General features: G+C 64.7%; 59 protein-coding genes (1 of these 59 running past the window's edge). 42 read left to right on the forward strand and 17 right to left on the reverse strand.

All coding sequences use genetic code 11. The features are described from left to right. Nucleotides 1-116 precede the first annotated feature (116 nt). Nucleotides 117-284: a hypothetical protein gene (locus ABID26_RS31380; RefSeq protein WP_126097128.1), complete on the reverse strand. Its 168-nt coding sequence runs from the start codon at nt 282-284 to the stop codon at nt 117-119. A 269-nt stretch (nt 285-553) separates the two neighbouring features. On the opposite strand from ABID26_RS31380, the gene ABID26_RS31385 reads away from it, so the two are divergent. Then, nucleotides 554-1,471 (forward strand): SMP-30/gluconolactonase/LRE family protein, encoded by a 918-nt coding sequence (locus ABID26_RS31385; protein WP_126097129.1) that lies wholly within the window; start codon nt 554-556, stop codon nt 1,469-1,471. Nucleotides 1,472-1,725: 254 nt separating this feature from the next. On the opposite strand, the gene ABID26_RS31390 is transcribed toward ABID26_RS31385, so the two are convergent. The 8 genes from ABID26_RS31390 to ABID26_RS31425 all read right to left on the reverse strand — a co-directional run bounded on the left by ABID26_RS31390 (nt 1,726) and on the right by ABID26_RS31425 (nt 9,175). Further along, nucleotides 1,726-2,262: an NADPH-dependent FMN reductase gene (locus ABID26_RS31390; protein WP_126097130.1), complete on the reverse strand. Its 537-nt coding sequence runs from the start codon at nt 2,260-2,262 to the stop codon at nt 1,726-1,728. A gap of 35 nt (nt 2,263-2,297) precedes the next feature. Next, nucleotides 2,298-2,918: a pyridoxamine 5'-phosphate oxidase family protein gene (locus ABID26_RS31395; protein ID WP_126097131.1), complete on the reverse strand. Its 621-nt coding sequence runs from the start codon at nt 2,916-2,918 to the stop codon at nt 2,298-2,300. A gap of 86 nt (nt 2,919-3,004) precedes the next feature. Continuing rightward, nucleotides 3,005-3,664, reverse strand: coding sequence for a septation protein A (locus ABID26_RS31400; protein ID WP_126097132.1), 660 nt, complete (start codon nt 3,662-3,664; stop codon nt 3,005-3,007). Between the two features lie 52 nt (nt 3,665-3,716). Continuing rightward, nucleotides 3,717-5,585, reverse strand: coding sequence for a signal recognition particle-docking protein FtsY (gene ftsY, locus ABID26_RS31405; RefSeq protein WP_126097133.1), 1,869 nt, complete (start codon nt 5,583-5,585; stop codon nt 3,717-3,719). Between the two features lie 13 nt (nt 5,586-5,598). Then, nucleotides 5,599-6,927 carry a tRNA (N(6)-L-threonylcarbamoyladenosine(37)-C(2))-methylthiotransferase MtaB gene (gene mtaB / locus ABID26_RS31410; protein ID WP_126097134.1) on the reverse strand — a complete coding sequence of 443 codons (1,329 nt, stop codon included), beginning with the start codon at nt 6,925-6,927 and terminating at the stop codon, nt 5,599-5,601. Next, a complete protein-coding gene (gene dapF, locus ABID26_RS31415; protein ID WP_126102487.1) occupies nt 6,927-7,811 on the reverse strand; it encodes a diaminopimelate epimerase in 885 nt (294 codons plus the stop codon). Before dapF ends, mtaB begins: the two co-directional genes overlap by 1 nt. Before the next feature lie 117 nt (nt 7,812-7,928). Further along, nucleotides 7,929-8,090 carry a DUF1328 domain-containing protein gene (locus tag ABID26_RS31420; RefSeq protein WP_126097135.1) on the reverse strand — a complete coding sequence of 54 codons (162 nt, stop codon included), beginning with the start codon at nt 8,088-8,090 and terminating at the stop codon, nt 7,929-7,931. A gap of 74 nt (nt 8,091-8,164) precedes the next feature. Further along, a complete protein-coding gene (locus ABID26_RS31425; RefSeq protein WP_126097136.1) occupies nt 8,165-9,175 on the reverse strand; it encodes an MBL fold metallo-hydrolase in 1,011 nt (336 codons plus the stop codon). A gap of 233 nt (nt 9,176-9,408) precedes the next feature. Between ABID26_RS31425 and ABID26_RS31430 the strand changes: the two genes are divergently transcribed. From ABID26_RS31430 to zapE, 3 genes are all read left to right on the forward strand, one after another. Further along, on the forward strand, nt 9,409-9,852 hold the full coding sequence (locus ABID26_RS31430) for a VOC family protein (RefSeq protein ID WP_126097137.1): 444 nt from the start codon (nt 9,409-9,411) through the stop codon (nt 9,850-9,852). A gap of 189 nt (nt 9,853-10,041) precedes the next feature. Next, a complete protein-coding gene (locus ABID26_RS31435) occupies nt 10,042-10,581 on the forward strand; it encodes a protease inhibitor Inh/omp19 family protein (protein WP_126097138.1) in 540 nt (179 codons plus the stop codon). Nucleotides 10,582-10,679: 98 nt separating this feature from the next. Further along, nucleotides 10,680-11,882 (forward strand): cell division protein ZapE, encoded by a 1,203-nt coding sequence (gene zapE / locus ABID26_RS31440; protein ID WP_126097139.1) that lies wholly within the window; start codon nt 10,680-10,682, stop codon nt 11,880-11,882. A 164-nt stretch (nt 11,883-12,046) separates the two neighbouring features. On the opposite strand, the gene ABID26_RS31445 is transcribed toward zapE, so the two are convergent. Further along, nucleotides 12,047-12,562 (reverse strand): GNAT family N-acetyltransferase, encoded by a 516-nt coding sequence (locus ABID26_RS31445; protein ID WP_126097140.1) that lies wholly within the window; start codon nt 12,560-12,562, stop codon nt 12,047-12,049. A 231-nt stretch (nt 12,563-12,793) separates the two neighbouring features. Here ABID26_RS31445 and mdh point away from each other — a divergent pair, with 231 nt between their 5' ends. The 12 genes from mdh to lpdA all read left to right on the forward strand — a co-directional run bounded on the left by mdh (nt 12,794) and on the right by lpdA (nt 24,704). After that, nucleotides 12,794-13,762, forward strand: coding sequence for a malate dehydrogenase (gene mdh, locus ABID26_RS31450; RefSeq protein ID WP_126097141.1), 969 nt, complete (start codon nt 12,794-12,796; stop codon nt 13,760-13,762). Between the two features lie 18 nt (nt 13,763-13,780). Continuing rightward, on the forward strand, nt 13,781-14,974 hold the full coding sequence (gene sucC / locus ABID26_RS31455; protein ID WP_126097142.1) for an ADP-forming succinate--CoA ligase subunit beta: 1,194 nt from the start codon (nt 13,781-13,783) through the stop codon (nt 14,972-14,974). Between the two features lie 3 nt (nt 14,975-14,977). Continuing rightward, a complete protein-coding gene (locus ABID26_RS31460) occupies nt 14,978-15,349 on the forward strand; it encodes a cupin domain-containing protein (RefSeq protein ID WP_126097143.1) in 372 nt (123 codons plus the stop codon). Between the two features lie 3 nt (nt 15,350-15,352). Beyond that, complete coding sequence (locus tag ABID26_RS31465; RefSeq protein ID WP_126097144.1) at nt 15,353-15,844, forward strand: DUF1579 family protein; 492 nt, start codon at nt 15,353-15,355, stop codon at nt 15,842-15,844. Nucleotides 15,845-15,928: 84 nt separating this feature from the next. Further along, the gene (locus ABID26_RS31470; protein ID WP_126097145.1) at nt 15,929-16,234 is read left to right on the forward strand and encodes a hypothetical protein; all 306 of its coding nucleotides are present in this window, start codon (nt 15,929-15,931) and stop codon (nt 16,232-16,234) included. Continuing rightward, nucleotides 16,161-16,577: a PIN domain-containing protein gene (locus ABID26_RS31475; protein ID WP_126097146.1), complete on the forward strand. Its 417-nt coding sequence runs from the start codon at nt 16,161-16,163 to the stop codon at nt 16,575-16,577. Before ABID26_RS31470 ends, ABID26_RS31475 begins: the two co-directional genes overlap by 74 nt. A gap of 27 nt (nt 16,578-16,604) precedes the next feature. Continuing rightward, the gene (gene sucD / locus ABID26_RS31480) at nt 16,605-17,507 is read left to right on the forward strand and encodes a succinate--CoA ligase subunit alpha (RefSeq protein ID WP_126097147.1); all 903 of its coding nucleotides are present in this window, start codon (nt 16,605-16,607) and stop codon (nt 17,505-17,507) included. Nucleotides 17,508-17,625: 118 nt separating this feature from the next. Next, complete coding sequence (locus ABID26_RS31485) at nt 17,626-20,613, forward strand: 2-oxoglutarate dehydrogenase E1 component (RefSeq protein WP_354417560.1); 2,988 nt, start codon at nt 17,626-17,628, stop codon at nt 20,611-20,613. 66 nt (nt 20,614-20,679) lie between these two features. Next, entirely contained in the window at nt 20,680-21,966 is a 1,287-nt protein-coding gene (gene odhB / locus ABID26_RS31490; RefSeq protein WP_126097148.1) for a 2-oxoglutarate dehydrogenase complex dihydrolipoyllysine-residue succinyltransferase, read from the forward strand. A gap of 34 nt (nt 21,967-22,000) precedes the next feature. Then, nucleotides 22,001-22,513, forward strand: coding sequence for a hypothetical protein (locus ABID26_RS31495; protein ID WP_126097149.1), 513 nt, complete (start codon nt 22,001-22,003; stop codon nt 22,511-22,513). Further along, nucleotides 22,510-23,265: an SDR family oxidoreductase gene (locus ABID26_RS31500; protein WP_126097150.1), complete on the forward strand. Its 756-nt coding sequence runs from the start codon at nt 22,510-22,512 to the stop codon at nt 23,263-23,265. Before ABID26_RS31495 ends, ABID26_RS31500 begins: the two co-directional genes overlap by 4 nt. A gap of 32 nt (nt 23,266-23,297) precedes the next feature. Next, nucleotides 23,298-24,704, forward strand: coding sequence for a dihydrolipoyl dehydrogenase (gene lpdA / locus ABID26_RS31505; RefSeq protein WP_126097151.1), 1,407 nt, complete (start codon nt 23,298-23,300; stop codon nt 24,702-24,704). Between the two features lie 665 nt (nt 24,705-25,369). On the opposite strand, the gene ABID26_RS31510 is transcribed toward lpdA, so the two are convergent. Together ABID26_RS31510 and ABID26_RS31515 are read right to left on the reverse strand one after the other, a co-directional pair. Then, on the reverse strand, nt 25,370-26,434 hold the full coding sequence (locus ABID26_RS31510; RefSeq protein ID WP_126097152.1) for a TraB/GumN family protein: 1,065 nt from the start codon (nt 26,432-26,434) through the stop codon (nt 25,370-25,372). Between the two features lie 225 nt (nt 26,435-26,659). Then, on the reverse strand, nt 26,660-27,607 hold the full coding sequence (locus tag ABID26_RS31515) for a tyrosine recombinase XerC (protein ID WP_435528626.1): 948 nt from the start codon (nt 27,605-27,607) through the stop codon (nt 26,660-26,662). Nucleotides 27,608-27,697: 90 nt separating this feature from the next. On the opposite strand from ABID26_RS31515, the gene rimM reads away from it, so the two are divergent. Beyond that, entirely contained in the window at nt 27,698-28,294 is a 597-nt protein-coding gene (gene rimM / locus ABID26_RS31520; protein ID WP_126097154.1) for a ribosome maturation factor RimM, read from the forward strand. Then, entirely contained in the window at nt 28,291-28,992 is a 702-nt protein-coding gene (trmD, locus tag ABID26_RS31525; protein WP_126097155.1) for a tRNA (guanosine(37)-N1)-methyltransferase TrmD, read from the forward strand. The genes rimM and trmD overlap by 4 nt, the downstream gene beginning before the upstream one ends. On the opposite strand, the gene ABID26_RS31530 is transcribed toward trmD, so the two are convergent. After that, entirely contained in the window at nt 28,974-29,726 is a 753-nt protein-coding gene (locus ABID26_RS31530; protein ID WP_126097156.1) for a sulfite exporter TauE/SafE family protein, read from the reverse strand. The genes trmD and ABID26_RS31530 overlap by 19 nt on opposite strands. A gap of 312 nt (nt 29,727-30,038) precedes the next feature. On the opposite strand from ABID26_RS31530, the gene rplS reads away from it, so the two are divergent. The 7 genes from rplS (at nt 30,039) to leuC (ending at nt 36,519) form a co-directional block, all read left to right on the forward strand. Beyond that, complete coding sequence (gene rplS / locus ABID26_RS31535; RefSeq protein ID WP_126097157.1) at nt 30,039-30,572, forward strand: 50S ribosomal protein L19; 534 nt, start codon at nt 30,039-30,041, stop codon at nt 30,570-30,572. Between the two features lie 445 nt (nt 30,573-31,017). Then, on the forward strand, nt 31,018-31,452 hold the full coding sequence (locus tag ABID26_RS31540; protein WP_126097158.1) for an organic hydroperoxide resistance protein: 435 nt from the start codon (nt 31,018-31,020) through the stop codon (nt 31,450-31,452). Further along, entirely contained in the window at nt 31,449-31,952 is a 504-nt protein-coding gene (locus tag ABID26_RS31545; protein WP_126097159.1) for a MarR family winged helix-turn-helix transcriptional regulator, read from the forward strand. The genes ABID26_RS31540 and ABID26_RS31545 overlap by 4 nt, the downstream gene beginning before the upstream one ends. A 169-nt stretch (nt 31,953-32,121) precedes the next feature. Next, entirely contained in the window at nt 32,122-32,919 is a 798-nt protein-coding gene (locus ABID26_RS31550) for a basic amino acid ABC transporter substrate-binding protein (RefSeq protein WP_126097160.1), read from the forward strand. Nucleotides 32,920-33,177: 258 nt separating this feature from the next. Beyond that, nucleotides 33,178-33,993: an amino acid ABC transporter permease gene (locus ABID26_RS31555; RefSeq protein WP_292300709.1), complete on the forward strand. Its 816-nt coding sequence runs from the start codon at nt 33,178-33,180 to the stop codon at nt 33,991-33,993. 62 nt (nt 33,994-34,055) lie between these two features. Beyond that, on the forward strand, nt 34,056-34,706 hold the full coding sequence (locus ABID26_RS31560; RefSeq protein ID WP_292300712.1) for a class I SAM-dependent DNA methyltransferase: 651 nt from the start codon (nt 34,056-34,058) through the stop codon (nt 34,704-34,706). Between the two features lie 403 nt (nt 34,707-35,109). After that, on the forward strand, nt 35,110-36,519 hold the full coding sequence (gene leuC, locus ABID26_RS31565) for a 3-isopropylmalate dehydratase large subunit (RefSeq protein WP_354417565.1): 1,410 nt from the start codon (nt 35,110-35,112) through the stop codon (nt 36,517-36,519). Between the two features lie 65 nt (nt 36,520-36,584). Here leuC and ABID26_RS31570 read toward each other — a convergent pair whose 3' ends face one another. Further along, entirely contained in the window at nt 36,585-36,899 is a 315-nt protein-coding gene (locus tag ABID26_RS31570) for a hypothetical protein (protein WP_126097163.1), read from the reverse strand. A gap of 126 nt (nt 36,900-37,025) precedes the next feature. Here ABID26_RS31570 and ABID26_RS31575 point away from each other — a divergent pair, with 126 nt between their 5' ends. Both ABID26_RS31575 and ABID26_RS31580 read left to right on the forward strand, forming a co-directional pair. Then, nucleotides 37,026-38,222, forward strand: coding sequence for a GGDEF domain-containing protein (locus tag ABID26_RS31575; RefSeq protein WP_292304593.1), 1,197 nt, complete (start codon nt 37,026-37,028; stop codon nt 38,220-38,222). Nucleotides 38,223-38,510: 288 nt separating this feature from the next. Further along, on the forward strand, nt 38,511-39,710 hold the full coding sequence (locus tag ABID26_RS31580; protein WP_126097165.1) for a GGDEF domain-containing protein: 1,200 nt from the start codon (nt 38,511-38,513) through the stop codon (nt 39,708-39,710). Here the strand turns inward: ABID26_RS31580 and ABID26_RS31585 are convergent. Continuing rightward, nucleotides 39,694-40,047 (reverse strand): hypothetical protein, encoded by a 354-nt coding sequence (locus tag ABID26_RS31585; protein ID WP_126097166.1) that lies wholly within the window; start codon nt 40,045-40,047, stop codon nt 39,694-39,696. The genes ABID26_RS31580 and ABID26_RS31585 overlap by 17 nt on opposite strands. A gap of 501 nt (nt 40,048-40,548) precedes the next feature. Between ABID26_RS31585 and ABID26_RS31590 the strand changes: the two genes are divergently transcribed. The 7 genes from ABID26_RS31590 (at nt 40,549) to ABID26_RS31620 (ending at nt 45,794) form a co-directional block, all read left to right on the forward strand. Continuing rightward, the gene (locus ABID26_RS31590) at nt 40,549-40,779 is read left to right on the forward strand and encodes a hypothetical protein (protein ID WP_320229448.1); all 231 of its coding nucleotides are present in this window, start codon (nt 40,549-40,551) and stop codon (nt 40,777-40,779) included. A gap of 273 nt (nt 40,780-41,052) precedes the next feature. Continuing rightward, nucleotides 41,053-41,475, forward strand: coding sequence for a succinate dehydrogenase, cytochrome b556 subunit (sdhC, locus tag ABID26_RS31595; RefSeq protein ID WP_126097168.1), 423 nt, complete (start codon nt 41,053-41,055; stop codon nt 41,473-41,475). Then, on the forward strand, nt 41,475-41,870 hold the full coding sequence (gene sdhD, locus ABID26_RS31600) for a succinate dehydrogenase, hydrophobic membrane anchor protein (RefSeq protein WP_126097169.1): 396 nt from the start codon (nt 41,475-41,477) through the stop codon (nt 41,868-41,870). Before sdhC ends, sdhD begins: the two co-directional genes overlap by 1 nt. 4 nt (nt 41,871-41,874) lie before the next feature. Beyond that, complete coding sequence (sdhA, locus tag ABID26_RS31605; protein ID WP_126097170.1) at nt 41,875-43,713, forward strand: succinate dehydrogenase flavoprotein subunit; 1,839 nt, start codon at nt 41,875-41,877, stop codon at nt 43,711-43,713. Between the two features lie 2 nt (nt 43,714-43,715). Further along, nucleotides 43,716-44,150 carry a DUF3052 family protein gene (locus tag ABID26_RS31610; protein ID WP_126097171.1) on the forward strand — a complete coding sequence of 145 codons (435 nt, stop codon included), beginning with the start codon at nt 43,716-43,718 and terminating at the stop codon, nt 44,148-44,150. Continuing rightward, nucleotides 44,150-44,929 carry a succinate dehydrogenase iron-sulfur subunit gene (locus ABID26_RS31615; protein WP_126097172.1) on the forward strand — a complete coding sequence of 260 codons (780 nt, stop codon included), beginning with the start codon at nt 44,150-44,152 and terminating at the stop codon, nt 44,927-44,929. The genes ABID26_RS31610 and ABID26_RS31615 overlap by 1 nt, the downstream gene beginning before the upstream one ends. 235 nt (nt 44,930-45,164) lie before the next feature. Beyond that, nucleotides 45,165-45,794: a YceH family protein gene (locus tag ABID26_RS31620; RefSeq protein WP_126097173.1), complete on the forward strand. Its 630-nt coding sequence runs from the start codon at nt 45,165-45,167 to the stop codon at nt 45,792-45,794. A 251-nt stretch (nt 45,795-46,045) separates the two neighbouring features. Here the strand turns inward: ABID26_RS31620 and ABID26_RS31625 are convergent, their stop codons facing one another. Next, nucleotides 46,046-46,471 carry an OsmC family protein gene (locus ABID26_RS31625; protein WP_126097174.1) on the reverse strand — a complete coding sequence of 142 codons (426 nt, stop codon included), beginning with the start codon at nt 46,469-46,471 and terminating at the stop codon, nt 46,046-46,048. Between the two features lie 226 nt (nt 46,472-46,697). On the opposite strand from ABID26_RS31625, the gene ABID26_RS31630 reads away from it, so the two are divergent. The 3 genes from ABID26_RS31630 to ABID26_RS31640 all read left to right on the forward strand — a co-directional run bounded on the left by ABID26_RS31630 (nt 46,698) and on the right by ABID26_RS31640 (nt 47,978). Beyond that, nucleotides 46,698-46,925, forward strand: coding sequence for a hypothetical protein (locus ABID26_RS31630; RefSeq protein ID WP_126097175.1), 228 nt, complete (start codon nt 46,698-46,700; stop codon nt 46,923-46,925). Then, complete coding sequence (locus tag ABID26_RS31635; protein WP_126097176.1) at nt 46,922-47,278, forward strand: YciI family protein; 357 nt, start codon at nt 46,922-46,924, stop codon at nt 47,276-47,278. Before ABID26_RS31630 ends, ABID26_RS31635 begins: the two co-directional genes overlap by 4 nt. A gap of 169 nt (nt 47,279-47,447) precedes the next feature. Further along, complete coding sequence (locus ABID26_RS31640; protein ID WP_126097177.1) at nt 47,448-47,978, forward strand: hypothetical protein; 531 nt, start codon at nt 47,448-47,450, stop codon at nt 47,976-47,978. Between the two features lie 270 nt (nt 47,979-48,248). On the opposite strand, the gene ABID26_RS31645 is transcribed toward ABID26_RS31640, so the two are convergent. Next, nucleotides 48,249-49,511, reverse strand: coding sequence for a ubiquinone biosynthesis hydroxylase (locus ABID26_RS31645; protein WP_354417571.1), 1,263 nt, complete (start codon nt 49,509-49,511; stop codon nt 48,249-48,251). Between the two features lie 101 nt (nt 49,512-49,612). On the opposite strand from ABID26_RS31645, the gene tesB reads away from it, so the two are divergent. The 5 genes from tesB to ABID26_RS31670 all read left to right on the forward strand — a co-directional run. Beyond that, nucleotides 49,613-50,476, forward strand: coding sequence for an acyl-CoA thioesterase II (gene tesB, locus ABID26_RS31650; protein ID WP_059189448.1), 864 nt, complete (start codon nt 49,613-49,615; stop codon nt 50,474-50,476). A gap of 250 nt (nt 50,477-50,726) precedes the next feature. After that, entirely contained in the window at nt 50,727-51,065 is a 339-nt protein-coding gene (locus tag ABID26_RS31655; protein ID WP_126097179.1) for a P-II family nitrogen regulator, read from the forward strand. Nucleotides 51,066-51,097: 32 nt separating this feature from the next. Next, nucleotides 51,098-52,447, forward strand: coding sequence for an ammonium transporter (locus ABID26_RS31660; protein ID WP_126097180.1), 1,350 nt, complete (start codon nt 51,098-51,100; stop codon nt 52,445-52,447). Between the two features lie 319 nt (nt 52,448-52,766). Next, a complete protein-coding gene (locus tag ABID26_RS31665; RefSeq protein WP_126097181.1) occupies nt 52,767-53,042 on the forward strand; it encodes a hypothetical protein in 276 nt (91 codons plus the stop codon). A 211-nt stretch (nt 53,043-53,253) separates the two neighbouring features. Continuing rightward, nucleotides 53,254-54,098: the beginning of a DNA translocase FtsK gene (locus tag ABID26_RS31670; protein ID WP_126097182.1), read on the forward strand. Its footprint extends 1,807 nt past the window's final position; only the first 845 of its 2,652 coding nucleotides appear in the window; it begins with the start codon at nt 53,254-53,256; its stop codon lies off the right edge, out of view.

A 54,098-nucleotide genomic window follows, 5' to 3' on the forward strand; every position in this document is an offset into this window, starting at 1 on the left:
TATGGTGGCCATCGCCGCCGTCATGCGAAAGATCGTCGTCACCCTAAATGCCAGGCTCCGGGACGCCATGATTCCTCAGAGTTGATGACGAAGTGGCCGGCCGAGCGGCCTGTCGCTCAGCCGTAGATCTGCTTGTGGACCTGGTAGAGCATCTCGGAGCGGTCGGCGCGCAGATCGGCGAGATCGCGGCTCGACAGGTTCTCGATTTCGGCGACGAGACGATTGTACTGGCGGCGCTTGGCGATGTTGGTGCGGGCGCGGGTGACGAGGTTGTCGAAGATCATGACGAGGTTCCTTTGCTGCCGCATTCACGCGGCGGGTTTGTTCCTCCCTGATCGATTGTGAGCATGACATAGGAATGGTGCATTGCAAAAGAAAGATGTTGCAATGCACCATTGCAGCCAGCGCATAGCCGGTTAACCGGCGGTTACCCAGCATGTAGGCCGGCAGGTTCTGCGGCCAGACACAAGATACGGTGAAGCAATCATCCTCGATCTTGCCAGATCGCCCGTCGGCTGGCTTGATCGCGGCGGACTGACGCTGGAGGAAAAGCATGACGGCCGCCGACTATGAAGTTCTCGATCCGCGTTTTGCGCGGCTGGTCAACGCCAATGAGCGAGTGGAGACGCTGTTCACCGGGTGCCGGTGGGCGGAAGGCCCGGCCTGGTTCGCCGCCGGCCGTTACCTCGTCTGGTCCGACATCCCCAACAACCGCATGCTGCGCTACGACGAGACCGACGGCAGCGTCAGCGTGTTCCGTCAGCCGTCCGGCAATTCCAACGGCAATACGGTCGACCGGCAGGGCCGGCTTGTCACCTGCGAGCATTCGGGCCGCCGCGTCAGCCGCACCGAGCATGACGGTTCTGTCACCACCATCGCCGACAAATGGCGCGGCAAGCGGCTCAATTCGCCCAACGATGTCGTGGTCCGCTCCGACGGTTCGATCTGGTTCACCGATCCCGCCTACGGCATCGACAGCGATTATGAAGGCGATCATGCCGAGAGCGAGATCGGCGCCTGCAATGTCTACCGGGTCGATCCCGGCACCGGCGAGATCGACGCCGTCATCACCGACATGGTCAGGCCCAACGGGCTCGCCTTCTCGCTTGACGAAAGCCTGCTCTATGTCGCCGATACGGGCCGCACCCATGGCGCCAAGAACCCGGCCCATATCCGCGTCTTCAATGTCGGCAAGGCCGGCAAGAAGATCTCGGGCGGCAAGGTCTTCGCCGATTGCACGGCCGGCCTGTTCGACGGGTTCAGGCTGGACGAGGCCGGTCGCATCTGGACGAGTGCCGCCGATGGCATCCACTGCTACGACCCGGACGGCACGCTGATCGGCAAGGTCAAGGTGCCGGAAGTCGTCGCCAACTGCGTCTTCGGCGGTCCCAAGCGCAACCGCCTCTACATCTGCGGCACCACCTCGCTCTACGTGGTCTGGCTGATGGTGAACGGGGCGAAGACGTATTGAGTTGTAGCCGGCGCCGGAGGGCGAAGCCTCTCCACTTCGTCATCCTAGGGCGAAGCAGTCGCGAAGCGACGTCGCGGAGACCCTGGGATCCATGCCGTTACGTCTGCCGAAGATTGATGCGGTGCAGAACAAGGTCTCCGATGTCGGTGTTCGGTGCCAAGGTCTGCACCGTAGCATAGCTCGACCGTCACGGCATGGATTCTAGGGTCTGCGCCGCGTCGCTACGCTCCTTGCTCCGCCCTAGAATGACGAAGCTAGGTTTGCCTGCGGATGAAGCCTGCGAAAGCCTTCACCGCCTCGCGCATCGCCTGCTGGTTGGCCGGCTCCGCCAGGATCGCCCCGATCTCCGGCGGCTTCTTGCCGAGCAGCGCGACCTCGAGCGCGGTCTCTTCATAAAGCGCGAAGGACATGGTGCGCATGATCTCGGCGAGCGCTGCACGGGCATAGAGCGAGCGTGGCGAGGCATGCACCAGCATCGCCGGCTTGCCGACCGCGGCATCGCGCGACACCAGCCAGTCGAGCGCGTTCTTCATGCCGCCGGGCACGCCATGGGCATATTCCGGACAGGAGACGATGACGCCGTCGGCGCGGGTGACGGCGTCGATCAGGTCACTTGCATCGCGCGGCGTTCGCTCGCCCTCGTCGTCCGGGTTGAAGATCGGCAGCCGGCCGAGCCCGTCATAGATGGTGACGCGGCAATCCGCGGGCGCGTTGGCGGCGAGTGCTGCGACAAGGGCCGAATTGGTCGAGGCGGCACGCAGGCTGCCGGAGATGGCGAGAAGGTTCAGCAAGGGTGGAAGCTCGGGCGAATCGTGCCCGAGGAAGTCTACCACATGGTCTGCCTGTAAGCGTCGTCGAGCTCGCGGTCGATTTCGCCGGCGCTCTCGGCCAGAGCCAGCTGGTCGCGGATGATCTGGCCGAGCGTCGGCAGGCTCGCGCGGTCGTACCAGGTTTCCGGCTTCCACAAATCCGAACGCATGAAAGCCTTGGCGCAGTGCATATAGGCGGCCTTGACCGTCACCACGATGACGCTTTGCGGCTCCTTGCCGTCGACAGCCAGGCGCTCGCGCAGGCCGGCATCGACGGTGATGCGGGCATCGCCATTGACGTGCAGCGTCTCATTCATGCCGGGAATTAGGAACAGCAGCCCGACCGACGGATTGCGGATGATGTTTTCCAGCGTGTCCAGCCGGTTGTTGCCTGGCCGGTCGGGGATGGCGATGGTGCTGCTGTCGAGGATGGCGGTGAAGCCGGGCTTGTCGCCTTTCGGCGTCACATCGGCATTGCCGGCGCCGTCGGAAGAGCCGATCAGCACGAAGGGGCTCTTGCCGATGAAGGAGCGGCAGTGGCCGTCGAGCGCCTTCAATTCCTTGCGGATCGAGCCGTCGGTCGGCCGGGGCGTCTTATAGATATTCCTCAGCTCGTCGCGCGTGGTGAGGAATATCATGACCTTCTCCCTTTGACGCAATTCCGGACGGAAGGCTACGGCGAAGTCGCCGAGCCCAACCGCTACACACTTTTCCTGGAATTGCTCTACTTGCCGGCCTTCTCTTCCCCGCCCGTCTTGTCCTCCAGCGAGTGGCGCATGATCAGCGGCATCTGGCTGAAGGTGAAGAGCAAGGTGATGGGAATCGTGCCCCAGACCTTGAAATAAAGCCAGGTCGCCTCCGAGAAATTGCGCCAGACAACCTCGTTGAGCACGGCCAGGAACAGGAAGAAAAGTCCCCACCGAAAGGTCAGCTTGCGCCAGCCTTCGGCATCGAGCTGGAAGGCTGAATCGAAGACGTAGCCCAGCAGCGACCTGCCGAACGCCAGCCCTCCGAGCAGCGCGACGCCGAACAGCGAATTGATGATGGTCGGCTTCATGAAGGCGAAAGTCTTGTCCTGCAGGTACAAGGCGAGCGCGCCGAACACGAAGACGACGATCGCCGAGACCAGCGGCATCAGTGGCAGGCTGCGCGTCAGCGCCCAGGACGCGCTGAGCGACAAGGCCGTCGCGACCATGAAGAATGCGGTGGCGATCAGGATCGGCTCGCCGAGATGGGTGAGGACCGGGAATTTTTGGGCCAGCCACTCACCGCGGATGGTGGTGAAGAAGAATACCAGGCCGGGTCCCAGCTCGAGCAGGAACTTCAGGCCGGGATTGAGCGGCTTGCGGCGCGGATCGGACGGGTCGCGTTCGAGGATGTTCATAAAAGTCCTTCTTGCGCATGATCTGGCCGAAAAGCGGGCAGATCACGCTTGTTCAAGCCACGCCGGCGATCGCCCTGGCGAATTCGCTGGCGGAAAACGGTTCGAGGTCGTCGACCTGCTCGCCGACGCCGATGAAATAGACCGGCAATCTGTGCTTGGCGGCGATCGCCACCAGAATACCGCCGCGGGCCGTGCCGTCCAGCTTGGTCATCACCAGGCCGTTGACGCCGGCGACGTTGCGGAAGATCTCGACCTGGCTCAGCGCATTCTGGCCGGTGGTGGCGTCGACCGTCTGCAGCACGGTATGCGGCGCTTCCGGATCGAGCTTGCCCAGCACGCGCACGATCTTTTCCAGCTCCGCCATCAGCTCGGCCTTGTTCTGCAGGCGGCCGGCGGTGTCGATAATCAGCACGTCGGAGCCGGCCTCCTTCGCCTTCTCGAAGGCGTCATAGGCGAGGCCGGCGGCATCGGCGCCGAGCTTGCTGGCGATCACCGGCGACTTCGTGCGCTCGCCCCAGATCTTCAACTGCTCGATCGCTGCCGCGCGGAACGTGTCGCCGGCCGCCAGCATCACCGAAAGCCCGCCTTCGGTCAGCTTGGCCGCCAGCTTGCCGATGGTCGTGGTCTTGCCGGTGCCGTTGACGCCGACGACCAGGATGACATGCGGCTTGTGGCTGAGGTCGAGCTCCAACGGCCTGGCGACCGGGGTCAGGACTTTTTCCACTTCCGCAGCCATCACCGCGCGGACTTCCGAATCGGAAACATCCTTGCCGTAGCGGCTGGAGGCGAGCGAATCGGTGACGCGCAGCGCCGTCTCGACGCCGAGATCGGCGCGGATCAGCACGTCCTCCAGGTCCTGCAGCGTGTCTTCGTCCAGCTTTCGCTTGGTGAAGACGCCGGCGATGTTGCCGCTGAGCTCACGCGAGGACCGGGCAAGCCCGTCGCGCATGCGCTGGAACCAGGAGCGCCGGGGCGCGGGCTCCGGTGCCTTCTGCGGCTCGGCCCTCTGCTCGACTTTTTTGGCGACCGTGACCTTGCCGGCGGAGGGAGTGGGCGTTGGGGGCGCGGGGACGGCTTCAGGTTCCGGCGCGATCTCGGCGCGCACAGGCTGCGTTGCTATCGGCGCCGGCTGGCGAATGGGCGGCGGAATTTCCGTCGATGTTTCGGGAGGCGGTGCCGAATCCTCTACAGGTTGGCGCTGCCCCTCACCCTTACCCTCTCCCCGTGAAGGACGGGGAGAGGGGGGCGTCGGCGCCGGAGCTCTTTCCTTCTCCCCGTCACCATACGGGGAGAAGGTGCCGGCAGGCGGATGAGGGGCGGCGCTGACCTCGGAAGTTGGTTGTGCCGGGGATGGAGTCGATGGCGGGATTTCAGGAGGCGTCGGCGTCTGGGCCGGGACCTCGCTCGGTGGTGTCGGCACTTCGACCGGTGCCGGCTCGGGCTGCGGTTCTGGACGCGACGGGACGATGTCCGGCTCGCTCGGCGCGGGTGGCGGCACTTCCTGCGGCTTCGGCTCGGGTGCCGGCCCTGGTGTGGGCTCGGGCTCTGCCGGCGGCACCGGCACTTCTTCGGGCGCCGGCGGTTCGGGTGTCCCCGGGGCCGGTTGCGGTTCTTCTTCCGGCTTAGGACCCGGCAGCGGTTCCGGTTCTGACGGAATGACAGGCTCCGGCGCCGGCGGGATGGCCGGAGCAGGCTCGGGTTTCGGCTTTTCGGGCGCCGGCTCAGGCGTGGGTGCCGCCTCGACCGCGGGCGGAGGAACAGGGGTGACGGGCGGCGACTCCGGCTCAGCCTGCTCGGCTTCCGGCTTCAGCGCCTCCAGCGCGTCCCATTTGATGGGCGGCAGGGGCGCGGTCTCGTCGACGCGTTCCTCGACGACCTCTTTCCTGCCGAACGAAAATATCTTCTTGAAGAAACCAGCCATGCGTCTTGCAGTCTCAGGCGGCTTGGGCGGCAAGCGGGGCCGCGATCAGACGGGCGCCGTCATGGCCGGTGACGACAGCTTCGACGATCTCGCCCGGCGCGCCATTGTTTATCGCGGCAAGGGTAAAACCTTCGGTGCGGCCAAGCCCGTCGCGCTCGACCAGGATCGATTGCCGCGTGCCGGCAAGGGACGCCAGATGGCGGCGATAGGCGGCTTCGCCGGCGGCGCGCAGCCGCGCGGCGCGCTGCTTGATCACCTCGCGGCGCAGCTGCGGCATGCGCGCGGCGGGCGTGCCTTCGCGCGGGCTGAACGGGAAGACGTGGAGATGCGTCAGGCCGCATTCCTCGACTATTCTTTCCGAATTCTCGAACATCGTCTCGGTCTCGGTCGGGAAACCGGCGATGATATCGGCGCCGAAGACTATGCCGGGGCGGAGCTTGCGGACGTCCTCGCAGAAGCGGATCGACTGGTCGCGCAAATGCCGGCGCTTCATGCGCTTCAGGATCATGTCGTCGCCCGACTGCAGCGACAGATGCAGATGCGGCATCAGCCTGGGCTCGGTGGCAATCGCATCGAGCAGGTCGTCGTCAGCCTCGATCGAATCGATCGAGGACAGCCTCAGCCGTTTCACGTCGGGCACCTGGCGCAGGATCGTCTTCACCAGCTTGCCGAGCTTCGGGCTGCCGGGCAGGTCGGCGCCAAAGCTGGTCATGTCGACGCCGGTCAGCACGATCTCGGCATAACCGTTGCCGGCGAGACGCTTGACCTGCTCGACCACGGCGCCCATCGGCACCGAGCGCGAATTGCCGCGGCCGTAAGGGATGATGCAGAAGGTGCAGCGGTGGTCGCAGCCGTTCTGCACCTGCACGAAGGCGCGCGCCCGGCCCTCGATGGCGTCGACCATATGGCTTGCCGTCTCGCGCACCGAGAAGATGTCGTTGACGCGCGCCTTCTCGGTGTCGTTGACGCCGAAATCGGGCAGCGCGCGGTAGGAGTGCGCCTTGAGCTTCTCCTCGTTGCCGAGGACGAGATCGACCTCGTCCATGGCGGCGAAATTCTGCGGCTCGGTCTGCGCGGCGCAGCCGGTGACGATGATGCGCGCCTCGGGGTTCTCGCGACGGGCCTTGCGGATCGCCTGCTTGGCCTGTCGCACGGCTTCGGCTGTGACGGCGCAAGTGTTGAAGATGACGGCGCCGCCTTCCAGCGCGCCGAGGCCGGCGTTTTCGGCCTCGCGGCGCATCACTTCCGATTCATAGGTGTTGAGGCGACAGCCGAACGTGACGACGTCAATGCCTGTCGCGATGGGCCCTTCGGGCGCCGGACCTTTTTGAAGGGCGGGCATCACGCGGCGCTTTCGGTGTCGCGGGCCCAGGCGCCGGTCGAGGGATCGAAGCTGCCGGAAAACTCCCATTCGGTGGCGCCGGTCAGGATGACATGGTCGTCGTCGCGCCACTCGACATGCAATTCGCCGCCGCCGGGCGTGAGCAGCGACACGCTGCGACCGGTGCGCTTGGTGCGAGCCGCAGCAACGACAGAGGCGCAAGCGGCCGTGCCGCAGGCCCTGGTGAGACCCGCGCCGCGCTCCCAGGTACGGATGACCATGGTTTGCGGCGAGGTGACCTGGGCGATGGTGATGTTGGCGCGCTCGGGAAAGATCGGATGGTTCTCGAGCAGCGGGCCGAAGCGGTCGAGCTCGTAGGACCAGACGTCGCGGTCGACCCAGAAGATGGCGTGCGGATTGCCCATCGAGACGACAGAGGGCGAGTGCAGCACCGGCGCGTCGATCGGGCCGATCTGCAGTTCGATCATGCGGGTGTCGCGGAATTCCTCGGCGAGCGGGATTTCCTGCCAGCCGAAGCGCGGCTTGCCCATGTCGACCGAAATCGAGCCGTCGGCATGCTCCTGAGCATTGAGGATGCCGGCGCGGGTTTCGAAAGTGAACGTCTTCAGGCCGGTTTCGGCGGCCAAGGCCTGCACGACGCAGCGCGTGCCGTTGCCGCAGGCTTGCGCGCTCGTGCCGTCGGAATTCAGGATGTCGATGTAATAAGCGGTACCCGGCGTCCGCGCGTCGTGGATCGCCATGATCTGGTCGAACTTCGTCGCGGCATCGGCATTGAGCGCGATCGCCGCGGACGCCGTCACGTGATCGGCACGGCCGCGCATATCGGCAACGATGATCTCGTTGCCGATGCCGTTCATCTTGGCGAAGGGGGCAGTGCCTGCCATCGATCCGGTCATTTCCGTGTCCGTTTGGCGCTATATGGCGGAAACGGGCAGGAATTACCAGTGCGGCGCGCCCGGCGACGACCAAGAGGTCGCGCTGCGACGACCAAGAGGTCGCGCTTAGGTCACCGCGAAAACGCCGAGCAACATCAGCAGGAAGATGATCAGCACGATGCCGATCAGGATGCGAGCGCCCAGAGCGGCGGCACCGGCCAGCGCCGGCATGCCGAGCAGGCTCGCCGCGGCGGCGACAATCAGAAGGATGATAATCCACCTGAGCATGGAAGGGCTCCAAACGACATTTACCTCATGGAACCAACGCCATTCGCCGGCTTGGGTTCCGCCCACTCGAGGTTTCAGGCCCGGGGTACATCCCAAACCTCGCCCGGGCGCATGGCTCGGAAACGCTGCCGCGAAACGCCTTCGGCCGCCAGTGCTTCGTTGAGCTTTTGCGCCGGCTCTTCGATCGGCTCGTCGGTGAGCTGAAAAGTGCCCCAGTGGCAGCCGGCGGCATGGGCGGCATTGCACAACCTCATGCCGTGGACGGCTTCCTCCGGATTCTGGTGCTGCGGCGCCATGAACCAGCGCGGCTCGTAGGCGCCGATCGGCAGGATGGCGAGGCGAAAGCCGCCATGTTTTTCCGCCATCAGCCGGTAGTTGGCGCCGTCATGGAAGCCGGTGTCGCCGGCGAAATAGACCTTGCCGCCGGGCGTCTCGATGACGAAACCCGCCCACAGGGCCATGCGGCGATCGCGCCCGCCGCGCGCCGACCAATGATGCACCGGCTCGACATGGATGGCGGCATCGTTGCCGAATTCGATCCTGTCGCCCCAATCATGCGCCAACAGCCGCATGCCGGGCACGGCGCCGCCGATGATTGCGTCGTTGCCGAGCGGCGTGACCAGCAGCGGATCGTGGCTCTGCTTCAACCGCCTCAGCGTGGCGAGATCGAGATGGTCGTAGTGGTTGTGGCTGAGGAGCACCAGGTCGATCGGCGGCAGGTCGGCAAAGGCGATCCCCGGCGCGTTGACCCGCTTCGGCCCGACGAAGGCGAAGGGCGAGGCGCGCTCCGACCAGACCGGGTCGGTCAGGATATTCGATCCAGCGGTCTGGATCAGCAGCGAGGCATGGCCGACCATGGTGAGCCGAAGCGCTGTGCCGTCGATCCGTTTGTCCGGCTTTGCCTGCGGAAAAGGACTTGGAAAGACCGCGGGCCATTTCGATCGCCCGCCGCTCAATTGCCATTTGAGAAGATCGGCGAAGCGACCGGGCGGCCTGCCGTCGGGATTGAAAAAGAGGGTGCCGTCGAAATGGTCGCTGGGCGGGCCGCCGTAGTAGCGGTTGGCGGTCCTCTTTCCCGCAGCCATTTTTTACCGCCCGTTCCGTTTCGTTTTCCTGAAATAGGAACGCGGCCGTCTGGCGCAAGCATTTTTGCCCGCGAATGCCAAGGTTCGAAGGGTGGCTTCGTCTAGAGTGAGATGGCAATTCCTTGAATCACGGTCTCATTCTAGGGTTTGTTTTTGAAGCACGATCTTCTCCGAAAAAGTCTGCAACTTTTTCGGGATCATGCTCTGGATCGACGCAGCGGAGGGACATCGCGATGGCGATGAAACGAAGCAAGACACCGTGGATGAAGGCCGAGGATTTCGGTCGTTCGCTGCCGCACGGGCTGGGCGTCAACCTGCTGGTCACCGATATGGCGGCGATGGAGGCTTTCTGTCGCGACGTGCTCGGCGCCCGGATCATCTATGCCGACGAGGATTTCGCGGCGTTCGAGCTGCTGGGATCGATCTTCATGCTGCATGCCGACCACTCCTATCTCGACAATTCGATGACCGGCGTGACTGCCGGTGCCGAAACGCGCGGCGCAGGCATCGAGCTGCGCCTTTACGGCGCCGATCCGGATGCGGTCGAGAAAAGGGCGGCAGCGTTCGGCCACATCGTGCCGGCAGGCTCGATCGACAAGCCGCATGGCCTGCGCGAATGCTACATCGTCGGCCCGGATGGTTATGTCTTCGTGCCCAGCGCGCAGCTGCAAGCCTGAAATTTCAAGCAGTTACGGCCCGGATTCCCGGCGTGGCCTGGGCGAATGACGTCTTGCGATAAATTTGCAACACCGGCTCCGAAAACCCTATTTTAACCATATCGGGTTGAAATTCTGCCACCTTCGCCATCTTGGTGAAGCATGTATTTACGCGGACGGCGCCCCCCACCGGATCCGACGGAGGTTGGAATGACTTTTTCGAAGACTGGCCTTTTGGCCGTATCGCTGGCCGCGCTCGTTGCGAGCGGCTGCTCGACCTCGCGCTTCTCGTCGATGGACGACCAGCAGCCGGCACCGCTCACGCCGGCGCCTTCCGGCACGGTGACGCAGAACCAGCTGCCGCCGCCGGCCGCTCCGGGCACCACCGACCCGTCGCAGTTCCCGACGGCGCCGGCGAACAGCCAGGTCGCCTCGCTGCCGCCGAATGGCGCGGCGCCCGCGGGCGCCGCGGACCTGACCGCGGCCAGCGTCGCCGGCGTCTGGAACGTCAATGTTTCCGGCCAGAGCTGCAAGGTGGCGACGCCGCAGACCAAGTTCGGCGCCGGCTATCGCGCCGGCCCACTCCACTGCCCGGCTCCGGTCGACGGCATCAAGTCGTGGAACGTCGCCGGCAAGCAGCTGACGCTCTATGACGAAAACGGCGGCGCGCTGGCCCGGCTCTATTCCTCCGGCGGCGAAAAGTTCGACGGCCAGACTTCCAACGGGCAGCCTATCTCGCTTACAAGGTAAGGGTACGCTGATATTCAGGTGATGCCGGCCTGACCTGAATCTCGGCACAGCCTTGGCGCCTTCCTTAGAGCATTTGCTCGATATAAATGACGTGAGCCATGCATCTGCGTGACGGCCTCCAGACCCATGTGACCGTCAGGCAGCGCTACGACCACCTGGTCGAGACCGGCGCGGCCGAGCGCGACCCGGCGCAGGAGCACGTCGTTGCCGCGCTCGACCGGCTGACCGACGAGATCTCCGCAAAAAGGCTGGCGCAGAAATCCAGCTCACTGGGCTGGCTGTTCGCGCGCAAGAAGCAGCCGCGCGAGGCGGTCAGAGGCCTCTACATCCATGGCGGCGTCGGGCGCGGCAAGACCATGCTGATGGACGTGTTCTTCGAGCTCCTGCCGGTCAGGCGCAAGCGCCGCGTCCATTTCAACGACTTCATGGCCGACGTGCAGGATCGCATCCAGAAGCACCGAGCGGCGCGCAAGAACGGCGACGTTAAGGAAGACGATCCGATCCCGCCGGTGGCGCGGGCGCTGGCCGAGCAAGCCTGGGTGCTGTGCTTCGACGAGTTCTCGGTCACCGACATCGCCGATGCGATGATCCTGTCACGCCTGTTCTCGGCACTGTTTGCCAACGGCGTGGTGCTGGTCGCCACCTCCAATGTCGCCCCGCAAGACCTTTATCGCGACGGGTTGAACCGGCAGCTCTTCCTGCCTTTCATCGGCCTGCTCGAACGCAATGCCGAGGTGCTGACGCTGGATGCCGAAAGAGACTACCGGCAGGAAAAACTCAACCGCCTGCCGGTCTATATCACGCCGGTCGACGAGGCGGCCGACCGCGCGCTCGACGAAACCTGGAGGGCGATGACATATGGCAGGCCGACGGAGGCGGTGACGCTGACGCTGAAAGGGCGTCAAATCATCGTGCCGCGCGCCGCCGGCGATGCCGCGCGATTTTCCTTCGCCGATCTCTGCGAAAAGCCGCTCGGCGCGCGCGACTATCTGGCGATCGCCGGGCGCTTCTCGACCATCTTCATCGACCATGTGCCGGTGCTCGGCGAAGGCAAGCGCAACGAGGCCAAGCGCTTCATCCTCTTGATCGACACACTCTACGACCACCGCATGCGGCTGGTCATGAGCGCCGAGGCGCCGCCCGAAGGGCTCTACACCGCCCGGCGCGGCAACGAGGTTTTCGAGTTCGAGCGCACCGCCTCGCGGCTGGTCGAGATGCAAAGCCGCGACTGGCTGGAAGGCTGGGCGGAACGGCGGAGGGGTGAGGCGCCGGCGGCTGAAGCGCGGCAGGCGCAGGGGTAGCCATCGCGCTTCGTCATCCTAGGGCGGAGCGACGCGAAGCGGAGCGCAGACCCTAGGATCCATGCCGCGACCTGAGAGCGTCACGGCGTTTCAGAATTTGGCTCTTCAAATGGAGTCGATGGCAGGACAGGGGATAGTTCTGGATCGCCGCGCTTTCTTCATCGTCATGGCATGGATCCTAGGGTCTTCGCGCGTCGCTTCGCTCCTTGCTCCGCCCTAGGATGACGAAGACGTGGCGCTTCGTCCAATCTCGAAAGCCGATAGACATACATCACGAACTCCTCCGCCTTCCCGCGCGGCTCCTTCCGCGATTCATAAAGCGCCCGCGCCGGCCCGTTGTCCGGCTCGGTGCCCACCCAAGCCTCCTCGCAGCCGTACTCGCGGCCGATCTCGAACATCGCGTCGAGCATCTTTCGCGCGATGCCCTGCCGCTGGAAGGCCGGCGTAACGCCGACCTCGTCGATGTAGAGCTCGCTCACCTTGTCGGGGTGGCGGTGGATGACGGCGGCGCATTGAGCGACCACGATTTCGTCAGCAATCGCCACGATCATGAAATGGCCTGGCGAGGCGAGATAGGCGGCGAGGCGGTCGGGCCGGACCGGCTCGTCGAACACTTCGTCGGCGACGTGCATCACAAGGGCGTCATCGCCGGGATGGAGCCTTCTGATTTCGACGTTCATTGTGTAAATTCTCCTCAGTCGGCTCAGAGATTTTGACGTTTACGTAATTCCCAAACCATCTAACCGATTGAAAATGCTAGGCTCAAAATAATCGTTTGAATTTCTCCCACGCCGGAGCTATTGGGTGCGGCGAAATCTCGCGGGTCCTCGCAGCATTCCAGCCTCCTCGACGCCGTCATCAAGTCTGCAAAGATTTGAGGCACGGTCACACACAAAGGAAAACATCCTGACATGGCACGCAACAAGATAGCGCTCATCGGCTCGGGCATGATCGGCGGCACGCTTGCCCATATGATCGGCCTCAAGGATCTCGGCGACGTGGTGCTGTTCGATATCGCCGAGGGCATCCCGCAGGGCAAGGGTCTCGACATCGCGCAGTCCTCGCCGGTCGACGGGTTCGATGCCAGGCTGACCGGCGTCAACGACTATGCCGGCATCGAGGGCGCGGATGTGTGCATCGTCACCGCCGGCGTGCCGCGCAAGCCCGGCATGAGCCGCGACGATCTTCTCGGCATCAATCTCAAGGTCATGGAACAGGTCGGCGCGGGCCTGAAGAAATACGCGCCGAAGGCTTTCGTCATCTGCATCACCAATCCGCTCGACGCGATGGTGTGGGCGCTGCAGAAGTTCTCCGGCCTGCCGACCAGCCATGTCGTCGGCATGGCCGGGGTGCTCGACAGCGCCCGCTTCCGCTATTTCCTGGCCGAAGAGTTCAAGGTCTCGGTCGAGGACGTCACCGCCTTCGTGCTCGGCGGCCACGGCGATAGCATGGTGCCGATGATCCGCTATTCGACCGTGTCGGGCATCCCGCTGCCGGACCTCGTCAAGATGGGCTGGACCTCGAAGGAGAAGCTCGACCAGATCGTGCAGCGCACCCGCGACGGCGGCGCCGAGATCGTCGGCCTCTTGAAGACCGGCTCGGCCTACTATGCGCCGGCGGCGTCCGCGATCGCCATGGCCGAATCCTACCTGAAGGACAAGAAGCGGGTGCTGCCCTGCGCTGCGCATCTCTCGGGCCAGTATGGCGTCAAGGGAACCTATGTCGGCGTCCCAGTGGTGATCGGCGCCGGCGGCGTCGAGCGCGTCATCGAGATCGAACTCGCCAAGGCCGAACAGAAGATGTTCGACAATTCGGTGGCGGCCGTGCAGGGCCTGACCGAGGCCTGCACCAAGATCGCCCCGCAACTCGCCGGCAAGTAAATCGCGGAGACCAAGCGCATGAACATCCATGAATATCAGGCCAAGGCGTTGCTGAAGTCGTTCGGCGCGCCGGTAGCAAGCGGCGTTCCGGTGTTCAAGGCGAGCGAGGCGGAAGCCGCCGCCAAGGCGCTGCCCGGCCCGCTCTATGTCGTGAAGAGCCAGATCCATGCCGGCGGCCGCGGCAAGGGCAAGTTCAAGGAACTGCCCGCCGACGCCAAGGGCGGCGTGCGGCTGGCGAAGTCGGCGGCCGAAGTGGTCGCCAACGCCAACGAGATGCTCGGCCACACGCTGGTCACCAAGCAGACCGGGCCTGCCGGCAAGCAGGTCAACCGCCTCTATATCGAGGACGGCGCCGACATCGAGCGCGAGCTCTATCTGTCGATCCTGGTCGACCGCTCCGTCGGCCGCATCGCCTTCGTCGTCTCGACCGAGGGCGGCATGGACATCGAGGCGGTCGCGCATGACACGCCGGAAAAGATCCTCACCGTCGCCATCGATCCGGAAAAGGGCGTGACGGCGGACGACGTCAAGAAGCTCAACGCCGCGCTGAAGCTCGACGGCGATGCGGCCAAGGACGGCGAGACGCTGTTCCCGATCCTCTACAAGGCCTTTGTCGAGAAGGACATGAGCCTGCTCGAGGTCAACCCGCTGATCGTTATGAGGAATGGCCGGCTGCGCGTGCTCGACGCAAAGGTGTCGTTCGACAACAACGCGCTCTTCCGCCACCCGGACGTGATGGAGCTGCGCGACACCACCGAAGAGGACGAAAAGGAGATCGAGGCGTCGAAATACGACCTCGCCTATGTCGCGCTCGACGGCAATATCGGTTGCATGGTCAACGGCGCGGGCCTTGCCATGGCGACGATGGACATCATCAAGCTCTACGGTGCTGAGCCGGCTAACTTCCTCGACGTCGGCGGCGGCGCGTCGAAGGAGAAGGTGACGGCAGCGTTCAAGATCATCACCAAGGACCCGGCGGTCGAAGGCATCCTGATCAACATCTTCGGCGGTATCATGAAGTGCGACGTCATCGCCGAGGGCGTGATCGCCGCGGTCAAGGAAGTCGGACTGAAGGTGCCGCTGGTGGTGCGGCTCGAAGGCACCAATGCCGAGCTCGGCAAGAAGATCATCAACGACAGCGGCCTCAACGTCGTGTCGGCCGACGACCTCGACGACGCGGCCAAGAAGATCGTCAAGGCGGTGAAGGGCTGAAACATGCCTCCGCGCAAGATAAACCTGGTCGAGGCGGCGGACGCGAAGATCGACAAGGTCTTCGATCCGCATATCGCCGGCGACGTCAACGATGCCCAAGCGAAGGTCGCCAAGTTCGGCGAGACCTTCGACTGGCACGCGCATGACAATGAGGACGAAGCCTTCCTGGTGCTGCGCGGCCGCATCGCCATCGATTTCCGCGACGGCCCGGTCGAGCTCGGCGAGGGCGACTTCATCGTCGTGCCGCGCGGCGTCGAGCACCGGCCGCGCTCGCTCACTGAAGAGCCGGTGGTGCTGATGTTCGAGCCGGCAACGACGCTCAACACCGGCAACGCCAAGAGCGACCTCACCGTCACCGATCTGAAGCGGCTCTGAGCCATGAACGCGGCGCCTTTCTCCTCACTCTCGACCGGTCACCAGAGCCTGCAGGCGCTGGTCGGCGCGTGGCGCGGCGAGGAAGAGGTCGCTGCGACGCAATGGACCGATGCCGGCACAGCGACCTCGGAAGTGCTGGCGGAGGCGCAATTCGGCGGATTGTTCGTGGTGCAGCGTTATCGCCAGCGCCGCGACGGCACGATCTCGTTCGGCGCGCACAATGTGTTCGGCTTCGACCAACCGAACGGCACTGTCACCATGCATCAGTTCGACTCGATGGGCTTCGTGCCGGCGGCGCCGGCTACCGGCACATGGAGTGGCAACGAGCTAATGCTGGAAAGGTCGTCACCGCGCGGCTCGGCTCGCGTGACTTATAGCTTTGATGGCGCTGATACCTACCGCATGCGATTGCAGTTCAAGCCCGCCGGCAGCGATGCCTGGCAAGACATGGTGAGCGGCCTCTACCGGCGCGTCTCGCCTTCGGAGGAAGGCTGAACCGATGGAGATCGCAGGCAAGACGGTTGAAGGGTTACACATAATCGCACATATTATTCCTGTGTGTTTATGTGGAGATGGACGATGAAGAACGTCACCCTGGCTATGGATGAAGCTCTGCTCGAAAGGGCGCGCGGCCTCGCCGGGCGTCGCAAGACGACGCTCAACGCCCTTGTCCGCTCGCTGCTTGAACATGAGGTCGAGCAGGAAGACAGGATTGCCTGGGCCAAGGCGGGGATGAAGCGGCTCATGGACGAGGCAGCCAAACGCAGCGACAGCGCCGACACTCCCTACAAGTGGGATCGAAGGGACGCCTATGCCGACCGGGAAGATCGATTGCTTTCTCGACACGAACGTCCTGATCTACGCGGCCTCGGAGAAGAATCGTGATCCGCGCCGCGCAGCAATCGCCGAAGAGCTCATTTCGCGAACCGTCTTTGGCGTGTCGGGGCAGACCTTGGCTGAATTCGTCGCCGTGGCGCGAGGGAAATCCCTTGTCGGCGACGATTTGCTCGATCAATGGCTGGTGTTCCTCGGAACCTGCCCGTTGGCGCCCGTCGACGAAGGCTATGTCCGCGCGGGATTGGACCTCGCGCGACGCTACGGAATTCACTATTACGACGCCGCGCTTCTCGCGGCGGCATCGTATCTCGGCGCGCCGATTTTCTACACCGAGGATCTCAACCACAACCAGGTCTATGGCTCGGTCCGAGCCGTCAATCCTTTCTTGTAATCGCTGAATTCAGAGGCGTTCCCACCCATGTCCATTCTCGTCGACAAGAACACCAAGGTGCTGGTCCAAGGTCTGACCGGCAAGACCGGCACGTTCCACACCGAGCAGGCGCTGGCCTATCACGGCACCAAGATGGTGGGCGGCATCCATCCGAAGAAGGGCGGCGAGACCTGGACCGGTTCCAAGGGCGAGACCCTGCCGATCTTCGCCACCGTCGCCGAGGGCAAGGAGAGGACCGGCGCCAACGCTTCCGTCATCTATGTGCCGCCGGCGGGTGCCGGCGAAGCGATCATCGAGGCGATCGAGGCCGAGATACCGCTCATCGTCTGCATCACCGAAGGCATCCCGGTGATGGACATGGTCAAGGTCAAGGCGCGGCTCGACCGTTCTTCCTCGCGGCTGATCGGCCCGAACTGCCCCGGTGTGCTGACGCCCGACGAATGCAAGATCGGCATCATGCCCGGCAACATCTTCCGCAAGGGCTCGGTCGGCGTTGTTTCCCGCTCGGGAACACTTACCTATGAGGCGGTCTTCCAGACCTCCAATGTCGGCCTCGGCCAGACCACCGCGGTCGGCATCGGCGGCGACCCGGTCAAGGGCACCGAGTTCATCGACGTGCTGGAGATGTTCCTCGCCGACGACGAGACCAAGTCGATCATCATGATCGGCGAGATCGGCGGCTCGGCCGAGGAAGACGCCGCGCAGTTCCTCAAGGACGAGGCCAAGCGCGGCCGCAAGAAGCCGATGGCGGGTTTCATCGCCGGGCGCACGGCGCCGGCTGGCCGCACCATGGGCCATGCGGGCGCGGTGATCTCGGGCGGCAAGGGCGGCGCGGAAGACAAGATCGCGGCGATGGAATCGGCCGGGATCAAGGTTTCGCCGTCGCCGGCCCGACTGGGCACGACGCTAGTCGAGGCGATCAAGGGTTAAGCGAATAGTGAGTAGTGAATAGCGAAAACAGAGTAACGACGCGACTCCAGGGAAATTCCCTACTCGCTACTCACTATTCGCTCCAAGAAGGAGACGGAGCCGGGCTCCGCAGACGAAAATGGCAAGACAAGATCAGGCCAACGACCAATTCTCGCTCACCTCATTCCTCTATGGCGGCAATGCCGACTACATCGACGCGCTCTATGCGGCCTATGAGGACGATCCGGCCTCCGTCGATCCGGAGTGGCAGGATTTCTTCGCGGCGCTGAAGGACGACGCGGGCGACGTGCGCAAGAACGCCACCGGCGCCTCCTGGGCGAAGCCCTCCTGGCCGCTGCAGGCCAATGGCGAGCTGGTGTCGGCGCTCGACGGCAATTGGGGCCTGATCGAGAAGGCGATCGAAAAGAAGGTGAAGGAAAAGGCGGTCGTCAACGGCGCGGCCCTTTCCGACGCCGACGTGCACCAGGCGACGCGCGATTCCGTGCGCGCCATCATGATGATCCGCGCCTACCGCATGCGCGGCCATCTGCACGCCAAACTCGATCCGCTGGGCATCGCCAATCCGCTCGAGGACTATAACGAGCTGTCGCCGGAAAATTACGGCTTCACCACAGCCGACTACGACCGGCCGATCTTCCTCGACAATGTGCTGGGCCTCGAATTCGGCACCATCCGGCAGATGCTGGATATCCTCACCCGCACCTATTGCTCGACGCTCGGCGTCGAGTTCATGCACATCTCCGACCCCGAGGAGAAGGCCTGGATCCAGGCGCGCATCGAAGGCGCCGACAAGGAGATCACCTTCACCGCCACCGGCAAGAAGGCGATCCTGCAGAAGCTGGTCGAGGCCGAAGGCTTCGAGCAGTATATCGACGTCAAGTACAAGGGCACCAAGCGCTTCGGCCTCGACGGCGGCGAGTCGCTGATCCCGGCGCTGGAGCAGATCGTCAAGCGGGGCGGCCAGCTCGGCCTGAAGGAGATCGTGCTCGGCATGGCGCATCGGGGCCGCCTCAACGTGCTTTCCCAGGTGATGGCCAAGCCGCATCGCGCTATCTTCCACGAGTTCAAGGGCGGCTCGGCCGCCCCTGACGAGGTCGAGGGCTCCGGCGACGTCAAGTATCATCTCGGCGCTTCGTCGGATCGCGAGTTCGACGGCAACAAGGTGCATTTGTCGCTGACCGCCAACCCCTCGCATCTGGAAATCGTCGATCCTGTCGTGATGGGCAAGGCGCGCGCCAAACAGGATCAGATCGCCGGCCGCGAGCGCGGCGAGGTCGTACCGCTGTCGGAGCGCGCCAAGGTGATGCCGCTCTTGCTGCACGGCGACGCGGCGTTTGCCGGCCAGGGCGTGATCGCCGAAATCCTCGGGCTTTCCGGCCTGCGCGGGCATCGCGTCGCCGGCACGCTGCATGTCATCATCAACAACCAGATCGGCTTCACCACCAATCCGCGCTTCTCGCGCTCCTCGCCCTATCCATCGGATGTGGCCAAGATGATCGAGGCGCCGATCTTCCACGTCAACGGCGACGATCCGGAAGCGGTGGTGCACGCCGCGAAGGTTGCGACCGAATTCCGCATGAAGTTCCACAAGCCGGTGGTGGTGGACATGTTCTGCTACCGCCGCTTCGGCCACAATGAGGGCGACGAGCCGGCCTTCACGCAGCCGATCATGTACCGCAGCATCCGCAGTCATAAGACGACGGTGCAGACCTACGCCGACCGGCTGATCGCGGAAGGCCATATCACCCAGGCCGAGGTCGACAAGATGCGGTCCGACTGGCGCGCGCATCTGGAGAGCGAGTGGGAAGTCGGCCAGTCCTACAAGCCGAACAAGGCCGACTGGCTGGACGGCGCGTGGTCGGGCTTGCGCACCGCCGACAACCAGGACGAACAGCGCCGCGGCAAGACCGCGGTGCCGTTGCGGACGCTCAAGGAAATCGGCAAGAAGCTGACCGAGGTGCCGAAGGATTTCGAGGCGCACAAGACGATCCTGCGCTTCCTCGAGAACCGCCGCCAGGCGATCGAATCCGGCGAAGGCATCGACTGGTCGACCGCCGAGGCGCTGGCCTTCGGCGCCATCCTGCTCGACGGCAATCCGATCCGGCTCTCCGGCCAGGATTCGGAGCGCGGCACCTTCTCCCAACGCCATTCCGTGCTCTACGACCAGCGCGACGAGAACCGCTACATCCCCCTCAACAACCTGTCGGCGGCGCAAGCCGGCTACGAGGTCATCAACTCGATGCTCTCGGAAGAGGCCGTGCTCGGCTTCGAATATGGCTACAGCCTGGCCGAGCCCAAGGCGCTGACGCTCTGGGAAGCGCAGTTCGGCGACTTCGCCAACGGCGCCCAGGTGGTGTTCGACCAGTTCATCTCGTCCGGCGAGCGCAAGTGGCTCAGAATGTCCGGCCTCGTCTGCCTGCTGCCGCATGGCTATGAGGGCCAGGGGCCGGAGCACTCGTCGGCGCGCCTCGAGCGCTTCCTGCAGCTCTGCGCCGAGGACAACATGCAGGTGGCGAACGTCACCACGCCGGCCAACTATTTCCACATCCTGCGCCGGCAACTGAAGCGCGACTTCCGCAAGCCGCTGATCCTGATGACGCCGAAGTCGCTGCTGCGCCACAAGCGGGCGGTATCGACGCTGTCGGAAATGGCGGGCGAGAGCTCGTTCCACCGGCTGTTGTGGGACGACGCGCAGCTCCTGGCCAACCAGCCGATCAAGCTGGTGAAGGATTCCAAGATCCGCCGCGTCGTGCTGTGCTCGGGCAAGGTCTATTACGATCTCTACGAGGAGCGCGAGAAGCGCGGCATCAACGACATCTACCTGCTGCGCGTCGAACAGCTCTATCCGTTCCCGGCCAAGGCGCTGATCACCGAGCTGTCGCGATTCCGCAATGCGGAGATGGTGTGGTGCCAGGAGGAGCCCAAGAACATGGGCGCCTGGTCGTTCATCGACCCCTATCTCGAATGGGTGCTGGCGCATATCGACGCCAAGCATCAGCGGGTGCGCTACACCGGACGGCCGGCCTCGGCCTCGCCGGCGACCGGACTGATGTCGAAGCATCTCAGCCAGCTCGCCGCCTTGCTCGACGACGCGCTTGGTGAATAAGGCCTGGGGCGAATAAGCAGGCCGGACGAAACAGACCTCAAGAAGAGAAGAGAACGGACAGGCACAATGGCTACCGAAATCCGCGTCCCCACTCTCGGCGAATCCGTCACCGAGGCGACCGTCGGCAAGTGGTTCAAGAAGGTCGGCGACGCGATCGCCACCGATGAGCCGCTGGTCGAGCTCGAAACCGACAAGGTGACGGTGGAGGTGCCTGCCGCGGGCGCCGGAACGCTCTCCGAAATCACCGTCAAGGAAGGCGAGACGGTCAATGTCGGCGCGCTGCTCGGCTCGATTTCGGCCGGCGGCGAAGCGACCGCGCCAGCGGCCAAGCCCCACGCGGTGGCGCAGGCCTCGAGCCCGGACGCGGCGTCCACGACCAAGCAGGCCGCGGCCGAAACCGCCAAGGTTGCCGGCGGCGGCGGTCCGATCGAACCGCGCACCATGCCGCCGGCGCCGTCCGCGGCCAAGCTGATCGCCGAGCACAATCTCGCGGTCGACCACCTGCCGGGTTCGGGCAAGCGTGGCCAGGTGCTGAAGGGCGACGTGCTCGACGCGATCGCCAAGGGCGCGCCCTCGCAGCCTGCCGAGCCGCCGAAGGCGGCGCCCGCGCCCGCTCCCGTAGCGGCCCGCGCGCCGTCCTCGGCCGACGATGCCTCGCGCGAGGAGCGCGTGCGCATGACCAAGCTCCGGCAGACGATCGCTCGGCGGCTGAAGGAGGCGCAGTCGACCGCCGCCATGCTCACCACCTTCAACGAGGTGGACATGAGCGCGGTGATGGCGCTGAGGGCGAAGTACAAGGACGTGTTCGAGAAGAAGCACGGCGTGAAGCTCGGCTTCATGGGCTTCTTCACCAAGGCGGTGACGCATGCGCTGAAGGAGATCCCGGCGGTCAATGCCGAGATCGACGGCACCGACATCATCTACAAGAACTTCGCCCATGTCGGCGTCGCCGTCGGCACCGACAAGGGCCTGGTGGTTCCGGTGGTGCGCGACGCCGACCAGATGTCGATCGCCGAGATCGAGAAGGAGATCGGCCGGCTGGGCCTCGCCGCGCGCGACGGCAAGCTGTCGGTCGCGGACATGCAGGGCGGCACCTTCACCATCTCCAACGGCGGCGTTTATGGCTCGCTGATGTCGACGCCGATCCTGAACGCACCGCAGTCCGGCATCCTCGGCATGCACAAGATCCAGGAGCGGCCGATGGTGGTCGGCGGCCAGATCGTCATCCGTCCGATGATGTATCTGGCGCTCAGCTACGACCACCGCATCGTCGACGGCAAGGAAGCGGTGACCTTCCTCGTCCGTGTCAAGGAAAGCCTGGAAGATCCCGAGCGGCTGGTGCTCGATCTGTAAGGTGACCTATGGCGGCTGGCGGCCGGAGCGGCGAATGAAGGCCTGTCTGCTCGCTGCCGCGAAGCCGGTCGCCCTTGCGGCCGGCGTCGCTCTCGTCACAGCCGCCGCCCAGGCCGCCTGCCCGATCCAACTCGCGGTCTACGGTGAGGCACGGAGCGGCGCCGAGATCGATTTCACCCCGGCCGGCACCTCGGCGACGATCACCAACAGCTTCCGCATGATCCTCGACAACAATGTCGTGCTCGACGGCATCGCCATGTGGACCGAAGGCTCCGCTGGGCGCCCTCACGGCTCGCTGATGTACAGATGCCCGACCGGCGACGTCACCGGCGAGGAGCTTGCCGCCTGCACGGTTTGGGAAGGCGTGATCTACAGCGCCGACGAGAAGGGCACCATCGGGTTGTTGCCGGCCGAGGGCGCTGATGCGCCGAAAAGCCTAATCTTTCCCGATCTCGGCCCGTCGCTCGAAATGTCGGCTGCTTACGGTCCCGCCGGCTTCTCCAGAGTGCCATGGGACATTTTTTCCCTGAAAGGCTGCCAGGAATGAGTGCTGACAAGAAAACGCTGCTGGTTACCGGCGGCAGCCGCGGCATCGGCGCGGCTATCTGCCGGCAGGCCGTCCAGGCCGGTTATCGCGTGGCGGTCAACTATGTCTCCAACCAGGCCGCGGCCGAGGCGCTTGTCGCCGAGCTCGAAGCCGCGGGCGGCGAGGCCTTCGCGGTCAAGGGCGATGTCGGCAACGAGGCCGATGTGGTGGCGATGTTCGAGGCGGTGGACCGCGCCTTCGGTCGGCTCGACGCCTTCGTCAACAATGCCGGCATCGTCGACGTCAAGGCGCGTGTCGACCAGATGAGCACCGAGCGGGTCGAGCGCATGATGCGCATCAACGTCGTCGGCTCCTTCCTCTGCGCGCGGGAGGCGGTGAAGCGCATGTCGACGCGGCACGGCGGCAAGGGCGGCGCCATCGTCAACATTTCGTCGGCGGCCGCCAGGCTTGGCGCGCCCGGTGAATATGTCGACTACGCCGCCTCCAAGGGCGCGATCGACACGCTGACGATCGGGCTGGCGCGCGAGGTGGTGCTGGAAGGCATTCGCGTCAATGCGGTCAGCCCCGGCATCACCGAAACCGAGATCCATGCCTCCGGCGGCCAGCCGGATCGCGTGGCGCGGATGCAGGACATGCTGCCGATGAAACGCGCGGGCACGACCGATGAGGTCGCGAGCGCGGTTCTCTATCTTTTGTCGGACTCGGCCTCCTATATAACGGGCGCGATCCTCAATGTGAGCGGCGGCCGCTGAAGGCCGGATAACCGGATAACAAGGACAGTCTCATGGCTTATGACGTCGTAATCATCGGATCGGGACCGGGCGGCTATGTCTGCGCCATCAAGGCGGCGCAGCTCGGCCTGAAGACGGCGGTGGTCGAGAAGAACGCCACCTTCGGCGGCACTTGCCTCAACATCGGCTGCATCCCGTCGAAGGCGCTGCTCCACGCCTCCGAGATGTTCGCCGAAGCCGGCCATACCTTCGACATGCTGGGCGTCGAGGTCGGCGCGCCGAAGCTCAACCTGAAGAAGATGCTGGCGCACAAGGATGCGACCGTGGCCTCCAACGTCAACGGCGTCGCCTTCCTGTTCAAGAAGAACAAGATCGATTCCTTCCGCGGCACCGGCAAGGTGGTTTCCGCCGGCAAGGTGTCGGTGACCGGTGAGGACGGCAGGGTCGAGGAGATCGAGACCAAGAACATCGTGATCGCCACCGGTTCCGACGTCGCCGGCATTTCGGGCGTCAAGGTCGATTTCGACGAGAAGGTGATCGTGTCTTCCACCGGCGCGCTGTCGCTGGCCAAGGTGCCCGCCAGCCTCGTGGTGGTCGGCGGCGGCGTCATCGGGCTGGAGCTCGGCTCGGTGTGGGCCAGGCTCGGCGCCAAGGTCACGGTCGTCGAGTTCCTCGACACCATCCTCGGCGGCATGGACGGCGAGGTCTCGAAGCAGTTCCAGCGGCTGCTGTCGAAGCAGGGTTTCGAATTCAAGTTAGGGGCCAAGGTCACTGGCGTCGCCAAGTCCAAGAAGGGCGCCAGCATCACGTTCGAGCCGGTGAAGGGCGGCGCGCCCGAAACCATCGAGGCCGACGTCGTGCTGGTCGCCACCGGCCGCCGCCCCTATGCCGACAGCCTTGGGCTGAAGGAAGCGGGCGTCGAGATGGACGAGCGCGGCCGGGTCAAGACCGACGGGCATCTGAGGACCAACGTGTCCGGCATCTATGCCATCGGCGACGTCATCGCCGGACCGATGCTGGCGCACAAGGCCGAGGACGAGGGTGTCGCCGTGGCCGAGACGATTGCCGGCCAAGCCGGCCACGTGAACTATGACGTCATCCCGAGCGTCGTCTACACCACCCCGGAAATCGCCTCCGTCGGCAAGACCGAGGAGGAATTGAAGAAAGCCGGCATCGACTACAAGGTCGGCAAGTTCCCGTTCAGCGCCAACGGCCGCGCGCGCGCCATGCTGCACACCGACGGCTTCGTGAAGATCCTGGCCGACAAGGCAAGCGACCGCGTGCTCGGCGTCCATATCGTCGGCTTCGGCGCCGGCGAGATGATCCACGAGGCCGCCGTGCTGATGGAATTCGGCGGCTCGTCGGAAGACCTCGCCCGCACCTGCCATGCTCATCCGACGATGTCGGAAGCGGTCAAGGAAGCGGCGCTGGCCACATTCTTCAAACCGATCCACATCTGAAAGGCCCGTATAAACTCTACTCCGGCGGCCATCTGACGCGACTTTCTCCGCTTCCGGTGCTCACGGACCTGAACGTCCGCTGCGCTCCGGTTCTCGAAAGTCACGCCAGCTGACTCACCGGAGCGAGTTTCTAAGGGCCTTTCTCTCGCCTGTACAAACAAAGCGGCCCGCCTTTCGGCGGGCCGCTCGTCGTTGAGCTGTAGCCTATTACTGAGCCGGAGCCGGGGATGGCGAGGGTGCCGGGGCAGGCGCCGGAGCGGGCGCAGGAGCCGGAGCGGGAGTTGCCGGTGCCGGCTCGGGGGCCGGAGTAGGCGTCGCAGGCGCTGGCTCAGCCGGAGCGGGTGCGGGTGCCGGGGTCGTAGCGGCCGGCGGCTCGGCGGGCGCCGGCGCCTTTTCGCCGCCGGTTCTGCCAAAAACATAATACGCAACAATGGCCAGGATAATGACAACAAGGGCGATCAGCCACCCGCTGCCGCCGCCACCCGACGAGGGAGGCGTGCTCGGAGGGGTGAAGGGGTCGTTAGGGTTCGCCATGAAACGTGTCCTCCTTGGAATGAAAGGCTTCAATCAACAGCCATCAACGCGCGATCCCGCTATCGGTTTCACGCAGGCGGACGGAAAGCGCTGAAAAACCGGCGTTTTCCGCTCCCCAGCCGCCAGACGACTCAGTTGACGGCGGTAACAGTATACCCCGCCTTGCGGAAATCTTCGACCAGTCCGTCAGGGCCGGGCAGATGCAGCGCGCCGACGGCCATGAAGGCATTGCCCTTGGCCAGTAGAGGTTCGGCATGTTCCACCATTACCTTGTTGCGGCTGGTGATCATGGTCTGCTCGAAGGCGGCATAGCCGGCCTGATCGTTCGCGGCGTCGGGCAGCACGGCGCGGAACAGCGGCCAGAACATGCCGACATCGCCGCGCTGGTAGAGCACGATCATGGTTTCGTTGACGTCGTTCACCCGGTCGCCGAGCTTCAGCGTCTCGACCAGCCCTTTCATGTGGTAGGCAAGCGGCAGCGAGGCCATGGCGCGCAACTGGTCGGCCGCGGTTTCCAGTCCCTCGACGTCCTTGCCGGACGTCTTGGCGTCGGAGGCGAGCTTGACATCCAGCACCGGCGCGCCGGCGGCCTGGCGCGCCACCTCGCAGGCCGGCAGCGCCACCATCGCCGACAGGATCCACGGCTTCATCTTGGCGACGGTCAGGGGCGGGATGCCGCGTGCATCGAGCCCCTTGTTCAGCACCGCCACGTCTTCGGGCGACAGCAGCGAGGACAGCGTGGTGTTGTCGGTGAACATCATCAGGCCAGGCTCGGCGGCCATGGCGGCCATCATCTTGGCCTTGTCGAGGGCGTCGGTGGTTTCGATGATGACGGTGTCGGCGCCCTCATAGGCTTTCCGGGCCGCGGCCGGCAGCGTGGTGACGCGCGTGTCGGTCACATGCATGGTGCCGAACAGGAAGGACGGCTTTTCGCCCGGCTTTTCCAGCTTCCACAGCAGGCCTTTGCCGTTCGGAACGGCGGCGGCCTCGGTCTCGACCTTCTTGAAGGCGGCGGGATCGCTCTTTGCGAGGCTTTCCAGCAGATCGCTGCCGGCGCAGGCTGGCGCTTCGGCATGCGCCCTGCCGGCCAGCACCAGAACGATGAGAAACGACAGGAAAAACAGCACGTTGAGCGCCGCAAGCAGCTTCAACGAGACGAGAGCCGCGCGGTCGGCGATGGCGATGACGCGTTTCATGGACAAGTGTCTTAGCGCCGAAAAGCGGCAAAACGGTTAACCGGCGGATGAAATTGTTTCCGGTGCAGTGAGTTTGGACGTTCGCTCGGGTTTTCGGATCGAATACCTTGACGATTGGCTGAAACGCCCATCGCTTCGTCATCCACGGGCGGAGCAAGGAGCGTAGCGACGCGGCGCAGACCCGAGGATGACGAAGCCCCGAGGCTTCGCGCAATCCCTGATGATTCACGCCCTTGGATGCGCCTTCTCGTAAATATCCAGCAGCCTTGCCGTGTCGACGCCGGTATAGATCTGGGTGGTCGACAGGCTGGCATGGCCGAGCAGTTCCTGGATGGTGCGCAGGTCGCCGCCGCGGCCGAGCAGATGCGTGGCGAAGGAATGGCGCAAGGCATGCGGCGTCGCGGTGTCGGGCAGGTTGAGCGCCGAGCGCAGCTTCGCCATCTCGCGTTGCACGATCGCCGGGTTGAGCGGTCCGCCGCGGGCGCCGCGAAACAGCAGTCCCTTCGGATCGATATGGAACGGGCAGAGCCGCCGGTATTCGGCAACCGCGCGTGACGCCACCGGCAGCACCGGCACCAGCCGCGTCTTGCCGCCCTTGCCGGTGATGCGCAGCACGGTGTCGGCATCCGTGGCGAGATCGGCGCCGCTGAGGCCAAGCGCCTCCGAAATGCGCAGCCCGGAACCGTAGAGCAGCGTCAGCACGGCGGCGTTGCGGGCGGCGATCCATGGCTCTTCCGCCAGCTGGCCTTCCACGGCTACGACCTGTTTCGCATCGCTCGCCGTCAGCGGCTTGGGCAGCGATTTCGGCTGGCGCGGCGCGCGCAACGCCGCAGCACCCGCAGCGTTGGCGAGGCCGCGCTTTTCCAGAAAGCGCAGCAGCGAGCGGATGCCGGCGAGGCCGCGCCCAAGCGTGCGGGCGCCGGCGCCGGCGTTGCGGCGCGCGGCGAGGAAGCCGCGCAGGTCGGCCGGCCGCAGGTCGGCGATCTCCGAGATGCCGGGCGGGCCGCCACAATGTCCGGTCAGAAAATGCAGGAACTGGCGCGTGTCGCGCTCATAGGCTTCGACCGTCTCCGGCGACAGCCGGCGCTCGCGCGCCAGCATCTTCAGCCAGGTTTCGCGCGCCGCCTGAAGGTCGGGCTTTGCCGGGATGAGGAATTCCTGCATGGCAGGCATCTTCCGCCAGGCAAGTTAGGAAGCGGTGAAGAGCGCGTCATTGAAATGACAGCTGGGGAGGGTTAGAGCAGGGCAAAGGAAGCGCTGCCGATGTCGAAGCTGCAAAACCCCGTACAGATGGCCGTGATCGGCGCCGCGCACGGCATCAAGGGCGAGTTGCGGGTGAAAACCTTCACCGGCGATCCGCTGGCGCTTGCCGACTACGGGCCGCTCTACGCCAAGGATGGCCGTGCCTTCCAGATCCTCGACATCAGGCCGGCCGGCACGGTGGTGGTGGTGCGTTTCAAGGGTATCAGTGACCGCAACGCCGCCGAAGCGCTTGCCGGCACCGAACTCTTCGTCGACCGTTCGGTGCTGCCGGAAGATGGCGAGGAGGACGAGTTCTACCACGCCGACCTGATCGGCCTGGAAGTCAGGGACGATACCGGCGTCATCGGCAGGGTTGTCGCCGTGCACAATTTCGGCGGCGGCGACATACTCGATGTCACGCTCGCCGGCCGCAAGGGCGTGCTGATCCCGTTCACCCAGGCCGCGGTGCCGCATGTGTCGATCGCCGACGGCTTCGTCCAGGTCGATCCGCTGGCGGCGGGGTTGGCCGAGGACGAAGAGACCGAGGCGCCCGGCGGTTCCGGCTTCGACCCAAAAGGCCGGCCGCGCGGACCGAAGGATGCCGGGGGCAACCGGTGAGCTTTGCCGCCTCGGTGCTGACGCTCTATCCCGAGATGTTCCCGGGGGCGCTCGGCCTGTCGCTTGCGGGCCGGGCACTCGAGGCCGGCACCTGGTCGCTGGAAGTGATCCAGATCCGCGATTTCGCCACCGACAGGCACCGCACCGTCGACGACACGCCGGCCGGCGGCGGCGCCGGCATGGTGATGCGCGCGGATGTGCTGGCGCAGGCCATCGACCATGCCTCGCCGCCGGGCGATCCGCGCCCGCGCCTTTTGATGAGCCCGCGCGGCAGGCCGCTGACGCAGCCGCGCGTACGCGAACTGGCCGCCGGGCCGGGCGCCGTCATCCTGTGCGGCCGCTTCGAGGGCGTCGACCAGCGGCTGATTGAGGCGCGAGGATTGGAGGAAGTCTCGATCGGCGATTTCATCCTGTCGGGCGGCGAGCCGGCGGCGCTTGTGCTGCTCGACGCCGTGGTGCGACTGCTGCCCGGCGTCATGGGCAATGCCGTCTCGGGCGAGGAAGAGAGTTTCGAGAACGGCCTGCTCGAGCATCCGCACTACACGCGACCGCAGGAGTTCGAGGGCAGGCAGATCCCCGAGGTGCTGATCTCGGGCAATCACAAGAAGATCGCCGAGTGGCGGCGCGCCGAGGCCGAGAAGCTGACCCGGGAACGGCGGCCGGACCTATGGGCGGCAGGTCACCCCTTGGCGAAATAGTAAAACGCCAGCAGCAGACCTACGGCGACGACGAAGCCGCGCACGGCACCCTGCGGCACGCGCTTGGCGATCCACACCCCGGCATAGCCGCCCAGCGCCACGCCCGGGATCATGACGACCGCCTGCGGCCAGGCGACGACGCCCCCGGAAACGAAAACCAGTATGGCGACAATCGCGATCACGATGGACAGCATGTTCTTCAGCGCGTTCAGCCGGTGGTAGTCGCCGGCCTGTGTCAGGCCGAGGGTCGCCAGCATCATGACGCCCATGCCGGCGCCGAAGAAGCCGCCATAGACCGAGGTCGCGAACTGCGCCAGCGATCCCGCCAGCGAGCCGACCGAGGCCTGATGTTCCGGTCCGGCCGTCGGCTTCAGCCATGGTCCGGCCGCGAACAAGGCGGTGGCGGCGATGAGCAGCCAGGGCACGAGCGCGCGGAAGGACGGGTTGGAGAGCGCGAGCAGGATGAGCGAGCCGGCCAGCGCGCCGAGCGCTGAGATCAGGCAAAGCAGCAGGGCGCCGCGCCAGAAATGCCTGATGTCGTCGAGGTAGGCGAGCGTCGAGGTGATATAGCCCGGCAGTTGCGTCACCGATGAGGTGGCGTTGGCCATGATCGGCGGCAGGCCGACCAGCGTCATGGCGCCGAAAGTGACGAAGGTGCCGCCCCCGGCTACCGCGTTGGCGGCACCTGAAACGAACCCTGCAACGAAGAGCAGGACCACGTCGAAAACTGACATTGAGAAATATTGCCGCCGGAGAGGATTTACACTTCGCCCGGCTTAGAAAGCCTGTGCATCCTGCGCAAGCCCTACATTGGAAGATCGCGGCGGCATCCAAAAAAGAAGCGACAAAGGCGTGACAAAGCGCCGAAATAGCTGTATGTGCCCGCCCGAACCGGAAGAACGATCTTCTGGACCCGTCAACAAATGGCGGTGTAGCCGTCCCTGTCCGATGCTTGACCGCAAAGGGCATAGCCGAGCGGTCGTTGGAACTGCAAGGCGAGTCGAGGACGCTCTGGCTGTCGGAAGAACAAGAAGTGGATATTTGAGATGGACCTCATCCGTCAGCTCGAGGCCGAGCAGGCCGCCAAGATCGAAGCCAAGCGCAAGCTGCCCGAATTCCAGCCCGGCGACACCGTGCGCGTCCAGGTGCGAGTCACCGAAGGCAGCCGCACCCGCGTGCAGGCCTATGAGGGCGTCGTCATCGCCCGCTCCGGCTCCGGCTTCCAGGAGAATTTCACCGTCCGCAAGATTTCCTACGGCGAAGGCGTCGAGCGCGTGTTCCCGATCTACTCGCCGATGGTCGAAGGCGTCGAGATCGTGCGCCGCGGCAAAGTGCGTCGCGCCAAGCTCTATTACCTGCGCGACCGTCGCGGCAAGTCGGCCCGCATTTCGGAAAACACCGGCGTGCGCGCCCGCAAGCTGAACGACGAGGAGCGTGATGCCCTGAACGCCGAGCGCGCCCGCATCGAGGCCGAAAAGGTCGCCGCCGCCGAGGCGCTGGCTGCCGAGAAGGCCGCGCAGGACGCCGCCGAGAAGAAGGCCGCCGAGTCCGCGTCGGCCGAGGCCGCGTCGGCCGAATAAGGCGCTTCGATAGACGTGTTTCGGAAAGGCGGCTTCGGCCGCCTTTTTCATTTGGCGGAACGGCACCAGGGCTCCTGATCGGTCAGTTCCTATCCTACCTGCGCGTTCGCGCACCGCATGTCTTGCTGATTGGCTAAAACGCCTGAGCTTCGTCATCCACGGGCGGAGCAAGGAGCGCAGCGACGCGGCGTAGACCCGAGGATCCATTCCGTGACTTAGAAGCACCGCCACGGTGCAGAATTCTGCTCCGCCGCACCCTACGACAGCGGTAACGGAATGGATCCTCGGGTCTGCGCTCCGCTTCGCGTCGCTCCGCCCGTGGATGACGACCATCGGGGTTGCTTCTCGTCCATCCGAACATCTGAGAGGGGCGCACATTGTGGCCCTTGACAGCCATTTATCTTGTACACTAAATAATCGTGCACAAGATAACTGGAGAAAAGAAATGTCAGCACTCTACACCGCCCAGGCTCGCGTCGTTGGTGGCCGCGCGGGCCATGCCGAGACCAGCGACGGTCTGCTCAAACTCGATCTGGCGATGCCGAAAGAGCTCGGCGGGCAGGGTGGCGCCACCAATCCCGAGCAGCTGTTCGCCGCCGGCTATGCCGCCTGCTTCGAAAGCGCCATCCGCTTCGTCGCGCGCAAAAAGAAGCTGCCGCTCGAGGATGCGGCAGTGACGGCCACCGTCAGCCTCTATCCCAACGATCAGGGCGGTTTCAGGCTGGGCGTCGCGCTGGCGGCGGAGACGAAAGGCCTTGATCAGGCGGGCGCGGAAGCGCTTGTATCGGAAGCGCACCAGATCTGTCCCTATTCCAACGCCATCCGGGGCAATATCGACGTGGCCCTTTCCACGGTGGCGCTTGCGGCAAAGGCGGCATGACGACTGAAACCGAAATTCGAGCGAGCGATGTCCCGGCGGATAATGCCGGGACGATTGCCGTTCCGCGTCTCGACCAGCAGCTCTGCTTCGCGCTCTATTCCGCAAGCGGGCTGATGACCAAGCTTTACCGGCCGCTGCTCGATCCGCTCGGCCTCACCTATCCGCAATATCTGGCGATGCTGGCGCTTTGGCAGCGTTCACCTATGACGGTTGGCGAGCTCGGCGAGGCGCTGGGGCTGGATTCGGCGACACTGACGCCGCTGGTCAAGCGGATGGAAGCGGGCGGCCTCGTCACCCGCCGGCGCGACAGCGCCGACGAGCGCCGGGTGCTGGTCGAGCCGACGGCAAAAGGCCAGGCGCTGCGCGCGAACATGAAGGATGTGACCGCCGCGCTCGACTGCAGCATGCCGTTGGAGCGCGCCGAGCTCAAAGCCCTGCACGGCACGCTGACGCGACTGGTCGCCGGGCTGCGCGATGCCGTCGCGGAGCCTGCGGAATAATCGCTTCACCGGCAGCGTTCGGAAACCGTGCCGATCAGAGCATGGGAATCCGCTTTGCCGCTTGTCCATGCAGCGGATCGGCTTGCAAGGCGCCTGCGGACAGCTAAAGTCGGCGCCGGGTTTTCATGCGTGCCCGCATAGCGGGCGTTTCAGGTTCTGGGGAGTTGTCATGACCAAGTCGAAACTGCTGCTGGCCGCCATGGTGGCCTGTCTTCTCGCGCCCGTCGCGGCGCTCGCCGACACGCTGCCCGATCTCGGCGGCAAAAAAATTGTGGTGGTGACGGAGAATGCCTACCCGCCGCTGCAGTTCATCGACAAGAAAACCGGCAAGCAGATCGGCTGGGAATATGACGCCATGGACGAGATCGCCAAGCGGCTGAACTTCAAGGTCGAGTACCAGAACACCTCCTGGGACGCGATGATCCAGGCGGTTTCCGATAACCAGTACAACATCGGCATGACCGGCATCACCATCAAGGACGACCGCAAGCAGAAAGTCGACTTCTCCGATCCCTATATGCGCTCGGAGCAGTTCATGCTGGTGCGCGGCGACGAAAGCCGCTTCACCGATGCCAAGAGTTTTGCCACCTTCAAGGACGGGCTGGTCGGCGCCCAGCCCGGGACCACGCCCTTCTACACCGCCGTCTACAGCGTGCTCGACGGTAATGAGCAGAATCCGCGCATCAAACTTTTCGAAACATTCGGCGCCACCGTGCAGGCGCTGAAGTCCGGCGACGTCGACGTGGTGCTCACCGACGGCACCGCCGGCAAGGGCTATGTCGACGCTTCCGAAGGCAAGCTCAAGCTGATTGGCGGCCCGCTCGGCACCGAGGATTTCGGCTTCATCTTCCCGAAGGGCTCCGACCTGGTGAAGCCGGTCAACGCCGCGATCGCCGCGCTCAAAGCCGACGGCACGCTGGATGCGCTGAACAAAAAGTGGTTCCTCGACTACAAGATGGGGCAGTGAGCTCGTCTTGTTAAGAACAGTGCGTGTGCAACAACTCGCGCTGACCTTGCGCCAAGGCACCCCCCTCTGCCCTACCGGGCATCTCCCCCTCAAGGGGGGAGATCGGATGGCGCGCCGGTTTTCGCTAATCTCCAACGCTGCAGGGTGGGCGGTGTGGCCGAAGCCGCCAATCTCCCCCCTTGAGGGGGAGATGGCCGGCAGGCCAGAGGGGGGTGCCTTGGCACCATCCTTTCTCGATCTTTACACCGGCATCGCCTGATGTCGGCTGCGTCCTCATCCACCGCCAAATCAGAATTCCCCTGGTGGCTTGCCGCTGCGGCCGTCCTTGCGCTCGCCGCCGCCCTCGCCATCGCGGCGAGCGATATCTATGCCGAGGTCTTCGCCATCGTCGTCAAGGGCATCGGCATCACCATTTTCGTCACCGTGGTCGCTTTCGCGCTGGCCTCGGCGCTGGGGCTCGGCGTCGCGCTGATGGCGCTATCGGGGTCGCAATGGTTACGGCAGATCGCCCGCTTCTATGTCGAGATCATCCGTGGAGTGCCGATCCTGGTGCTGTTGTTCTGGATCGCCTTCGCCGGCGCGCCGGCCTTCGTCACGGCGTGGAACGCGCTGACGGCGCCGCTGCAGAGCGCCGGGCTGCTTGGCGAATTGCTGGTGCGCGACGTCTCGCTTCTGTGGCGCGCCATCATGGCGCTCACCATCGGCTACTCGGCCTTCATTTCGGAAGTGTTCCGGGCCGGTATCCAGTCGGTCGAGAAGGGGCAGATCGAAGCCGCCAAGGCGCTCGGGCTGACGCGCGTGCAGCGCTTCCGCCTGATCGTCTTTCCGCAGGCGATCCGCACCATCCTGCCGCCGCTCGGCAACGACTTCGTCGCCATGGTCAAGGATTCCTCGCTGGTCTCGGTGCTGGGCGTCGCCGACATCACCCAGATCGGCAAGGTCTATGCCGCCGGTTCCTTCCGCTTCTTCGAGACCTATTCGATCGTCGCCTATGTCTATCTCATCCTGACCGTCGGCCTGTCGCTGGCGCTGCGGGCGCTGGAACGGCGGCTGCGCCGGCAGCGTGAGGAATAGCCGGCAGAGATGGTCCGCGCTACGATCCCGCTGTTCGATGCGTATCCATGGAGGAGCCGACCATGAATTTCGACAAGGCCAATGCGGCGCTGGACTCCGTCTATACGGCCGAGACGCCGGAGGCGCTCGCCAAGGCCTATGCCGAATGGGCGGCGACCTATGACAGCGAGACCGCCTCGCTCGGCTATCTGCTGCCTTTCCTCATCACCGCCTGGGTGGCGCGCCATGTGCCTGCGGGCGAAGGTCCGCTGCTCGACGCCGGCTGCGGCACCGGCCTGTCGGGGCCATCGCTCAAGGCGCTGGGCTATGGCGACATCGCCGGCCTCGACCTTTCCGACGACATGCTGAAGCTCGCCGGCAGCCGCCAAGCCAATGGCAAGCCGGCCTATAGCGAGCTGAAGAAAGCGATGCTCGGCGGCCCGCTGCCCTGGCCGGACCGGCATTTCCGAGCCTTCTTTTCGACGGGCGTGTTCACCATCGGCCACGCGCCGGCTTCCGGCCTGCGCGAGCTGGTGCGCATCACCAAAAGCGGCGGCCACGCCATCTTCACGGTGCGCGATCAGGTGTTCGAGAGCGGCGGATTTCAGGCGGTGTTCGATGAGCTCACGCAGGCGAGGAAGTGGCGCCTGGTCGAGCAAAGCCCGTGGTTCCGCTGCTACGCGATCGGCGACCCGGAAGCGCTGGTGAAGACTTTTGTGTTCGAGGTGATGTGAGCGCCAACTTCCCTTCTCCCCTTGTGGGAGAAGGTGTCGCCGAAGGCGACGGATGAGGGGTGCTCCAGGGAAAGCCAGCGTCTCACTCCGCTGGAACACCCCTCATCCGTCTCGGCGCTGCGCGCCGATCCACCTTCTCCCGCAAGGGGAGAAGGGAAGCTGGCGCTAATTGCCGAAAAGCCAAAACATTGCTATTTACCCCGCCATGGAAGAGCTTTTCGGCGATCCGGCCTACAAGGGTTTTGTGCTGCAGGACAGAAAGCGCCTGCCGTCGCGATTTGCCGCGCGCGTCTGCGGCGCGCTCACCAGCCGACTTAACTAAGGCCGACTGACACAAGTCGCTACGCCGGCGTGAGCCCGGCGCCAGCTTTTCCCATTTTTCAAGATCGACGGATTTACGCATATGAGCGCACCGCGCACCCTCTACGACAAGATCTTCGACGACCACGTCGTCGACCGCCAGGACGACGGCACCTGCCTGCTCTATATCGACCGCCACCTCGTGCATGAGGTCACCAGCCCGCAGGCCTTCGAAGGCCTGCGCATGAGCGGCCGCCAGGTTCGCCATCCCGAAAAGACGCTGGCCGTGGTCGACCACAACGTGCCGACCTCGCCCGAGCGCAAGTACGGCATCAAGAACGAGGAAAGCCGCATCCAGGTCGAGGCGCTGGCCAAGAACGCCAAGGATTTCGGCATCGAATATTATTCCGAGAACGACGTCCGCCAGGGCATCGTCCACATCATCGGGCCTGAGCAGGGTTTTACGCTCCCCGGCATGACCATCGTCTGCGGCGACAGCCACACCTCCACCCATGGCGCCTTCGGTGCCTTGGCGCACGGCATCGGCACGTCGGAAGTCGAGCATGTGCTCGCCACCCAGACGCTGATCCAGCGCAAGGCCAAGAACATGCTGGTGCGCGTCGACGGCCAGCTTCCGGAAGGCGTCACCGCCAAGGATATCATCCTCGCCATCATCGGCGAGATCGGCACCGCCGGCGGCACCGGTTATGTCATCGAATATGCCGGCGAAGCGATCCGCTCGCTATCGATGGAAGGCCGCATGACGATCTGCAACATGTCGATCGAGGGCGGCGCGCGGGCCGGCCTGATCGCGCCGGACGAGACCACCTTCGCCTATGTGAAGGACAAGCCGCGCGCGCCGAAGGGCGCCGCCTGGGATTCAGCACTCGCCTATTGGAAGACGCTGCATTCCGACGAAGGCGCGCATTTCGACAAAGTGGTCGTGCTCGACGCGCAAAAACTGCCGCCGATCGTCTCCTGGGGCTCCTCGCCCGAGGACGTCGTCTCGGTGCAGGGCTTCGTGCCCAATCCGGCCGATATCGCCGACGAGAACAAGCGCTCCTCGAAGCTGCGCGCGCTCGACTATATGGGGCTGACGCCGGGAACCAAGATCACCGACATCGCGCTCGATCGCGTCTTCATCGGCTCCTGCACCAACGGCCGCATCGAGGACCTGCGTGCCGCCGCCAAGGTGGTCGAGGGCAGAAAAGTCAATCCGCGCGTCAATGCGATGATCGTGCCGGGCTCCGGCCTGGTGAAGGAGCAGGCCGAGGCAGAGGGTCTAGACAAGATCTTCGTCGCCGCCGGCTTCGACTGGCGCGAGCCGGGCTGCTCGATGTGCCTGGCCATGAACGACGACCGGCTGAAGCCGCATGAGCGCTGCGCCTCGACCTCGAACCGCAATTTCGAGGGCCGGCAGGGCTTCAAGGGCCGCACCCATCTGGTGTCGCCGGCGATGGCGGCGGCCGCCGCGATCGCCGGCCACTTCGTCGACATCCGCGACTGGAAGTAACGGCCAGCGGCAAACGCGACAAAGGCCCGGATCGCGCTGCGATCCGGGCCTTTTGCTAGCTGCGCTCAGCGGTCGCCGCGCCGAATGATCTTGTGAAATTCCTCGCGCCGGCCGGGCTCGTCGGCGGCGACCACCAGCGCCAGTTTTTGCTCGTCGAAAATCCCGAACCACTCATCCCATTCGACCAGCTCGTAGCCGCCGGCATTGAACGGCCGCTCCGGGCGGTCGTCGTCCTCATAGGCGTTCTGGCCGAAAACCAGGCGCAGCATGGGTTGCGTTCCGGCCTCGGGCGAAACGTCGACGATGGCCGGAAATCCGGCGCGCGCCGCCGCCCAGGAACGGATCGCATCGTGATCGGTCAGAGTGATTGTACCGGCCATCGGCATTCTCCTGTTTTGTTGAAAACGCCGGCCTTGCCGAGCTGTTCCGTGCCATGGCTTAACCGCTTGTTTGCGCTTCCGCACTAGCATCTCCCCTTGGGTAAAGTTGGGGAAAGTCACGGCTCGTTGGACACTGGTCTGCTCATAGCGCTGCTCAATCCCACGATAGCGCTGGCGCTCGGCGCCGCGTTCCTCGTGCTGTGGTTCTATCAGCGCCACCGCCCGTACCTGGCGGTGTTGGCGGCGAGCTATTGCCTGTCGGCCTCGGGCTTCCTGCTGCAATATTTCACGCTTCCGGTCGGCGTCGTGGCGACCAAGCTGATCTCCAACATATGCTTCACGATCGCCGCCTGCTGTCTTTCCAGCGCGATCGTCGCACGCTACGGCCGGCGCGTGCCCTATATCGGCATCGGCATCATGACCGGCGGCGGGCTCGCCGCCTTTGCATGGTTCATGTTCGTCCAGCCGGATCTCACCTGGCGCGTGCTCGGCATGAATTTCGGCTTCGGCGGCTTGAGCCTGCTCGTCGCGGCCGAGCTCAGGCCAGTGCGCAACAATGGGCCGACCGAAAAGATCCTGTTCGTGCTGTCGCTGCTCTCGGCGCTGAACTTCACCGCCCGTACCCTGATCGTCGTCATCGCGCATGGGCCGTTCCCGAGCTATGACGGGTTCTACGGTTCGTCCTATTGGACGACGGCGCTGCTGTCGCATGCGCTTTTGTCGCTCCTGATCGCGCTCTGCCTGTTCACGGCGGCGGCGCTCGATGTGATGAAGGCGCTGAAGGCCGAGACCCACACCGACCCGCTGTCGGGGCTCCTCAATCGCCGCGGCTTCGAGGACCGGGCGGCATTTCTGCTCGATCGATGCGCCAAGGCGGGATCTCCCGTTGCGCTCGTGCTTGCCGACCTCGATCATTTCAAGGCGTTGAACGACCGGCACGGGCATGAGGCGGGCGACCGGGTGATTGCCGATTTCGCCGCCAAGCTGCGTTTCGCCACGGGCACGCGGGGCGCTGCCGGCCGCATCGGCGGCGAGGAGTTCGCCGTGCTGCTGCCGCTCAGCGATCTCGCCTCGGCGCGCCTGTTTGCCGAAGCGATCCGCAGCTACTATTCGGCCGGCGCGATCGACGGGCTTCCTTCCGGCGTGAGGGTGACCGCGAGCTTCGGCGTCGCCGCCCGCACCGGCAATGAAGGGCTGGCGCCGCTGATGCGGCGCGCCGACGAGGCGCTCTACAAGGCCAAGAGGAACGGCCGCGACAGCGTCCGTCTTTCCTACGAGCGGCCTGAAACCACCTTCGTGCCGGAGCCGCTCGCAGCCGGCTGAGGCAAGGTCAAACCGCCACGCCTTCGTCATCCTCGGGCTTGACCCGAGGATCCATGCCGTGACGACTGCCGTAGAGTGCAGCCCATCAGATTCTGCACCGTCGCGGCGCTCCAAAGTAACGGAATGGATTCTAGGGTCTGCGCGCGTCGCTCCGCTCCTTGCTCCGCCCTAGAATGACGACCGAACGGGCCTTGCAGCTAATCGCCAAGGCCTGCGGTTCCGCGCCATAGCCCGCGTTAACGTGTTTTTCGCCCGTCGATGGTTTTCTGTCCGGGGGACTCAAGGAACATGGGCAGCGCTGATTTCATCCTGGTGATCAATCTGTTCGTCGCCGGGCTTCTGGCGGCGGCCTTCATGACGATCGCCCTCTATGACGTCGGGCGCGTGTCGGCGCGCTGGCTGGCCTTCAGCTATGGGCTCGGCATGGCCTATTTCGCCATCGAATTCAGCATCCCCGCCTTTGCCGATGCCCGGCTTCCAGTTGTCGCAGCCTTCGCCGTCTTCCTCGGCGCAACCATTGTCTTCAACGGCGGGCTTGCCCGCAAATACGGCGTGACTCCGCCCTGGGCGCCGATGCTGTTCTTCCTGGGCGTCGCCTCGGTCGCCGTCTATTTGGTGCAAGACCTGCCGCGCCACTCGCTCACCCGCATGATGGCCTATCAGCTTCCCTATGCCGCCATGCAGTTCACCGCTCTCGGCATCGTGCTGTCCTCCAGGCAGAGGCTCGGGCGGCTCGATCACATATTGATGGTCGTGCTCGCGGCAAGCGCTGCGCAGTTCGCGTCAAAACCTTTCATCGCCGGCGCGCTCGGCGGCTGGGGCGCCAATCCGCAATCCTATGTGCAGACAGGCTATGCGCTGGTGTCGCAGTCGCTTGGCACCGTGTTCGGCCTGGCGCTGGCGCTGCTCGCGCTCGCCATATTGGTGCGCGACGTGCTGGCCGAGGCGACGTCGAAATCGGAGACGGACACGCTGTCGCGATTGCTCAACCGCGGCGGTTTCGAACGTCATGCCGAGCTGGCACTGAGAGATGCTGTGCGCCGGGACGCTCCAGTGGCGCTGGTCATCGCCGACCTCGACCACTTCAAGGGCATCAACGACAGCTATGGCCATGCCTGCGGCGATCGCGTCATCGAGACCTTTGCGGGCCTCCTGCGCGAGGCGGCGGCCGAGCACCATGTCGCCGGCCGCATCGGCGGCGAGGAATTCGCCATCATTCTGCCCGGCAGCAAACTCGCCGCCGCGCGGCTTTTCGCGGAGGGTGCGCGCAGCGCCTTCGGCGCGCTGCCGATCGAGGGCCTGCACACCGATCATCGCTGCAGCGCGAGCTTCGGCGTCGCCGAGCTCGCGGCGGACGAGGGGTTTTCAGATCTCATGCGCCGTGCCGACGACGCGCTCTACGCGGCCAAGAATGCCGGCCGCGACTGCGTGCGCTTATCGCCCGGAATCGCGATGCGACAGGCCAAGGCGCTCAGCGGCAGGGGCTGAGGTTGGGCATCTCGCCGTCGGAAAGCCCGTACATATAGGAGCGGCCCTTGACGAAGACCGGCGGCTGGTAGCAGCCCGGAGCGCCAGCATCGTCGGAGTCGTAGATGACGTCGGGCTGGCCGGCACCGGTAAAGTTCGAGAGCTCCTTGGCGTGCCTGCCCTCGCCGACAATGATGCGCTTGTAGCCGGCGGCGCTGTCGATGACGAGATTGCCGAAGGAATCGGCATAGACGCGGTCGTGATGGCGAAGACCTGCCTCGGCCGGCCCGGCGATTGCGGTGGCGAGTGCCGCCAGCGTGACGGCCGCGAGGCTTACCCGCACTGAATTCGAACGCATGTCGCTCTCCCTTGATCGACGCGAGAGATCGCGCCTGGAATCGGGTTCGAACCAGAAATTAACCTTTTCTTAACCTTTGTTAAGAGGCGAGCGGTCATCGGGATCGGAACTTAATGAACATGGTTAATTTCGGGGGCTGATTCCTGACCCCAGCGCAGGCATGGTCACCGGGCCTGACCCGGCTCGGCTGGCTCCGGGCGAACTTGATCTTGGCGCGCCGCATGGCTAGCGTGCCGCGCATGAAAGAGGCAGCACATGGCGTTTAGCCGCGCGGTTCGGGTGTCGCTCGTTGTTCCGCTGCTCCTTGCAGCCGCTGCCTGCGTCCCGCGGGACGGCGCACCCAGGGCAGCGAGCACGGTGTCGCCCGCGGTGTCACCTGCTCCCGGCCAGCAGCCCGCTGCACCCCCGACGCCCTCGATATCCGCAACGACGAAAACGCCAGCAACGCCTCCGTCGCCCACAACCAAAATCATCACCGACCTGACCGCGCCGCGATCCACTGTGGGTACGGCCACCTATCGATGCGGCAATGGCGGCATGATCACCATCCAGAATCTCGGCTCGTCGTTGCGTGTGCTCGGGCCAGATGGCGCGGCCGAAGAGTTTGCGGCTTCGCCGGCCAACCAGAGCAGCCGCTACCAGGAAGCGGCGACGCATGACGCAATCGTGATCGACGGACGCGAGGCGCTGGTGATGAAGAGAGGGTCGACGCCTCAGACCTGCAGAAGGTAGGGGAGTAGAGGAATAAGGGAGTAGTGGAGTAGGCAAGTGGCAGTGGTGCAATGTCGCCGCGTGTCCTCCCTTATTCCCCTACTGCCTCGAATTGCCCGCTAATCGATTGAAGCGGAATTTCCCCTTTTTGTCAGACTAAATGACTTTTCCAAAACGATTTTCCGGCTTTGACGCGGTGCAAAAAGCGCATTAGAAACCGCCTATCCGAAGCCATATATGGAGGCGGCAAAAGCCGCATTCTTCGCGGCTCCGGAACGCCGAACTGGGGGAGCCATGAGCAAATCACCAGCCACCCGCGCAGTTGTCAGACATGAACGGCCGCTTTCGCCGCATCTGACGATCTACCGGCCGCCGATCACGATGACGATGTCGATCATCCATCGCATCACCGGCGGCGCGCTCTATTTCGGAACGCTGCTGGTGGCAGCATGGCTGATCGCGGCTTCGACGTCGCAGGCTGCGTTCGACTGGGTCAACTGGGCCTTCGGTTCCTGGCTCGGCCGGCTGATCCTGTTCGGCTACACCTGGGCGCTGATGCACCACATGCTGGGCGGCCTGCGCCATCTCGTCTGGGACACCGGGGCAGGACTCGAAAAAACCACCGCCTCCAAGATCGCCTGGGCAACGCTCGCCGGCTCGGTTCTGCTCACGCTTTTGATCTGGATCGCGGGCTACATGGCGCGGGGGGCTTTCTGATGAGCGCGAAGAACACCGATATGCGTACGCCGCTGGCCAAGGTCCGCGGCCTCGGCTCGGCCCGCGAAGGCACGCAGCATTTCTGGCGCCAGCGGCTGACCGCGATCGCCAACATCCCGCTCATCCTGTTCTTCGTCGGCTTCCTGATCGCGGTCAACGGCCACGGCTATACGGAAGTGCGGGCTTCGCTCGCCAATCCGTTCGTGGCGCTGGTGCTGGCGCTGGTGCTCATTTCCGCGCTCTACCACATGCGGCTCGGCATGCAGGTGATCATCGAGGACTACGTGCATGGCGAGGGCATGAGACTGGCGCTGATCGCCCTCAACACATTCTTCTCAATTGCAGTGGGCGTCGCTTCGCTCTTCGCCCTGCTCAAACTGGCATTCGGAGGCTGAAGTCTTGGCCAAGGACGCATCAACCGCCAACACGGCTTCCGCCTATACTTTTGTCGACCACAAATTCGATGTGGTGATCGTCGGCGCCGGCGGCGCCGGCCTGCGCGCCACGCTCGGCATGGCCGAGCAGGGGCTGCGCACCGCCTGCATCACCAAGGTGTTCCCGACCCGCTCGCATACGGTCGCGGCGCAAGGCGGCATCGCCGCCTCGCTCGCCAATATGGGGCCCGACAATTGGCAGTGGCATCTCTTCGACACCGTCAAGGGTTCGGACTGGCTGGGCGACATCGACGCGCAGGAATACATGGTGCGCGAGGCGCCCGCCGCCGTCTACGAGCTCGAGCATTACGGCGTGCCGTTCTCGCGCACGGAAGAAGGCAAGATCTACCAGCGGCCGTTCGGCGGCATGATGATGAATTTCGGCGAAGGTCCGCCGGTGCAGCGCACCTGCGCGGCCGCCGACCGTACCGGCCATGCCATGCTGCACACGCTCTATGGCCAGTCGCTGAAGAACAACGCGCAGTTCTTCATCGAGTATTTCGCGCTCGACCTGATCATGGAGCCGGACGGCACCTGCACCGGCGTCGTTGCCTGGAACCTCGACGACGGCACCATCCATCGCTTCTCGGCCAAGATGGTGGTGCTGGCGACCGGCGGCTATGGCCGCGCCTATTTCTCCGCCACCTCGGCGCATACCTGCACCGGCGACGGCGGCGGCATGGCGGCGCGTGCCGGGCTCGCGCTGCAGGACATGGAGTTCGTGCAGTTCCACCCGACCGGCATCTACGGCGCCGGCTGCCTGATCACCGAGGGCGCGCGCGGCGAGGGCGGCTATCTCGTCAATTCAGAGGGCGAGCGCTTCATGGAGCGCTATGCGCCGTCGGCCAAGGATCTCGCCTCGCGCGACGTGGTCTCACGCTGCATGACGCTGGAAATCCGCGAAGGCCGCGGCGTCGGGCCGAAGAAGGACCACATCTTCCTGCATCTCGACCATCTCGACCCGGCCGTCCTGCACGAAAGGCTGCCGGGGATTTCGGAATCGGCAAAAATCTTCGCTGGCGTCGACCTGACCAAGGAGCCGATCCCGGTGCTGCCGACGGTGCATTACAATATGGGCGGCGTGCCGACCAACTATTGGGGCGAGGTGCTCAATCCGACGGCAAAGAGCCCGGATCGCGTATCGCCCGGGCTGATGGCGGTGGGCGAGGCCGCCTGCGCTTCGGTGCACGGCGCCAACAGGCTGGGCTCGAATTCGCTGATCGACCTCGTCGTCTTCGGCCGCGCCGCGGCGATCAGGGCCGGCGAGGTGATCGACCGCAATTCGCCGATCCCGTCGCCCAACGCGGCTTCGGTCGAGAAGATCATGGATCGCTTCGACCGGTTGCGCCATGCCAATGGCGCGGCGCCGACGGCCGATGTGCGCGAAAAGATGCAGAAGGCGATGCAGGAGGACGCGGCGGTGTTCCGCACCCAGGAATCGCTGGACAATGGCTGCAAGCGCATTTCCGCGATCTGGGGCGAGCTCAAGGACCTCAAGGTGTTCGACCGCTCGCTGATCTGGAACTCCGATCTCGTCGAGACGCTGGAGCTGGAGAATCTGATGGCCAACGCCATCACGACGGTCCACGGCGCCGCGGCGCGCAAGGAGAGCCGGGGCGCGCACGCGCGGGAAGATTTCGCCAACCGCGACGACGCCAACTGGCGTAAACATACGCTGGCCCGCGTCAGCGAGGACGGCAAGGTGACGCTCACCTACCGGCCGGTGCACACCGACACGCTGCTGCCGGAAAAAGACGGCGGCATCAACCCGGCCAAGATCGCGCCGAAAGCCAGGGTGTACTGACCATGACATTGGCGGCCGCGGGATATTCCGGCACGCCCCTTCCGGCCAAGCTCGGCCTGAAGGACGGTATGGTCGCCGCCTTCATCGCCTTGCCGCCGGAACTCGACGATCTTGCCGAGGCCATGGACTTCGCCGAGGTCGATCGATTGCCCGAATGGGCAGCGATCTCCGGCACCGGGAAATACGATGCCGTGCACGCCTTCACTCGCCAGCGCGCCGAGATCGAGGATCGTCTTGGCGATATAGAGACGGCGATCAAGCGCGACGGCATGGTCTGGGTCTCCTGGCCGAAGAAGGCATCGAAGGTCGCCACAGACGTCACCGAAGACGTCATCCGCACGCAAGCGCTCAAGCTCGACCTCGTCGACGTCAAGGTCGCCGCCGTGAATGAAATCTGGTCCGGGCTGAAGCTCGTCATCCGAAAGGACCGCAGGTAATGGTCGAACTCACACTTCCCAAGAATTCGAAAGTCCAGCAGGGCAAGACATGGCCGAAGCCGGAAGGCGCCACCAACCTGCGCGAATACCGCATCTACCGCTGGTCGCCGGACGATGGCGAGAACCCGCGCATGGACACCTATTTCGTCGACATGGACGATTGCGGGCCGATGGTGCTCGACGCACTGCTCTGGATCAAGAACAAGATCGACCCGACGCTGACGCTGCGCCGCTCCTGTCGTGAAGGCATTTGCGGTTCCTGTGCCATGAACATCGACGGCTCCAACACACTGGCCTGCACCAAGGGCTGCGACGACATCTCCGGCGCGGTCAAGGTCTATCCGCTGCCGCACATGCCGGTGATCAAGGACCTGGTCCCGGACCTCACCACTTTCTATGCCCAGCATGCCTCGATCGAGCCGTGGCTGAAGACGGTCTCGCCGACGCCCGCGAAGGAGTGGCTGCAGAGCCATGAGGACCGCGAGAAGCTCGACGGGCTCTACGAATGCATCCTGTGCGCCTGCTGCTCGACCTCGTGCCCGAGCTACTGGTGGAACGGCGAGCGCTATCTCGGCCCGGCGACGCTGCTGCAGGCCTATCGCTGGCTGATCGATAGCCGCGACGAAGCGACCGGCGAGCGGCTCGACAATCTCGAAGACCCGTTTAGGCTCTACCGCTGCCACACCATCATGAACTGCGCGCAGACCTGCCCGAAGGGACTCAATCCCGCCAAGGCGATTGCTGAGATCAAGAAGATGATGGTGGAGAGACGGGTCTAGCCTCGCAGGTTCGTGGCGATCTCGAACGCCGCGTTCCGTCACACTCCCCTCTGTCCTGCCGGACATCTCCCCCGCAAGGGGGGAGATTGGCTGTCTTTCCCGCTTTCGCTAATCTTCAACGTTGCAAGAATGGACGAACGGCGCTGAAGCTGCCGATCTCCCCCCTTGCGGGGGAGATGTCCGGCAGGACAGAGGGGGGTGCTGTCCCTCCGGCCTCACAAAGGATAGCAACCCCATGACCGATCTCCCCGTCCTCTCCCCCGCCGAAGCCCGGATCCTCGGCTCGCTGATCGAGAAGAAGGAGCTGACGCCGGACGTCTATCCGCTGACGCTCAACGGCGCGCATCAAGCCGCCAACCAGAAGACGGCACGCGAGCCGGTGATGGCGCTGGAGCTGACGGAGGTCAGGCGGGCGCTCTCCCAGCTCGAGCAGAAAGGCCTGGTGCGCCAGGCTTTTGCCTCGCGCGTCGAGCGCTACGAGCATCTGATGGCGCAGCGCTTTTCGCTCACCACGCCGCAGATCGCCATCGTCGGCCTGCTGCTCCTGCGCGGCGCGCAGACGGCGCATGAGCTGCTCGCGCGTTCGGAACGCATGGCGCGCTTTGCCTCGATCGAGGAGCTGCGCGACAATCTCGACCTGATGATCGGCCGTCGCCCGCCGCTCATCCAACTGCTCGAACGCGCGCCCGGACAGCGCGAGGAGCGCTATGTGCATTTGTTGAGCGGGCCGGTGGAAGCGGCGGCGGTTGCGACGCCTTGGCAGCCGGCGGCGGCGTCATCGGATTCCGACCTTGAAGCGCGGGTGCGGGCGCTGGAGGATGAGGTCGCGACTCTGCGCGCGAAGATCGAGGCGCTGGGCGCGTAAGGAAGTCAACCATCGACGTTTGCGCTGCCCCTCATTGCCCTGCCGGGCATTTCTCCCCGTATAGTGACGGGGAGAAAGGGCTGGCCGCGACCTTGGCGCCCTGCTTGCAACGTTGGAGGTTGGCGAAACCATCGATCGCAGCGCCCCTCTCCCCGTCACTATACGGGGAGAGGATGCCGGCAGGCAGGTGAGGGGCGGCGCCGGCGTCTGCCGCAAGCGCCCGGCTAGCAGTCCGAAGTTTGGAGTGTTTCTCACCCCAGCCTGGCGTCGAGCGAGACCTTGATGGCGCCGAGCGCCTTCGACACCGGGCATTCGGCCTTGGCCTTCTCGGCCAATTCCTTGAACTTCGCCGCGTCGATGCCCGGCACCTTGCCGACCAGGGTGATGGCGCTGCCGGTGATGCCGGTGCCGGGCACCAGCGTGACCACCGCCTTGGCGTCGAGCTCGGTGGCCGGCGTGCCGTTCTCGGCCAGGAAATGCGACAGCTGCATGGCGTAGCAGCCGGCATGCGCGGCGGCGATCAGCTCTTCCGGATTGGTGCCGGATTTGCCGCTCTCGTCCTCGAAGCGAGCCTTGAAGGAATAGGGCGTGCCCTTCAAGGTGCCGCTCTGGGTGTCCAGCGCGCCCTTGCCTTCTTTGAGATTGCCTTTCCAGACGGCGTTTGCGGTGCGGTCCATGAAGTCCTCCTGGCTTTTGTCGGGGTCTGCGCCGGCGGGCACCGGCGTTCCCGTCAACTATAGCGCGGGCGCGCCGGAAGACCATCCATGCCTCTTGGCTCGATTATGCCAGCATCGGCGGCCCCGCCGGAATTCCTGAAAAAATGCTCGTGCAAAAATGTCGACTTCCCGGCGGTTGGACCGTCCTGCGGGCGGTCGCGAGTTCTGCGGCCGATGGAGGTTCAGGATGGACAATCTGTTTTTCGCACTTTGGAGGCGCCCCGGCAGAAGGGCCGAGCGACCGGAAGAGTTCTGGCTGGATCCCCCAGCATCCGGTTTCGGCCAGCTGGTGGCGGCCGTGGCCATCATCGGGATCGCGGCATTCCTGCTCGACCACGCGGCGGCCGCCAGAAGCAAGGCTGACAGCGTCGCTGTCGCCTCCTATGGTTCATCACAGGAAGGGAACGAAAAATGAAATATGTCCTGCTGGTCTATGGCGAGGAAAAAGACCTCTTCGCGCTCACGCCGGAAAGATCCGCCAAGCTCGATGCCGACTCGCTCGCCTATGACAGGGAACTCGACCAACAAGGCAAGCTGATCATCGCGCAGGCGCTGCAGCCGGTAGGAAAGTCGAAGTCGCTCAGGCGGCGCAAGGGCAAGCGGCTGGTCACCGACGGCCCGTTCGCCGAGACGAAAGAGCAACTGCTCGGCTTCGTCATGGTCGAGGCGGCGGATCTCGACGAGGCGCTGGCGATCGCCGACGGCATTCCGCTGGCCGAGCTCGGTACCGTCGAGGTCAGGGCGATCTACAATGTGCCGGGATCATGACGCCGGCGTATGGCGGTTGCGGTGTCTTTGTTTGATGCATGTCGTTCTCCCAAAACTGCTGAGCACTTTTGGGCGACGTGCATTAGGGGTTTCTTAGCTGCCGCAACTGTCGCGTGTTGAAGCGATGCCCCACTTCTCCTATCGTTGCGGGATTTCGGGGGAATTCGGCATGCCTTTCCTGATCGCTGTACTTGGCCTGCTCGGCGCGGCGGCCATCTGGTGGTACCGGATGAAAGCCATGAACGAGGCCGCGCGCGAGGTGGCCGATGTCGTCGGGCGCGTGCAAGGCAATATCCGCCGCAAGAAGCTGCGCAAGCAGGCGGCGCTGTCGCCGCTGACGGCGATCGACGATCCCGTCGTGGCGGCCGCGACGCTGATCACTTCGATCGTTTCGGAACAAGGCCCGATCCTGCCGCAACGCGAGGCCGCCCTTCGCGAGGTGATCTCGCAGATTGCGCAGAGCCCGAAGAAGACCGACGAGGCCGTCGTCTACGCCAAATGGGCCGCCTCGCAGGTCGACGACACCACGATCGTCATCGACAAGCTGGCGCCATTCCTGCGCGAGCGCCTCGATCCGCACGAGCGGGACGATCTGCTCCGGATGCTGAACCGCGTGGCGCAAGGCGGCGAGCAGAGCCTCAGAATAGCCGACCAGCGGATGCTGAGGCTGCGGCAGAAGCTGGGTTTTGAAGTGAACTGAGCTGAAGCAGCGGCGGCCGGGCCGCATGCCTTCGTGATTGGCCGGAACGCCTCTCGCTTCGTCATCTATGGCGGAGCAAGGAGCGAAGCGACGCGGCACAGACCATAGAATCCATTCCGTTACCTGTAAGCGTTGCAGCGGCGCAGAATTCTGCTCGACAGCACCCTACGATTAAAGTCACGGAATGGATCCTCGGGTCTTCGCGTCCGCTTCGCTCCCGCTCCGCCCGTGGATGACGACGTCGTGTAGGCCTCGGCCAATTGCGAGGTGTTAGATCGCCTCCCCTTTCAATAGCCTTGGCGTGTCGCCGGACAGGCCCGAGGCCTGGCGGATGAAGAAGTCCTTGAGCCTGGGCATGCGCTCGACTAACCCGAGGCCGACGTCGCGCACGGCGCGCAGCGGGCCGATGTCGTTGGAAAACAGCCGGTTCAGCACGTCGGTGGTGACGCCCATCTGCAGCGTGTCGAAGCGCCGCCATTGCTGGTAGCGTTCGAGCACGTCGAGCGCGCCGATGTCCCGGCCGAGCCGATCGGCCTCGACCAACACCTCGGCCAACGCCGCCACATCCTTGAAGCCGAGATTGAGGCCCTGGCCGGCGATCGGATGAATGCCGTGGGCGGCATCGCCTGCGAGCGCGATGCGCGGCGCGACGAAAGCGCGCGCAAGCGTCAGCCCCAGCGGCCAGGCGCGCGGCTTGTCGGCGACGCGGATCTCGCCGAGCTTCAGCCCGAAGCGCTGCTCCAGCTCGTGCTCGAAGACGAACTCGTCGCCATCGACGAGTTTTTTCGCGTCTTCCGTGCGCTCGACCCAGACGATCGACGAGCGGTTGGTGCCGTCCTTGTCGGGTTTCAGCGGCAGCGTCGCGAAGGGGCCGGCTGGCAAAAAATGTTCCTCGGCACGGCCATTGTGCGGGCGCTCGTGGGCGACCGTGCAGACGATGCCGGACTGGCCGTATTCCCATTTCACCGTCTTGATGCCGGCCATGTCGCGCAGCTTCGAATTGACGCCGTCGGCGGCGATCAGCAGCCGTGCCTTGAGCGCGGCGCCATCGGCCAGATGCACACTGATGCCGGCGCCGTTCGTGTCGAAGGCGCTGACGGCCATGCCTTCGATGATGTCGATGCCGAGCTTTTCGGCGCGGCGGCGCAGCGCGCCGTTCAGAACCCGGTTGGCGACCATATGCGCGAAGGGTTCGCCGGGCGCCACCTCGCCGTCGAAGGTCAAAAACACCGGACGCACCGGATCGGCGGCGCGCGAATCGGTGATGATCATCTCGGTGATCGCCTGCGCTTCCAGCGCGATCTCGTCCCAGACCCCTAACTGTTCCAGCATGCGGCAGGCGGCAGCGGCAATCGCCGAGGCGCGCCCGTCCTTCTGCCAGACGCCGGCGGGCGCCGCGTCGACGATGGCGACGGCAAGGCTGGGGCGCGCCTGCTTCAGCGATACGGCGGCGGCCAGACCGACATAGCCGGCGCCCGCCACCAGCACATCCAGCGATGTTTTGTCTGCTGCATCCGCCTTGCGCTCCACCATGGCACTTTCCTTTCGCGGCCTCCGGCGGCGGCCGTCGCAGCTTGACTGCCCGCCTGTCCTGTCCGAAACCCGCCATGACACATCTTTCAAGGACGCGGAACATGACGGCGGCGATGGACGAGCTACTCGACATTCTCGACCTCGAGCAGCTCGAACACAACCTGTATCGTGGTCGCAGCCCCAAGCTCGACTGGCAGCGCGTCTTCGGCGGCCAGACGATCGCCCAGGCGCTGGTCGCCGCGCAGCGCACGGTCGAGCCCGAGCGCCATGTGCATTCGCTGCACGGCTATTTCATGCGGCCCGGCGACACCAAGGTGCCGATCGTCTACGAGGTCGACCGCATCCGCGACGGCGGCTCCTTCACCACGCGCCGGGTGGTGGCGATCCAGCACGGACAGGCGATCTTCTCGTTGGAGGCCTCGTTCCAGCAGGACGAGGTGGGGCTGGAACATCAGCTGCCGATGCCGCGCGACGTGCCGGCGCCCGACACGCTTTTGTCGCAGCGCGAGCTGCTCGGCAAATTCGGCGAGGCTGTGCCGGAAGGCATCAAGCGCTACTGGGAGCGCGACCGGCCGATCGAGATGAAACCGGTGATGCTGAAGCACTATACCAGCCGCGAGAAGCTGGAGCCGGAGCAGAACATCTGGATCCGCACCACCGGCCCGGTGCCGGAAGACCGGGCGACGCAGGCCGCCGTGCTCGCCTACCTTTCCGACATGACGCTGCTCGACACCTCGACCTTCGCGCATGGCCGCGCAATCTTCGACCGCGACATCCAGGCGGCCAGCCTCGACCACGCCATGTGGTTCCATCGCAGCCATTCGCTGGACGACTGGATCCTCTACACGCAGGACAGTCCCTCCACGCAAGGCTCGCGCGGTTTCACCCGCGGCTCGCTGTTCGCGCGCGACGGAACGCTGATCGCCTCGGTGGCCCAAGAAGGCCTCATCCGGCTGAAACGCTGAGCCGGCTTCGAGTCAAAGCCTATAAAACAGGCATTTTCAAAAAATTGCCTATTTATTAATCAGACACCCCGACGCCCTCGCGCACGAAAAATGTGCAAGGGTCGCCCATCTCCTTTGTTTACAACAGGTTAACGCCCTGCTTCGGCAATTGGCACGGAGCTTGAATCCTGTCGGGCACTCTCCGGCTCTCATGGGGGATCGGCGAAGGTGTGCAAACGCGGGCGACCGCAACAGCAAAGGGTGAAACCTTATGAAAATCGTGATGGCAATCATCAAGCCGTTCAAGCTCGACGAGGTGCGCGAAGCGCTCACCGGCGTCGGCATCCAGGGCCTGACCGTCACCGAAGTCAAAGGCTACGGGCGTCAGAAGGGACATACGGAAATCTATCGCGGCGCGGAATACGCGGTGAGCTTCCTGCCCAAGATCAAGATCGAGGTCGCCGTCGGCGCCGACATGGTCGACAAGGCCGTCGAGGCCATCTCCGCGGCCGCCAAGACCGGCCAGATCGGCGACGGCAAGATCTTCGTCTTCGGCATCGACCAGGCGGTGCGCATCCGCACCGGCGAAACAGACACCGACGCGCTCTGAAGCGGCGACCAGCTATTCCAACGGAGAGTTCAATGAACATACCTTCCACCTTGAAGACGACGGGACGCGCGGCCGCGCTCGGTGCGCTCGCTCTCGCAGTATTCGGCACCGTCGCCGCCTTCGCGCAGGAAGCGGCTCCGGCAGCGCCGGCCGCACCTGCCGCGCCGACCCCGGTCCTCGACACCGGCAACACCGCCTGGATGCTGACCTCGACGGCGCTGGTGCTGATGATGACGATTCCGGGCCTGGCGCTGTTCTACGGCGGCATGGTGCGCAAGAAGAACGTGCTCGCCACCATCATGCAGAGCTTCGCCATCACCTGCCTGGTGACGGTGCTGTGGTTCATGTTCGGCTATTCGCTGGCCTTCTCCGACGGCGGCGGCATGAACGCCTATCTCGGCGGCTTCTCGAAATTCTTCCATCAGGGCATCACCACCTCGACACTGTGGCTGCCGGGCGTTGCGAACATTCCTGAATTCGTCTTCTCGATGTTCCAGTTGACCTTCGCCATCATCACGCCGGCGCTGATCGCCGGCGCTTTCGCCGAGCGCATGAAGTTCTCGGCGCTGCTGATCTTCATGGGCCTGTGGCTGGTCGTCGTCTACGCGCCGATCGCGCATTGGGTGTGGGGTGGCGGCTTCCTGGGTTCGGCCGGCGTTCTCGACTTCGCCGGCGGTACGGTCGTCCACATCAACGCCGGTGTCGCGGGCCTGGTCTGCGCGCTGGTGCTCGGCAAGCGCGAGGGCTACGGCACCACCAACATGGCACCGCATAACCTCGTCTATTCGGTGATCGGCGCCTCGCTGCTGTGGGTCGGCTGGTTCGGCTTCAACGCGGGTTCCGAGCTCGCCGCCGACGGCCTCGCGGGCGCCGCGATGATGAACACGCAGGTCGCCACCGCCGCCGCGGCGCTGGCCTGGATGTTCGCCGAATGGATCGTCGCCAAGAAGCCCTCGGTGCTCGGCATCATCTCAGGCGCCGTCGCCGGCCTCGTCGCGGTGACGCCGGCTTCCGGCTTCGTCAACCCGACCGGCGCCTTCATCGTCGGCATCATCGCCGGCGTCGTCTGCTACCTGTCGGCGGTCAAGCTCAAGCATGCGTTCGGCTATGACGACTCGCTCGACGCCTTCGGCGTCCATGGCGTCGGCGGCATCGTCGGCGCGCTGCTCACCGGCGCGCTCGCCGATCCGGCGATCAATTCGCTCGGCAAGGGCGCTTCGGTCGGCACGCAGATCTACGGCATCGTCTTCACCATCCTGTGGACGGCGATCGCCACCTTCGTGATCCTCTTCATCGTCAAGGCGCTGGTCGGCCTGCGTCCGAGCAGCCAGGAAGAGGTCGAGGGTCTCGACGTCACCCAGCACGGCGAAGTGGTGCCGTAAGGCAACCTTCGCCACGGGCCGGCGGACCCTCCTCCCGCCGGCCCGGGATATCTCGAACGAAAGCCGCCGAGCGGTTTTCCTGGATCAAGATCCCGTCGTGACGCTTCGAAAGGGGCTCACGCCTTGAGGCCCGGAGCAATCCGGGCCTCTTTTTTTGGAAAATCGTACGTGTGGAAAGGCGAAGCGGAGAATTATTTTTCGGCGCGATCACGTTCGCGTGATGCATAAACAGGAAGAAACATCGGGCTTTCCGATTCCGTAGTGGGGTTGCGGCCGCCGTTCTGGCGCTCGTTAAACAACAAAGGGAAGGAACCACCTGATGAACATGAAGAACATCTTCCTCGGGGCACTCGCTTTTTCCATGATCAGCGGCGTCGCATTGGCCGGGGCTCTCGACGAACCGGACAACATGGCGCCGTTCTTCACTGATTCCGGCATGAAGACCATGAAGTCCGAGGCCGATTTCAAGGCAGCCTGGGCTTCGACGGCCAAGGACAAGCAGGACATGATGATGAAGGAATGCCAGGACGCGGCAATGAGCAAGCCCCACGCCGAATTCTGCGCCAACCTGATGATGTACGCCGGTCACAAGTGATTTGCGGGAGATCGGGTCCGAGAGGATCCGATCGTTTTCCTCGTTCTACAAGGAAGATGGCGGGCCGCGAGGCTCGCCATTTCAGTTTGGAGGGCGGCGCTGGTAAAAGGCCATGGTTAATGCGGCCTTAACCTTCCCGCCGATAGTCTGTCGTCCGAATCTGCCGGAGTGCGCCAAGCGCCCGGCCAGGCAACGACTTACGGGGAAGAGCATGCGTTCAGGCGCTTCAGCACCGCTCGCGCTGACCGATACGGGGCACGGCATCCAGGCGTTCGCGCGGCGCCAGGTCGGGCGGCTGGTCGGCGCCGGACTGTTCGTGTTCACCGCTTTCGGCGTCGCCAGCCTCGCCACCTGGAACGTCGCCGATCCGAGCTTCTCGCACGCCACCACCAACATCGTCACCAATGCCATGGGCTATGCGGGTGCGGTGTTTTCCGACCTTGCCATGCAGTTCTTCGGCCTTGCCGCCGTCGCCGGCCTGGTGCCGGCTGTGGTCTGGGGCTTTCTTCTCTTCTCCGCGCGCGGCGTCGACAGGCTGCCTAAGCGCGGGCTTGCCTGGTTCGGCTTCGCGCTGCTTGCCGCGGCGATCGTCGGCTGCGTCACGCCGCCCAACACCTGGCCGCTGCCGACCGGCCTCGGCGGCGTCTTCGGCGACATGGTGCTGAAGATCCCGGGCATCGCAGTCGGCGGCTACCCGAAGGGTCTTTTCGCCAGCGTCATCGCCGTTGTGCTTGCCGCGCCCGCCTTGTGGCTGTTCGCCTATGGCTCGGCGCTGATTGCGCGCAAGAACGGCTTTGCGGTCATGGAGCGCGCCGCTGAGCCCGATCCGCGCGAGCAGGACGATCTGCTGTTCGACGAGGATGAAGACGAGGGCGACGAAGGCATTCTTGCGCTCGGCGCTGTCACCCATTGGTGGCTGTCGTTCCGCGCCTTCCTGCACCGCCGCGCCGCGCGCCGCAGGCAGGAGCGCGACGAGTTCGAGCCGCAGATGGAGCCGCGCGCAAGCGCCTGGCGGCGCGCCGCCGAGCGGGTCGAATCGGCCGAGTTCGCCGAGGC

This window comes from Mesorhizobium shonense, assembly GCF_040545255.1.
Classification (GTDB): domain Bacteria; phylum Pseudomonadota; class Alphaproteobacteria; order Rhizobiales; family Rhizobiaceae; genus Mesorhizobium; species Mesorhizobium shonense.

What these genes read in the sequence shown, in the direction of transcription:
- sdhD (WP_126097169.1), top strand. Translation starts at nt 41,475, where the DNA reads ATGAGCGCGAAGAACACCGATATGCGTACGCCGCTGGCCAAGGTCCGC.
- rimM (WP_126097154.1), top strand. Translation starts at nt 27,698, where the DNA reads ATGTCGAAGCTGCAAAACCCCGTACAGATGGCCGTGATCGGCGCCGCG.
- ABID26_RS31500 (WP_126097150.1), top strand. Translation starts at nt 22,510, where the DNA reads ATGAGTGCTGACAAGAAAACGCTGCTGGTTACCGGCGGCAGCCGCGGC.
- ABID26_RS31660 (WP_126097180.1), top strand. Translation starts at nt 51,098, where the DNA reads ATGAACATACCTTCCACCTTGAAGACGACGGGACGCGCGGCCGCGCTC.
- rplS (WP_126097157.1), top strand. Translation starts at nt 30,039, where the DNA reads ATGGACCTCATCCGTCAGCTCGAGGCCGAGCAGGCCGCCAAGATCGAA.
- ABID26_RS31485 (WP_354417560.1), top strand. Translation starts at nt 17,626, where the DNA reads ATGGCAAGACAAGATCAGGCCAACGACCAATTCTCGCTCACCTCATTC.
- ABID26_RS31510 (WP_126097152.1), bottom strand. Translation starts at nt 26,434, where the DNA reads ATGAAACGCGTCATCGCCATCGCCGACCGCGCGGCTCTCGTCTCGTTG.
- ABID26_RS31385 (WP_126097129.1), top strand. Translation starts at nt 554, where the DNA reads ATGACGGCCGCCGACTATGAAGTTCTCGATCCGCGTTTTGCGCGGCTG.
- ABID26_RS31470 (WP_126097145.1), top strand. Translation starts at nt 15,929, where the DNA reads ATGAAGAACGTCACCCTGGCTATGGATGAAGCTCTGCTCGAAAGGGCG.
- ABID26_RS31545 (WP_126097159.1), top strand. Translation starts at nt 31,449, where the DNA reads ATGACGACTGAAACCGAAATTCGAGCGAGCGATGTCCCGGCGGATAAT.
- ABID26_RS31395 (WP_126097131.1), bottom strand. Translation starts at nt 2,918, where the DNA reads ATGATATTCCTCACCACGCGCGACGAGCTGAGGAATATCTATAAGACG.
- ftsY (WP_126097133.1), bottom strand. Translation starts at nt 5,585, where the DNA reads ATGGCTGGTTTCTTCAAGAAGATATTTTCGTTCGGCAGGAAAGAGGTC.
- ABID26_RS31445 (WP_126097140.1), bottom strand. Translation starts at nt 12,562, where the DNA reads ATGAACGTCGAAATCAGAAGGCTCCATCCCGGCGATGACGCCCTTGTG.
- ABID26_RS31630 (WP_126097175.1), top strand. Translation starts at nt 46,698, where the DNA reads ATGGACAATCTGTTTTTCGCACTTTGGAGGCGCCCCGGCAGAAGGGCC.
- ABID26_RS31645 (WP_354417571.1), bottom strand. Translation starts at nt 49,511, where the DNA reads ATGGTGGAGCGCAAGGCGGATGCAGCAGACAAAACATCGCTGGATGTG.
- lpdA (WP_126097151.1), top strand. Translation starts at nt 23,298, where the DNA reads ATGGCTTATGACGTCGTAATCATCGGATCGGGACCGGGCGGCTATGTC.
- ABID26_RS31465 (WP_126097144.1), top strand. Translation starts at nt 15,353, where the DNA reads ATGAACGCGGCGCCTTTCTCCTCACTCTCGACCGGTCACCAGAGCCTG.
- ABID26_RS31635 (WP_126097176.1), top strand. Translation starts at nt 46,922, where the DNA reads ATGAAATATGTCCTGCTGGTCTATGGCGAGGAAAAAGACCTCTTCGCG.
- ABID26_RS31610 (WP_126097171.1), top strand. Translation starts at nt 43,716, where the DNA reads ATGACATTGGCGGCCGCGGGATATTCCGGCACGCCCCTTCCGGCCAAG.
- odhB (WP_126097148.1), top strand. Translation starts at nt 20,680, where the DNA reads ATGGCTACCGAAATCCGCGTCCCCACTCTCGGCGAATCCGTCACCGAG.
- ABID26_RS31515 (WP_435528626.1), bottom strand. Translation starts at nt 27,607, where the DNA reads ATGCCTGCCATGCAGGAATTCCTCATCCCGGCAAAGCCCGACCTTCAG.
- ABID26_RS31550 (WP_126097160.1), top strand. Translation starts at nt 32,122, where the DNA reads ATGACCAAGTCGAAACTGCTGCTGGCCGCCATGGTGGCCTGTCTTCTC.
- mtaB (WP_126097134.1), bottom strand. Translation starts at nt 6,927, where the DNA reads ATGCCCGCCCTTCAAAAAGGTCCGGCGCCCGAAGGGCCCATCGCGACA.
- ABID26_RS31460 (WP_126097143.1), top strand. Translation starts at nt 14,978, where the DNA reads ATGCCTCCGCGCAAGATAAACCTGGTCGAGGCGGCGGACGCGAAGATC.
- dapF (WP_126102487.1), bottom strand. Translation starts at nt 7,811, where the DNA reads ATGGCAGGCACTGCCCCCTTCGCCAAGATGAACGGCATCGGCAACGAG.
- ABID26_RS31435 (WP_126097138.1), top strand. Translation starts at nt 10,042, where the DNA reads ATGACTTTTTCGAAGACTGGCCTTTTGGCCGTATCGCTGGCCGCGCTC.
- ABID26_RS31425 (WP_126097136.1), bottom strand. Translation starts at nt 9,175, where the DNA reads ATGGCTGCGGGAAAGAGGACCGCCAACCGCTACTACGGCGGCCCGCCC.
- ABID26_RS31540 (WP_126097158.1), top strand. Translation starts at nt 31,018, where the DNA reads ATGTCAGCACTCTACACCGCCCAGGCTCGCGTCGTTGGTGGCCGCGCG.
- ABID26_RS31420 (WP_126097135.1), bottom strand. Translation starts at nt 8,090, where the DNA reads ATGCTCAGGTGGATTATCATCCTTCTGATTGTCGCCGCCGCGGCGAGC.
- ABID26_RS31580 (WP_126097165.1), top strand. Translation starts at nt 38,511, where the DNA reads ATGGGCAGCGCTGATTTCATCCTGGTGATCAATCTGTTCGTCGCCGGG.
- ABID26_RS31615 (WP_126097172.1), top strand. Translation starts at nt 44,150, where the DNA reads ATGGTCGAACTCACACTTCCCAAGAATTCGAAAGTCCAGCAGGGCAAG.
- ABID26_RS31400 (WP_126097132.1), bottom strand. Translation starts at nt 3,664, where the DNA reads ATGAACATCCTCGAACGCGACCCGTCCGATCCGCGCCGCAAGCCGCTC.
- ABID26_RS31620 (WP_126097173.1), top strand. Translation starts at nt 45,165, where the DNA reads ATGACCGATCTCCCCGTCCTCTCCCCCGCCGAAGCCCGGATCCTCGGC.
- ABID26_RS31570 (WP_126097163.1), bottom strand. Translation starts at nt 36,899, where the DNA reads ATGGCCGGTACAATCACTCTGACCGATCACGATGCGATCCGTTCCTGG.
- mdh (WP_126097141.1), top strand. Translation starts at nt 12,794, where the DNA reads ATGGCACGCAACAAGATAGCGCTCATCGGCTCGGGCATGATCGGCGGC.
- ABID26_RS31380 (WP_126097128.1), bottom strand. Translation starts at nt 284, where the DNA reads ATGATCTTCGACAACCTCGTCACCCGCGCCCGCACCAACATCGCCAAG.
- sucC (WP_126097142.1), top strand. Translation starts at nt 13,781, where the DNA reads ATGAACATCCATGAATATCAGGCCAAGGCGTTGCTGAAGTCGTTCGGC.
- ABID26_RS31555 (WP_292300709.1), top strand. Translation starts at nt 33,178, where the DNA reads ATGTCGGCTGCGTCCTCATCCACCGCCAAATCAGAATTCCCCTGGTGG.
- leuC (WP_354417565.1), top strand. Translation starts at nt 35,110, where the DNA reads ATGAGCGCACCGCGCACCCTCTACGACAAGATCTTCGACGACCACGTC.
- ABID26_RS31495 (WP_126097149.1), top strand. Translation starts at nt 22,001, where the DNA reads ATGAAGGCCTGTCTGCTCGCTGCCGCGAAGCCGGTCGCCCTTGCGGCC.
- ABID26_RS31475 (WP_126097146.1), top strand. Translation starts at nt 16,161, where the DNA reads ATGCCGACCGGGAAGATCGATTGCTTTCTCGACACGAACGTCCTGATC.
- ABID26_RS31585 (WP_126097166.1), bottom strand. Translation starts at nt 40,047, where the DNA reads ATGCGTTCGAATTCAGTGCGGGTAAGCCTCGCGGCCGTCACGCTGGCG.
- tesB (WP_059189448.1), top strand. Translation starts at nt 49,613, where the DNA reads ATGACGGCGGCGATGGACGAGCTACTCGACATTCTCGACCTCGAGCAG.
- ABID26_RS31665 (WP_126097181.1), top strand. Translation starts at nt 52,767, where the DNA reads ATGAACATGAAGAACATCTTCCTCGGGGCACTCGCTTTTTCCATGATC.
- sucD (WP_126097147.1), top strand. Translation starts at nt 16,605, where the DNA reads ATGTCCATTCTCGTCGACAAGAACACCAAGGTGCTGGTCCAAGGTCTG.
- ABID26_RS31560 (WP_292300712.1), top strand. Translation starts at nt 34,056, where the DNA reads ATGAATTTCGACAAGGCCAATGCGGCGCTGGACTCCGTCTATACGGCC.
- ABID26_RS31530 (WP_126097156.1), bottom strand. Translation starts at nt 29,726, where the DNA reads ATGTCAGTTTTCGACGTGGTCCTGCTCTTCGTTGCAGGGTTCGTTTCA.
- ABID26_RS31655 (WP_126097179.1), top strand. Translation starts at nt 50,727, where the DNA reads ATGAAAATCGTGATGGCAATCATCAAGCCGTTCAAGCTCGACGAGGTG.
- ABID26_RS31640 (WP_126097177.1), top strand. Translation starts at nt 47,448, where the DNA reads ATGCCTTTCCTGATCGCTGTACTTGGCCTGCTCGGCGCGGCGGCCATC.
- zapE (WP_126097139.1), top strand. Translation starts at nt 10,680, where the DNA reads ATGCATCTGCGTGACGGCCTCCAGACCCATGTGACCGTCAGGCAGCGC.
- ABID26_RS31625 (WP_126097174.1), bottom strand. Translation starts at nt 46,471, where the DNA reads ATGGACCGCACCGCAAACGCCGTCTGGAAAGGCAATCTCAAAGAAGGC.
- ABID26_RS31430 (WP_126097137.1), top strand. Translation starts at nt 9,409, where the DNA reads ATGGCGATGAAACGAAGCAAGACACCGTGGATGAAGGCCGAGGATTTC.
- sdhC (WP_126097168.1), top strand. Translation starts at nt 41,053, where the DNA reads ATGAGCAAATCACCAGCCACCCGCGCAGTTGTCAGACATGAACGGCCG.